This window comes from Rhizobium mesoamericanum STM3625 (assembly GCF_000312665.1).
GTDB classification, from domain to species: Bacteria; Pseudomonadota; Alphaproteobacteria; order Rhizobiales; family Rhizobiaceae; genus Rhizobium; species Rhizobium mesoamericanum.
In genome coordinates, this window is sequence record NZ_HF536773.1 from 860,780 (window position 1) to 914,848 (window position 54,069).

47 protein-coding genes and 1 pseudogene are annotated in these 54,069 nt (G+C 58.3%); 17 read left to right on the top strand and 31 right to left on the bottom strand.

All coding sequences use genetic code 11. The features are described from left to right. Nucleotides 1-308: 308 nt before the first annotated feature. Both BN77_RS24225 and BN77_RS24235 read right to left on the bottom strand, forming a co-directional pair. A complete protein-coding gene (locus tag BN77_RS24225; protein WP_007537038.1) occupies nt 309-1,232 on the bottom strand; it encodes a ketopantoate reductase family protein in 924 nt (307 codons plus the stop codon). Between the two features lie 285 nt (nt 1,233-1,517). Beyond that, nucleotides 1,518-2,279, bottom strand: a complete 762-nt coding sequence (locus BN77_RS24235) for an SDR family NAD(P)-dependent oxidoreductase (RefSeq protein ID WP_007537040.1) — start codon at nt 2,277-2,279, stop codon at nt 1,518-1,520. Between the two features lie 96 nt (nt 2,280-2,375). Here BN77_RS24235 and BN77_RS24240 point away from each other — a divergent pair, with 96 nt between their 5' ends. Beyond that, a complete protein-coding gene (locus tag BN77_RS24240) occupies nt 2,376-3,290 on the top strand; it encodes a LysR family transcriptional regulator (RefSeq protein ID WP_040678407.1) in 915 nt (304 codons plus the stop codon). A 412-nt stretch (nt 3,291-3,702) separates the two neighbouring features. On the opposite strand, the gene BN77_RS24245 is transcribed toward BN77_RS24240, so the two are convergent. The 3 genes from BN77_RS24245 to BN77_RS24255 form a co-directional block, all read right to left on the bottom strand. Continuing rightward, on the bottom strand, nt 3,703-4,065 hold the full coding sequence (locus tag BN77_RS24245) for an HVO_A0114 family putative DNA-binding protein (RefSeq protein WP_007537042.1): 363 nt from the start codon (nt 4,063-4,065) through the stop codon (nt 3,703-3,705). Continuing rightward, a complete protein-coding gene (locus tag BN77_RS24250) occupies nt 4,062-4,352 on the bottom strand; it encodes a toxin-antitoxin system TumE family protein (RefSeq protein ID WP_007537043.1) in 291 nt (96 codons plus the stop codon). The genes BN77_RS24245 and BN77_RS24250 overlap by 4 nt, the downstream gene beginning before the upstream one ends. 253 nt (nt 4,353-4,605) lie before the next feature. Continuing rightward, nucleotides 4,606-5,709 carry a saccharopine dehydrogenase family protein gene (locus BN77_RS24255; protein ID WP_007537045.1) on the bottom strand — a complete coding sequence of 368 codons (1,104 nt, stop codon included), beginning with the start codon at nt 5,707-5,709 and terminating at the stop codon, nt 4,606-4,608. Nucleotides 5,710-5,844: 135 nt separating this feature from the next. Here BN77_RS24255 and BN77_RS24260 point away from each other — a divergent pair, with 135 nt between their 5' ends. Next, nucleotides 5,845-6,276 carry an Lrp/AsnC family transcriptional regulator gene (locus tag BN77_RS24260; RefSeq protein WP_007537047.1) on the top strand — a complete coding sequence of 144 codons (432 nt, stop codon included), beginning with the start codon at nt 5,845-5,847 and terminating at the stop codon, nt 6,274-6,276. A gap of 123 nt (nt 6,277-6,399) precedes the next feature. Here BN77_RS24260 and BN77_RS24265 read toward each other — a convergent pair whose 3' ends face one another. From BN77_RS24265 to BN77_RS35030, 6 genes are all read right to left on the bottom strand, one after another. Then, on the bottom strand, nt 6,400-6,612 hold the full coding sequence (locus BN77_RS24265) for a hypothetical protein (RefSeq protein ID WP_007537049.1): 213 nt from the start codon (nt 6,610-6,612) through the stop codon (nt 6,400-6,402). A 106-nt stretch (nt 6,613-6,718) separates the two neighbouring features. Next, nucleotides 6,719-6,973, bottom strand: coding sequence for a hypothetical protein (locus tag BN77_RS24270; RefSeq protein WP_007537050.1), 255 nt, complete (start codon nt 6,971-6,973; stop codon nt 6,719-6,721). A gap of 503 nt (nt 6,974-7,476) precedes the next feature. Next, nucleotides 7,477-9,471, bottom strand: coding sequence for a glycosyltransferase (locus BN77_RS24275; protein WP_007537051.1), 1,995 nt, complete (start codon nt 9,469-9,471; stop codon nt 7,477-7,479). Then, the gene (locus BN77_RS24280; protein WP_007537055.1) at nt 9,453-10,682 is read right to left on the bottom strand and encodes an HlyD family secretion protein; all 1,230 of its coding nucleotides are present in this window, start codon (nt 10,680-10,682) and stop codon (nt 9,453-9,455) included. Before BN77_RS24280 ends, BN77_RS24275 begins: the two co-directional genes overlap by 19 nt. Nucleotides 10,683-10,911: 229 nt before the next feature. Then, on the bottom strand, nt 10,912-11,160 hold the full coding sequence (locus BN77_RS35025; protein ID WP_007537067.1) for an arginine deiminase-related protein: 249 nt from the start codon (nt 11,158-11,160) through the stop codon (nt 10,912-10,914). Between the two features lie 43 nt (nt 11,161-11,203). Then, entirely contained in the window at nt 11,204-11,449 is a 246-nt protein-coding gene (locus tag BN77_RS35030; RefSeq protein ID WP_007537069.1) for a hypothetical protein, read from the bottom strand. A gap of 88 nt (nt 11,450-11,537) precedes the next feature. On the opposite strand from BN77_RS35030, the gene BN77_RS24290 reads away from it, so the two are divergent. Then, complete coding sequence (locus tag BN77_RS24290) at nt 11,538-11,813, top strand: DUF4242 domain-containing protein (protein ID WP_007537071.1); 276 nt, start codon at nt 11,538-11,540, stop codon at nt 11,811-11,813. A gap of 102 nt (nt 11,814-11,915) precedes the next feature. On the opposite strand, the gene BN77_RS24295 is transcribed toward BN77_RS24290, so the two are convergent. The 6 genes from BN77_RS24295 to BN77_RS24325 form a co-directional block, all read right to left on the bottom strand. Further along, complete coding sequence (locus BN77_RS24295) at nt 11,916-12,347, bottom strand: type II toxin-antitoxin system VapC family toxin (RefSeq protein ID WP_007537073.1); 432 nt, start codon at nt 12,345-12,347, stop codon at nt 11,916-11,918. Next, complete coding sequence (locus tag BN77_RS24300) at nt 12,344-12,646, bottom strand: hypothetical protein (protein WP_007537075.1); 303 nt, start codon at nt 12,644-12,646, stop codon at nt 12,344-12,346. Before BN77_RS24300 ends, BN77_RS24295 begins: the two co-directional genes overlap by 4 nt. A 1,346-nt stretch (nt 12,647-13,992) precedes the next feature. Further along, nucleotides 13,993-15,063: an ABC transporter ATP-binding protein gene (locus BN77_RS24310; protein WP_007537084.1), complete on the bottom strand. Its 1,071-nt coding sequence runs from the start codon at nt 15,061-15,063 to the stop codon at nt 13,993-13,995. 5 nt (nt 15,064-15,068) lie between these two features. Continuing rightward, nucleotides 15,069-15,920 carry a carbohydrate ABC transporter permease gene (locus BN77_RS24315; protein ID WP_007537086.1) on the bottom strand — a complete coding sequence of 284 codons (852 nt, stop codon included), beginning with the start codon at nt 15,918-15,920 and terminating at the stop codon, nt 15,069-15,071. Next, nucleotides 15,913-16,794, bottom strand: a complete 882-nt coding sequence (locus tag BN77_RS24320) for a carbohydrate ABC transporter permease (protein WP_007537088.1) — start codon at nt 16,792-16,794, stop codon at nt 15,913-15,915. The genes BN77_RS24315 and BN77_RS24320 overlap by 8 nt, the downstream gene beginning before the upstream one ends. Before the next feature lie 60 nt (nt 16,795-16,854). Next, entirely contained in the window at nt 16,855-18,126 is a 1,272-nt protein-coding gene (locus tag BN77_RS24325) for an ABC transporter substrate-binding protein (protein WP_007537090.1), read from the bottom strand. A gap of 217 nt (nt 18,127-18,343) precedes the next feature. Between BN77_RS24325 and BN77_RS24330 the strand changes: the two genes are divergently transcribed. The 5 genes from BN77_RS24330 to BN77_RS24350 are packed head-to-tail and all read left to right on the top strand — an operon-like array spanning nt 18,344 to nt 25,278. Beyond that, on the top strand, nt 18,344-19,102 hold the full coding sequence (locus tag BN77_RS24330) for an IclR family transcriptional regulator (protein ID WP_007537094.1): 759 nt from the start codon (nt 18,344-18,346) through the stop codon (nt 19,100-19,102). Then, the gene (locus BN77_RS24335; protein WP_007537095.1) at nt 19,083-20,171 is read left to right on the top strand and encodes a Gfo/Idh/MocA family protein; all 1,089 of its coding nucleotides are present in this window, start codon (nt 19,083-19,085) and stop codon (nt 20,169-20,171) included. The genes BN77_RS24330 and BN77_RS24335 overlap by 20 nt, the downstream gene beginning before the upstream one ends. Next, the gene (locus BN77_RS24340; RefSeq protein WP_007537097.1) at nt 20,168-22,060 is read left to right on the top strand and encodes a thiamine pyrophosphate-dependent enzyme; all 1,893 of its coding nucleotides are present in this window, start codon (nt 20,168-20,170) and stop codon (nt 22,058-22,060) included. The genes BN77_RS24335 and BN77_RS24340 overlap by 4 nt, the downstream gene beginning before the upstream one ends. Before the next feature lie 10 nt (nt 22,061-22,070). Continuing rightward, nucleotides 22,071-23,519, top strand: coding sequence for an NAD-dependent succinate-semialdehyde dehydrogenase (locus tag BN77_RS24345; protein WP_007537099.1), 1,449 nt, complete (start codon nt 22,071-22,073; stop codon nt 23,517-23,519). 1 nt (nt 23,520) lies between these two features. Then, nucleotides 23,521-25,278 (top strand): dihydroxy-acid dehydratase, encoded by a 1,758-nt coding sequence (locus tag BN77_RS24350; protein ID WP_007537101.1) that lies wholly within the window; start codon nt 23,521-23,523, stop codon nt 25,276-25,278. A 303-nt stretch (nt 25,279-25,581) separates the two neighbouring features. On the opposite strand, the gene BN77_RS34445 is transcribed toward BN77_RS24350, so the two are convergent. Continuing rightward, nucleotides 25,582-25,752 carry a hypothetical protein gene (locus BN77_RS34445; protein WP_208856477.1) on the bottom strand — a complete coding sequence of 57 codons (171 nt, stop codon included), beginning with the start codon at nt 25,750-25,752 and terminating at the stop codon, nt 25,582-25,584. Nucleotides 25,753-25,818: 66 nt separating this feature from the next. Between BN77_RS34445 and BN77_RS24355 the strand changes: the two genes are divergently transcribed. After that, nucleotides 25,819-26,280, top strand: a complete 462-nt coding sequence (locus tag BN77_RS24355) for a hypothetical protein (RefSeq protein WP_007537103.1) — start codon at nt 25,819-25,821, stop codon at nt 26,278-26,280. A gap of 173 nt (nt 26,281-26,453) precedes the next feature. Here the strand turns inward: BN77_RS24355 and BN77_RS24360 are convergent, their stop codons facing one another. Beyond that, nucleotides 26,454-27,260: a transporter substrate-binding domain-containing protein gene (locus tag BN77_RS24360; RefSeq protein WP_007537105.1), complete on the bottom strand. Its 807-nt coding sequence runs from the start codon at nt 27,258-27,260 to the stop codon at nt 26,454-26,456. A 105-nt stretch (nt 27,261-27,365) separates the two neighbouring features. Between BN77_RS24360 and BN77_RS24365 the strand changes: the two genes are divergently transcribed. Beyond that, the gene (locus tag BN77_RS24365) at nt 27,366-29,756 is read left to right on the top strand and encodes a putative bifunctional diguanylate cyclase/phosphodiesterase (RefSeq protein WP_081593599.1); all 2,391 of its coding nucleotides are present in this window, start codon (nt 27,366-27,368) and stop codon (nt 29,754-29,756) included. A gap of 68 nt (nt 29,757-29,824) precedes the next feature. Here BN77_RS24365 and BN77_RS24370 read toward each other — a convergent pair whose 3' ends face one another. The 3 genes from BN77_RS24370 to BN77_RS24380 form a co-directional block, all read right to left on the bottom strand. Continuing rightward, complete coding sequence (locus tag BN77_RS24370) at nt 29,825-30,055, bottom strand: hypothetical protein (RefSeq protein WP_040678410.1); 231 nt, start codon at nt 30,053-30,055, stop codon at nt 29,825-29,827. Between the two features lie 185 nt (nt 30,056-30,240). Further along, complete coding sequence (locus BN77_RS24375) at nt 30,241-31,164, bottom strand: glycoside hydrolase family 16 protein (RefSeq protein ID WP_007537108.1); 924 nt, start codon at nt 31,162-31,164, stop codon at nt 30,241-30,243. A 27-nt stretch (nt 31,165-31,191) separates the two neighbouring features. Further along, complete coding sequence (locus tag BN77_RS24380) at nt 31,192-32,340, bottom strand: glycosyltransferase (protein ID WP_040678412.1); 1,149 nt, start codon at nt 32,338-32,340, stop codon at nt 31,192-31,194. A gap of 334 nt (nt 32,341-32,674) precedes the next feature. Here BN77_RS24380 and BN77_RS24385 point away from each other — a divergent pair, with 334 nt between their 5' ends. After that, entirely contained in the window at nt 32,675-33,697 is a 1,023-nt protein-coding gene (locus BN77_RS24385) for a glycosyltransferase family 2 protein (protein ID WP_007537113.1), read from the top strand. Between the two features lie 15 nt (nt 33,698-33,712). Here BN77_RS24385 and BN77_RS24390 read toward each other — a convergent pair whose 3' ends face one another. Beyond that, the gene (locus BN77_RS24390) at nt 33,713-34,792 is read right to left on the bottom strand and encodes a glycosyltransferase family 4 protein (protein ID WP_040678740.1); all 1,080 of its coding nucleotides are present in this window, start codon (nt 34,790-34,792) and stop codon (nt 33,713-33,715) included. 72 nt (nt 34,793-34,864) lie between these two features. Then, a complete protein-coding gene (locus BN77_RS24395) occupies nt 34,865-36,190 on the bottom strand; it encodes an FAD-dependent oxidoreductase (RefSeq protein WP_007537117.1) in 1,326 nt (441 codons plus the stop codon). 271 nt (nt 36,191-36,461) lie between these two features. On the opposite strand from BN77_RS24395, the gene BN77_RS24400 reads away from it, so the two are divergent. Together BN77_RS24400 and BN77_RS24405 are read left to right on the top strand one after the other, a co-directional pair. Beyond that, on the top strand, nt 36,462-38,429 hold the full coding sequence (locus BN77_RS24400) for a hypothetical protein (protein ID WP_007537119.1): 1,968 nt from the start codon (nt 36,462-36,464) through the stop codon (nt 38,427-38,429). Nucleotides 38,430-38,605: 176 nt separating this feature from the next. Further along, nucleotides 38,606-40,042: an oligosaccharide flippase family protein gene (locus BN77_RS24405; RefSeq protein ID WP_007537121.1), complete on the top strand. Its 1,437-nt coding sequence runs from the start codon at nt 38,606-38,608 to the stop codon at nt 40,040-40,042. 87 nt (nt 40,043-40,129) lie between these two features. On the opposite strand, the gene BN77_RS24410 is transcribed toward BN77_RS24405, so the two are convergent. The 3 genes from BN77_RS24410 to BN77_RS24420 form a co-directional block, all read right to left on the bottom strand. After that, complete coding sequence (locus BN77_RS24410; protein ID WP_007537123.1) at nt 40,130-41,791, bottom strand: Wzz/FepE/Etk N-terminal domain-containing protein; 1,662 nt, start codon at nt 41,789-41,791, stop codon at nt 40,130-40,132. Nucleotides 41,792-41,799: 8 nt separating this feature from the next. Continuing rightward, entirely contained in the window at nt 41,800-43,812 is a 2,013-nt protein-coding gene (locus BN77_RS24415; protein ID WP_007537125.1) for a glycosyltransferase, read from the bottom strand. Between the two features lie 172 nt (nt 43,813-43,984). Continuing rightward, nucleotides 43,985-44,710, bottom strand: a complete 726-nt coding sequence (locus BN77_RS24420) for a sugar transferase (protein WP_007537126.1) — start codon at nt 44,708-44,710, stop codon at nt 43,985-43,987. Nucleotides 44,711-45,033: 323 nt separating this feature from the next. Between BN77_RS24420 and BN77_RS24425 the strand changes: the two genes are divergently transcribed. The 3 genes from BN77_RS24425 to BN77_RS24435 all read left to right on the top strand — a co-directional run bounded on the left by BN77_RS24425 (nt 45,034) and on the right by BN77_RS24435 (nt 47,799). After that, nucleotides 45,034-46,104, top strand: coding sequence for a glycosyltransferase (locus BN77_RS24425; RefSeq protein ID WP_007537128.1), 1,071 nt, complete (start codon nt 45,034-45,036; stop codon nt 46,102-46,104). A 41-nt stretch (nt 46,105-46,145) separates the two neighbouring features. Next, the gene (locus tag BN77_RS24430; RefSeq protein WP_007537130.1) at nt 46,146-47,483 is read left to right on the top strand and encodes a polysaccharide biosynthesis/export family protein; all 1,338 of its coding nucleotides are present in this window, start codon (nt 46,146-46,148) and stop codon (nt 47,481-47,483) included. 73 nt (nt 47,484-47,556) lie between these two features. Next, nucleotides 47,557-47,799, top strand: coding sequence for a hypothetical protein (locus tag BN77_RS24435; protein ID WP_007537132.1), 243 nt, complete (start codon nt 47,557-47,559; stop codon nt 47,797-47,799). A 42-nt stretch (nt 47,800-47,841) separates the two neighbouring features. On the opposite strand, the gene BN77_RS24440 is transcribed toward BN77_RS24435, so the two are convergent. From BN77_RS24440 to BN77_RS24455, 4 genes are all read right to left on the bottom strand, one after another. Further along, on the bottom strand, nt 47,842-48,861 hold the full coding sequence (locus tag BN77_RS24440; RefSeq protein ID WP_007537134.1) for an NAD-dependent epimerase/dehydratase family protein: 1,020 nt from the start codon (nt 48,859-48,861) through the stop codon (nt 47,842-47,844). Then, complete coding sequence (locus BN77_RS24445) at nt 48,851-50,485, bottom strand: GMC oxidoreductase (protein ID WP_007537136.1); 1,635 nt, start codon at nt 50,483-50,485, stop codon at nt 48,851-48,853. Before BN77_RS24445 ends, BN77_RS24440 begins: the two co-directional genes overlap by 11 nt. Before the next feature lie 171 nt (nt 50,486-50,656). Continuing rightward, nucleotides 50,657-52,090 carry a hypothetical protein gene (locus tag BN77_RS24450; RefSeq protein ID WP_007537138.1) on the bottom strand — a complete coding sequence of 478 codons (1,434 nt, stop codon included), beginning with the start codon at nt 52,088-52,090 and terminating at the stop codon, nt 50,657-50,659. After that, entirely contained in the window at nt 52,080-53,195 is a 1,116-nt protein-coding gene (locus BN77_RS24455) for an acyltransferase family protein (RefSeq protein WP_007537140.1), read from the bottom strand. Before BN77_RS24455 ends, BN77_RS24450 begins: the two co-directional genes overlap by 11 nt. A gap of 702 nt (nt 53,196-53,897) precedes the next feature. Between BN77_RS24455 and BN77_RS32520 the strand changes: the two are divergent. After that, nucleotides 53,898-54,069 (top strand): annotated as a pseudogene (locus BN77_RS32520) (phosphomannomutase); the annotation flags it as partial.

Consider the following 54,069-nt stretch of genomic DNA (forward strand, 5'->3'; position numbering starts at 1 on the left):
TGCGAGGTACAAGGACTTGGGGAGAGGTCGATCCCGTAATAGTGGTCGATGGCGCTCCTTTTCAGGGCAGTCGCCGAGGCGACCGCATCCCCATAAGCGATTTCTGAACAGCTTCCGTATCTCTTCGGAATGCTGGTTACGAAGCAAGCCGTAGACCTCACAATGAAACATTATGTTTTCGCCGACGGGTCTTCCGGCAAGATGCCCGGTGCTTGTTCAACATGGCTTGTGCATCTTCGGTACTAGTCGAAGCGGTGCTTTCAGCCCGATTTTGCTCGGTTTCCATTGTTTCCTTCCCAGAAAAACCATCAACCGTGGAGAGGTGTGCCGTTTGCGTATAGATGCAGCGCCCGATAGACCGCCGTATGTGATGGCGTCGGTACGCCAAGTTCGCGCCCGAGCGAGTGCATGCGTCCCGAAAGCCATGCAAGTTCCAGCTTCTTTCCTTGCAAAAGATCGTTGGCCATCGATGAGCGCGTATCGAGCGGCAGGTTTTGCCACACGGATTGAGCGTGCGCCTCGTATCCGTCCTGCATCGGATGGCCCGCTGCCTTCGCCACCGCCATGCCCTCGTCCCTCAACTGGTCGAGGAATATGCGCGATTCAGGATCGGTCAGGATCGGTCCGATTCCAGAACGTATCAAGCTAGTCGCACCTGAAAACGCGCAGAGCGTCACGAACTTAGTCCAGAGCGCCTGGTCGATATCTTCAACCGTCTGCAGTCCAATGTTTCCAGCCTGAATGCACGCCGTGAGCAGCGCACCGATCACCGGGTCATTGTGGCCGCCGACATAGAACTGCGTGGCACCGCCCACATGCACGATCAAGCCAGGCCGCTTGAGATAACCTGAAATATAGGCGGTACCGCCGACAACCTGCGAAGGCGGCACCAGCCGAGCAAGTGTTTCGACACTGTCGATGCCGTTCTGCAGCGTCACCACTCTCGTCTCCGGCCCGACCATCGGCACAATCGCCGCCGCCGCCGTTGTGCTGTCATAGAGCTTGACAGCAAAGAAAATGACATCGACGTGGCCGATCTCGTCAGGCATCTCGGTCGCCCTTACGTGTGTCAGACCGACGTTGCCGAGCGGGCTTTCAAGCCGAAGTCCGTGGCTTCGCATTGCTTCGAGGTGGGCACCACGTGCAATAAAGATGACATCCTGGCCGGCCAGAGCAAGCCGCGCACCAAGATAGCCGCCGATAGCGCCCGACCCCATGATCGCGATCCGCATGGCCGCCCCCCAACGACAAAACCCTTGGCTGTAAAATCAATATAGCAATTCTACCGCCCTGGACCACAATCAAATGGTCCTTTCGGGTGAAGTCGCAAGAAATGTGATCGATCCCGCACGTTGGTATCGCGCGTCTCAGCAGCAAGGAAGTCTTCCCTTTCAAGTCGCCTCTTCCGGTCATATCGATGATTACTTTCGGCCCGAGCAGGCCTCTGGATTACTTGCGAAGATCGGCAGGTCCAATCTTCGCAAGTTAAACGAATATGGGGAACGTGAGTGGGCCGGCTAGAAACGGATACCTCCCAAGGTGAAACCGCCGTCAACAGTGATCTCCTGTCCCGTCACGAAACGTGCATCGTCGGAAAGCAGCCAGGCCACTGTCCCGGCGATATCTTCCGATCTGCCATTGCGGCGAAGCGGGGTGTGGTTGGCCAAGCGTGCGGCGAAAACGGGATCGATGACATCATCTGCCATTGGGGTCAGGATGATGCCCGGATTGATGGCGTTGACACGAATGTTGCGGGGCCCCTGCTCAACCGCGAGCGTGCGCATCATTGCATGCAAGGCACCCTTGGTGCTGGCGTAGGCTCCAGCGCCCGGCATGACGCCGCCCGCTGTCCAGGAAGCATTGATGAGAATGCTGCCATTCTCTAAATGTGGCAGGCAACTCCTGATCGTAAGAAATGTGCCGCGCAAATTGGTGCTGATCAGCGCATCGAGGTCGTCTGCCGTTGTTTCGGCCAAAGGCTGGAAATCGCCGAGCACCCCGGCGTTGGCAAACAGGGCATCCAGCTTTCCAAATCGGTCAATGGTGGTTTGTACCGCTGACGATACCGCTTTGCCGTCCGCTATATCACAAGCAATCGCAATAGCAGTTCCGCCGATAGCTTCAATCTCAGACTGAAGCGTATGGATCGGGTCAGGCCGGCGTCCAACCAGAACAACCTGTCCGCCTTCTTCGACCAGGCGAAGAGCGGCGGCTCGCCCCATACCCGTTCCGGCTCCCGTGATTAAAATGGTTTTGCCCATAAATCTGTTCTGCGTCATGTCGTGCTCCTTTTGCAGCGTCATGAGGTTGTAATTATGTCCACGAACAACGATAATCGTGGAAATATCTGATAGATCTCAAAGCAAAAGTATCGAATGGGCCTTTTTCGTTCCATGCAGGTATTCGTAACGACTGTCCAGGAGGGCTCGATGAGTGCCGCTTCCGTCAAGCTGGGCATATCCCCCGCAATGGTGGGACAGCATGTGGCGGCTCTGGAGGAACGGCTTGGAATGCGTCTTCTGAACAGAACCACGCGCCGCCAGAGTCTGACAGATTTCGGTAAGAGCTATGTCGAGCAGTGCAGGGACATTTTGGAGCGTGTGGCCGTTGCCGATCAGCATGCCGAGGCAGAGCGATCGGAACCCCGTGGACAACTAAAGATCACAGCACCGACAACCTTTGGCGCAGAAGTCCTGATGCCAGCATTGCCACGCTACCGCGTGCTTGCGCCTGAGGTGAAATTGGATATCACCCTGACGGATCGCAATGTCGATATTGTCGATGAGGGCTTCGACATTGCCTTCCGAATCGGGGAGCCGCCGGACAGCCGTTTAATTGCCCGTCCTCTCGCTCCCTATCGGATGATGATTTGTGCTGCACCGGACTACCTAACGCAGCGTGGTCACCCCGATCATCCCGGTGACCTCGCCAATCATGAAGCCATCGGGTTTACTCCCGCAGCACGCTCACCCTGGAAACTGACGAAAGGCAACGACGAGGTGGAGGTCTTGCCGCGCATCTCGATAACCGTCAACAGTGGCCAGGCCCTGCGTACGGCTGCCCGGGTCGGGCTTGGCGTGATCATGCAACCTGCCATGTTGCTAAGTTCAGACATCGAGACTGGCCTTCTCGTCCAACTATTTCCAGATTGGCATCTGCGTGAACGGCCCATGTCACTCATCTATCATCGTGATCGGCGCATGACGCCTCGCCTTCGCAGCATCATCTCATTTGCGATTTCAGAATTCGGCACGGCACCAGACGAAAAGAGAAATTCTCAGGGCGAATGACATTATGTGCGCGAAGCGGTCGACGTATGTTTGTCCGGCTGTCGGCCAAAGCGAACGAAGCTTGATCGGATTGAGCTCTAACTTAACAGGCCGTTGCAGCCAGTCGATGATACCTTCTGATGTCGGAGATGCGACGCCTTCGGTGTCGAAGGTTGCCAACAGCGGCGAGCATCTCCGCCCCCGCGGTTGGAAAGTTGCAAATGCTGTCGGGCCGTCGCCCGCTTCAATTTGCACCCAGCGAACGATGCCATCGGCGTCGATGGCGCAAAACCTATCCAACCAGGGTTACAAGGATATTGGTGACGGCTGGCCCCGCAATTCCACAGCTGCGTTAGTGGCTGGGTACGCATGAGCACTTTGCTCTATTTTAAGCCTGCAGACGGACCTGCGCCGTCCACACGGGACTGACGATTTAGGCCGCCCGCAGGTCGAAGTTCGCGTGGATGACATCGTATGGAATGCAGATCTTTCCGTCCTCGTGTTCAATGATGGCCCATTCGGCAAGAAGAGAAACATCTTCGTGTACTCTTTTCACGTCGCGATCGATGGATCGGGCCAATCCGCGAATGCTCGATGGTCCGAGCTTCTGCAAGTGTTCGATCAACTCCCATCTCTTTGGATTGATGACCGTAAGCAGCTGGGCGAGCGAGGAAAAAGTAAAGACAGCAACCGGTTCGGATGGCTCGCCCGTGCGCATGGCGCGCGTGGCTCTATGCAATGCCTCGTTGAAGACGGCCTCACTATCTGATCTGATCTGTATCAGCGCTTCTCTCATGGTTGCTGCCTCCTCTTGATTATTTCCTTCCGAAAGTCGGAAAGGAGGGCGTCGGTCGTCGTGAAGTCGTAGCGATACTCGTCAACGTCGAGATGGTAATGGTCGCCCTTGCCGCGCTCCTTGTCGAATCCAACGATGCGATGTCCGTCCTTCCCGTAATAAAGTCGGTACTTGAACAAATGGACACTTCCGGGAGTCGGCTCAGGCACTTTCCAGATAACAATCTCCATGATCGCCCCGTCGGGGAAGACGGTCTTTGAACGTTCAAGAAGTACCGCTGCAAGCATGTTGTCATTTATGCCAACACCCTGAGGCGATGCCAATAAAGCCAACATTAATTTGGGAAAACCAAACCGGATCGCGGCGCAAACAACCGCGACCCGGCTCCTGCCCTTAGATGAGCAGCATCTGCAAAAGCAGCGCACGCAGGCGACATGGAGTGTTTACAGCCGCGCGGATTCGGCCGTCTTCTGCGCGGTCAGCTCCCTGTCGGCGCCTGCGGAATGGACGAGAACGGAATGGGCCGTCGCATAAGGTGGCCTAAACGGCCTGCTTCAGACGAAGCGCCTCCGGGTCGTAGACGCGCCCAAAACGGTTATTGAGGAAATCTGCAAGGGCAACTTCCTCCTGACGAATAAAACCTGTTTGAGGAAGCCGTCCCGCAGCAAGCAGATCGAGTATCGTTGTAATCCCAGCTGCGGTTGTGACCTGGATCGCGCTCATCTTCTTTCCCGCGACAACGCTGGAATAGACCTTGTTTGCATAGGTCTCCTGAAGGTAGCGGCCATCTTTCCAGCCGCAGACAGTCACGAAAACAACGACGACATCCTGCATCGTGGCAGGAAGGGCGTGCTCGAACAGGTCCTTCAGTACGTCGCGTCGATTCTTGAGGTTGAGGTCGTTTAGAAGAGCCTTGATGATCGCCTGATGGCCGGGATAGCGGATCGTGCGATAGTTCATCGTGCGTACGCGACCCTCGAGCGTCTTGGCAAGCGTCCCCAAGCCACCAGACGTGTTGAACGCTTCATAGGTAACCCCGTCGAGAGAGAACTCTTCGCGCTCTTCCATGGCAGGAACCGTCACGAGCTTGCCTTCTACGATCGCTTCGCAGGGTTCGATATATTCGTTGATCAGACCGTCCGTGCTCCAGGTCAGATTGTAGTTCAACGCGTTGGATGGATATTGGGGCAAAGCGCCGACACGCATGCGGACGCTGTCGAGACTATCGAAGCGTTGGGCGAGATCGTTTGCGACGATCGAAATGAAACCGGGCGCCAGGCCGCACTGCGGGATGAAGGCGACGTTTGCCCCTTTGGACAACTCTTCGACCTTCTTGGTGGTCGCCACGTCTTCCGTGAGGTCAAGATAGTGGACCGATGCGGCAAGGGCAGCCTCTGCAATCTTACCCGTGAGATGGAAGGGAGCGGCCGACAGGACGGCGAACTTGCCTCGAAGAAGACCGACGAGCGCCTCCTTGTCAGTAATATCGACGATAGCGCCGCGGACTGCCGGATGAGCGTCCAGCTTGCCTAGCTGCGCCTGGTCACGATCAGTCACCGTCACCTCGTAGTCACCGGTCTCCGCAAGCATAACAGCGATGGCGCCACCAATTTTGCCTGCGCCAATTACCACTATCTCTTTCATTCACGTCCCCTTGGTTCGCTATTGGATTTTTATAAACCTATGGGGATCTCACGCGATTCATAGTGACGAAATGCTCGAAATGCCGCATTAATCTGTGCTTAATGACGAACAATTTGGCACAGTGCAGGAGGCGCAATGATCCTCACCAATAAAGATCGGGATCTCTTGGCCGTGCTCGGCGAGAACGCACGAATGCCTGTTGCAACATTGGCCAAGAGACTGCAGCTCTCGCGGACAACCGTTCAGGCCCGGCTGGAACGATTGGAGAGAGAAGGCATCATAGCGGGATACGGAATTCGACTTTCGGAGGCCTACTCGTCGAGCCTAGCTCGAGCCCACGTGATGATCACCCTGGCACCGAAGGTGCTCTCGCAGGTGTGTGCTGCCCTTCAGCGCATTCAAGCAGTAAAATCACTTCACTCGGTGAGCGGCACTTTTGACCTGATCGCCATTGTTGAGGCGCCGTCCATTCGGGAGCTGGACCAGCTTGTCGATGAAATAGGAATGATTGACGGCGTTGAACGCACCTTGTCGTCGATCATATTATCGACACGCATCAGCCGATAACAAACCCAGGCTACGGCCTTCAGGGCTACCATCTCTCAGGCGCATCATTCGGGGCGGCCCGGTATCGGCGTGGAAATCGATGCAGGATGTGGGATCCAGCAGCATGGCTACGGAGGGGCCGCATCACTTGTTCAGGGGATCTTTGCTTGCCGCCTCTAATACCTCACGCACCCACTTGGCCAGCGCCGGATCTTTTAAGAGCTGGTCTTGGAAATCTTTCTCATCGAGTTTCCCCACCCGATAAGCGTCAACTATTTCCCGCTGTTGCTTGTTCAGCTCTCGGGCATTTGCGTGCTTCACCGCGCTTCTGAATGGCTGGATATCGCTCATCGACATGACATTTTCCTCCCGGACAAAAACAAAAGAAGAGCTTCAAAGGTTCCGGGAACGGCCGCTTGCCTCCGCCCGCTCGTCCCAGTATCCCTTAAAGAGGGGCGGATGACTAAAGCATACCAGAAGCGCCGAAATGGGAATGTAGCTCAGCCTCAAGTTCTGTGCAGAGTTGCTCATATTCGTCCAGGAGAAGCCTGTCCCCATCCTCATCGCGCAATTTGTCACGGAAACGAATAGCGTCGCCGTAGTTTTCGATCTCTTCGGTCCACCAATGAGCGATGTGGGCATAGCGCCTAAGATCCGGACAACGAACGAGAAGGACCGCAAGGCCATATCGAAAGCTGTCGAAGAAGGCATCAGCCATGCTACAAACATCCCCCCAAAAGAGGCCCCGCGCGAGGCGGGGCAGTTAGCGAGTGTTTGCTCTGGGGGCGACTAGATCCCAAAGCGGTCACCGAACCGCGATGCAAGGGCTTTGTTCCCAGAAGTCCAGAAAATTTCTCCCCCAACTGTCCTCGACGACACGGGTTGTCTCGCCACGCTTGCAGCGACAAGGCTCAAGACGGGCGATCTATTTCTCGCGCATTGCTCTGCGAGATCGAGCAGACCTCGACAGGCGCGAGCACCTCCCTCGTTTCTCTGTCCGAAGGGGATCACCTGACCGTAGGCAACCTTGTTCACCACGGCAGCCGACGGACGGGGGAGACGAGTGCAATTCCCCGCTGCGGTTAGAGTTCGTCGAGGCATTGACGAGGAAGTCAGTTGACATCGCTCGCAAGCCAAGCTCACTGCACCAGATGGGACCCGCCGCTCGTGCCTAACGCGCGTGCTTTCGGTCGCCGCGCTTCGTTAGCGCTAGGCACTTGGTTATAAGCCGCGTGTTCGCCCGAATGTGCGCAAGAAGAGATTGATCGAGACGGCGACCTTATCTATGTCAGGCACATCCTGTGAGTAGCGACCGGTGTAAAGCTTTACGATCAGTTTGTCGCGCTCTTGCCCGGCGAGATCGAAATGGAGATGCAGAAAATAGGACTGCTTGTCGCCGGTACGGCTAATACTTCTGCGCCGCTGAGTAACCTGCCTTAGTTCGGCGCGAATTGGCTCAAAGCCATCAAGAGACAGTGTTACCGTTTCCGATTGGAAACGTGTGCCTGCCGGGACAGTGACCACAGCCTTGTCCAATGCAAGACTGACGACGCGGCCTCGGACGCCGTCCACATTTGCAGGCTCGTCAAGCTTAAAGGCGTGGAACAATCGTCGGGGCTTCTCAAAGCAAATCAGGGACGCAATGGCGAGCACGACAATGTTGATCCCCGACCAGAAAACAGCGACCGGCGAGAACTGACCGGTGATGTGAGATGTCTCCGGCACGACGTTGATGAGCAAGCCGAGTGCCGTGATCGTGGTCAAACTGGCGATCCAGGCGAAAGTATATCTGTCAAATCCACCAGCTTCGTTACCACTCCCCTTTGGAGTGACCCTAAACGGCTTGTCGAATGGTCGCACCAGGCTCGAAATGACGGTTGGTAGCATGCGAAATGTGGCAAAAGCGCCGACTGCGCTTGAAATCAACGGCAAATATCGCGTTGGCGTTATCCAGAGCATCAACAGAAAATAGGCGGTCAGCACCGGCACCTGGTGGGATACGTAGTCGTCGGCGCTGGTGAAATAAAGCGGAAGCACGCCGAACCATAGATAGATTATCGGAACGACCAAAATGCTGAAGCGAACCAAATATTGCACCAGCCACGAGACAGGCAGGAACATGACCCGCTGAAAGAGCGACAGACCTGGTCCGCGCAAGGGACCATTGGGCAGATAAAGCGTCTGAATGCCGCCCTGGCACCACCGCTCGCGCTGCACGAAATAGCCAGTCAGGTTCTCCGCCGCCAATCCCATCGACAGCCGCTCGTTCAGATAACGCGTCTTATACCCCTTGTTGAGCATGGCAAGCGTTGTCAAAAGGTCTTCCGTGATGGACTCTGTCGGAAAGCCACCAATCGCCTCGATTGCCTTGCGTCGCGCGATCGAACACGATCCGCAGCAGAAGCTAACGTCCCAAACGTCTCTGCTTGGCGCGATTTCATCAAAGAACAGGCGCTGCTCGTCTGGCCATATATTTTCCAGACCGAGATTCGACTGGACTGGATCGGTGTTGAAGAAGTGCTGCGGCGTCTGGACGATGCCAATGCTTTCATCGGAAAAGAAAGGCAGCGTCCGGCGTAAGAAATGCCGGTATGGCACGAAGTCCGCATCAAAGATTGCAACGAAGTCGCCCGAGCTCACCTTCAGGCCATTGTTCATGTTGCCAGCCTTGGCATGGGTATTGTCGGGTCTCGTGACGTGGATTGCTCCCCGGGCCTCGCAATAGGCCTTGAGCCAGTCACGACGCTGATCATCGAGGACAAAAACCTTCAGCTTATGGGCAGGATAGTCGAGCGACAGAGCGCCGATAATGGTTCTTTCCAGAACATCCAACGGCTCGTTGTAGGTCGGGATAAATATGTCCACCGTTGGGAGCTCGTCGACGTCTCGGTCGAAGAAGGTCAACGCGAGCCTGTCTGCTTCGGCGCTGCGATCGACGTTTCTGCTCATCAATATCAAAAACAGCACGACCTCAAACACGGCCAGAATTTCGACGATGAACAGGAACCAGACCCAATAAAGGCCTGGCTCATCATTCGGAAAAGGAAGCACGGTTTCGACAAATCGCCACACCATGTAGCGCAGTGCGACTGCGGCCACGAAAGCGCACGTAATTGCGCGAGCCCAGGTGTTAGAACGCGACCAATTGAATGGTCCGAGAAAAAAGAAGGCAAGGACGAGAAAGGTCGGCGCCAGCGCTACGAGATGCTGAACCACAGGCTTTCAATCCATTTCTTGATACCGACATCGTGCTTGGACAGGCGTACTTGCACCGAGCGCCCGACCTGACAGAAATTCGCAAAGTCGGAATTGAGGGTGGAGGGAGCAAGGCTCAGACGAATACGAGCGCTGCGCGCGGTCGTCACAGGCTGGTTGGCCGCAAAGGCATCCTTTTCGATTATCGCGGAACCGCCTCTCACAGACAGGACCACCGCTTTGAAGACGTCGCCGCGCCCGAAAAGTCGGACCTCGGCCGTCCTTCCAACGTAAATTTCGTCGTAGTCGACCTCGGGAACCAGGATATCCACGAATAATTCGCGGCAATCCAGGACGCGCATCAACTCGTTATTCAAAAGAACGTTCGAGCCATTCACGATGTTGCTGCTCCAGACGACCCCATCGAACGAGGCGAAGACCGTCGCCGACGCCAAGCTGTCGACGCGATTGCTCTCTTCGGCGATCTGCTTTCCGACTTCGACCGCGCGTGTTTCGTTTTCTGCTATGCGCGTATTGAGATCATTAATCCGAACAAGCACTTCGTCCTCCCGCTGCCGGGAATAAGGGACATCGTTTTGTCCGTCGCCGATGAAGATGCCCTGCCGGACTGCATCGAGCTTCTGTTCCAATTGTTCAACGGTCATATTGCTGATTTCGACTTCTCCGCCCGTGGCTGCTCCGGCCGCGCGGGCCGATTCAACGAGCTTCTTCGTCAAAATACCCTTCGACTCGAGCGTCAGCCGTCGGTCGAGGTCGACCTGCGCAACAACATCCTGTGCTTGGGAAACCTCCACCCGCTTGCGCAAGATTTCAACTTCGCGCTCGAGATTGGCGATTGTCGTCCTCTTATAGACTTCTAATCGCGCAGCCAGTTGCTGGCGAAGCGCAATCAGCTCGTCGCGCTCCCGTCTGAGCGCCGCAGCACGGTCTAGAGCGGCATTGTGCTCAGCCCGAAGCGAGGCGAGAGTTTCGCGATTCACCCTCGCATTCACAATCCTTAGGAGGGGCTGTCCTTCGACGACTGGGACCCCCACCCTGGATGGCGCTTCGGCAATCGCGCCGTCGATTGGCGCGTTCACTGTGGCAAATCGTGCGTTAACAGTTCCATCAAGGCTGGTGACGCCCGTCAGGCCCGGCAAAAAAACAATCGCCGCAAGCACCAGCAGCACGAGACCGATTGTGATGCGGACAATGCGGTGGTTCCATATCATTTTTGATATCCAACCTCGGCAACGACGAAGGGATCAACCAGTGCTTGCTTCAACAACCGGCTTTTAGTTAGGACGAGCGAAACTTCCGACAAGGGATGGTAGTAAATTCTGCGCCTGCTACCCGCTGCACTTTGACCTAAACAGCCTCGCTCATGTTCAGGGCCAACGTCCGCACAGACATCGGTTATGCTTGCATTTTGCAAAGCATGTCTTCAACCCACAGATCCGGCTACGCCGCCGCAATCGACGCAGAATCGTCCAGTCCAGAAAGGGCCGCGGGACCCTGGATCGTCCTCGTCACCCGCTCCTTCGTGCGAAGGTTAGACGTTCCGTCAGCGCCGTGCCGGACGCCGGAAAGCATGCAGCGAACCGAGCCGCCGGCAAGTTCGATCGTCGAGACGTCGAAAGGCAACAGCGTCGCGGAGCGCTGCGACTGCGCCTGATCGAGGGTAGAGTGGGACGCGGAAAGCACGACCACACGCCCTCTCCCCGCCCAAAAGCCCGCCGAGGCGAGATCTATGTCATTGTCTTCGAGAGCATTGTGAAGCGTTGGCCTCTCTTGCGCGATTGAAGAACATTTCCGCGCGGTCATTACCCCCTTTGGCTTGATCAAATAGGCCGAGATTGTAGTTCGTCTGTCGGTCGTCATGTCGAAGCCTCAAGGCATTGGCATAATGCTCCACGGCGGCAGCAGAACCCACAGGTTGTTGTGGCTTTTTGGACACGACGCACGAAGTTGGATAGCTCGCGGCGAAATAGATATTCATTTCGTTCTCTACCGCGAAAAGCTATAGTTTTGCCGATGGCGGGCGCGGATAGTTCGCCGCCCGCCTGTCTCACGCCGAGGAGACTATCATGCCACAGTATATGGTTGAAAGACACTTGCCCGGCATCACTCCGGAACAACTCACCGCAGCCGCGTCTCGTGCGAAGCAGGTCACCGCCAAGTTGACGAACGAAGGTAAGCCGGTGCGCTATCTGCGCTCGACGTTCGTTCCCTCGGAGGAGAAGTGTTTCTGTCTCTTTGAAGCGCCTTCTGCCGAACGCGTTCGCGAGGCAAATGTGCTCGCGGAAATACCCTTGCTCCGGATCACCGAGGTCGCTCACATCGCGGCGGACGACCTAGCCTGAGCAAAGTCGCCGTTCGCCAGTTGCGCGGACAGCAAGAACGAACCGAACCTGCTGCCTCACACACGGGGGCCAGCGTGAGGCGCGAGAAGGGCTTTGCTCGCATCAGACCGTTCCGCGAATTGGATTGATGATCTCGATGCCGGCGAAATCACGCTCGTTGTCGGTGACAACAACGCAGTCATTTGCCCCAGCAATCGCAGCTACGATCATGTCGAGCCCACTGCGAGGACGCCCGGCGGCTTTGCCGTCGGCCATCAGCCGCGCCCAAATCAGACCGGCCCTATCGTCGAAAGGCAAAACCCGCCCAGCGAAGAGGGATTGCGGCCCTTCCGACCCTGCGAACCAGGCATCCAGCGCATCGCGCTTCTTTCCGCGCGACTTTTCGAGAATGCCACGCCTGATCTCAGCAATCGTCAGCGAGGAAATGAACAGATCCTCGTCGCGCTGCTCCGTCAACCAAGTCATAAGCGACTCCGAAGGCTGAGCCTTGACGATGTTGCTGATAATGTTTGTGTCCAGAAGGTAGTGCGTCACAAATCGACCTTGCGCCCATTCTCACGCGGGCGGGAAAGGTCGAGATCAGCGCCGACCAAGGGGGAGCGACGCAGGGCGGTAAGAATATTGCCAGGTTTCGGCCGATTGCCAGCCACAACCATTTTTACAGCCGAACGGACCTGCTCCGCTTCCGGACCTTCCTCGGCCAGGCGCCGGGCAAGCGTGCGGATCAGTTCGCGATCGGCGTCGAGCGCCATCACCTCAAAGCGCGTGAAGCCGCGCTGCGTCAGGCGTGCGCGGTAATTCTGAAGCGCCCTCTTCTGTGCGGAACTGCCCATCGTCGACCTCCTGCTATATCTGGATATATAATCCAAATCCCTGCAGCCGACAAGGGATGACCATGGCGTTCGAGAGCGCAATCGCAAGCTCCGACTGCAGGTTGGCATACTCTGCCGCTACGGAGCGTGGTTGCTGGTTATGCTCGTGGCTAAACTGTGCTAGCTCAGAACCGATCATGCAATACTCCTTGTCGCGTGAGGTCGTATCCGCTTCACGTGCAGAATGCCGTCGTGCGACATCTTCGAAATCTTTCGCCGGAATTGTGTCGTCCGCTTTGCTATCGCGAGGTCACCCGTCTCCTCAGCACTTAAACCCTCGAAAAGCGGAGCGGATTCGAAGAGCTTTTCGACCGCAACTGGTGGCGCCTCGAGTGCGTCCCGCTCTTCAATGATCTGCGTACCAAGATCCTTGGCCAACGGTCGGCGACGCCCGATTGCTCATCTCATAGTGAACCCGCCCACCGTCCTGAACGGCTTCACCCTCTACCAAGGATTCTATGCGGATGTTGATTACTTCCGCCGTTCTCGATGACATCGCCATTAGCACATGCCCTATCTCGTGGACGCACTTGCGGTGAACGACTTCCTCGGGAAGTGGAACCTTCGCCGAGAGGACGGCTCCGACGTCCTGCACGCTCAGCACGCCCTTTCGACTAAACTAAATTGTCTGGTAGGTGACGGAACAAACGCCGAGGCGGATTGGTTTGCGCGCCGAAGAGGGGCGACGCACACCCCTCTTTCATTTCCCTGTCACCACCTCCCCCTGAAACTGCTCGTTGAAGCAACGATAGACCGCAGTCGGCACGAAGCAGATGTGGGAATCGGATGGAGGCGCAATTCAGCCACTTCGTCTGTTATGGCTGCCTGGGCACGAACAGCGGACGTATGCATTCACTCAAAAGCCGGCGGCCCCTTGCGGCCCGGCCGTGCCGGCCGTTTTGGAAGATCGGTCTGAATTTCAGCTACCTGAAAGACTCCTTGATGAAGGATAGCGGAGGTGGAGCGGTGGAGGACTCAAAGAGCAGTCCCAGAAGAACGCGGAGAACCGGGATGAACGCGCACCATCGTTTCGCTGACAGAGCGAATCCCTTTGCCGGACCAGCGGACGTCGGATTGCTGGCCACGGCCAGCGGCGGCCATGCGTCTGCCGCCGCCAGCCGCGCGGCGCCGTCTCGCCCAGATTGCTGCCCAATTTTCACCGATTGGGTCGTGTGTGGATCGGCCGTGGGGCGCAATCTGCTAAATCGCTGGAAGGTTTGGTTGCGGGGGCCTGATGGCATGGAGACTTGCAATTTCAAGCCCCTACCGGCAGCGGACAATGCCCACCGCCGGCTACTCAACAGCGATCACCTTGCAGCTCTGCCGCTGCCATCGAAGACATGTACCTTCTCGGGCACGGGTGTCAGCGCCACCAGGTCTCCTGTCCGTAGCCTGACGTCGGGCGATACGAGGACCGTTACGGTCATCGCCGGCTCTTCCAGTTCGATATAGGCAAACGTCTGAGCGCCGAGTTGTTCGATGAGTTCGACGCGCCCCGAAAGGCCGCGCTCGCTCGGCGGGGCGAGGCTAAGATGTTCAGGCCTGATGCCAACCGTGACATCGCCCTGCGCGTCACAAGCATAGGGCAGAGCGATGCCGAAGGAGCCGATGGACAGAAGCTGGCCTCCGGCCGCGACGTCAAGCCGACCCGGAATGAAGTTCATCGCAGGAGCGCCGATGAAGCCGGCGACGAACATGTTGGCCGGCCACTCGTAGAGCTCCATTGGCGCGCCGACCTGTTCGATATGCCCCTTGTTGAACACGATGATCCGGTCGGCAAGCGTCATGGCCTCGGTCTGGTCGTGGGTCACATAGATCATGGTCGCGCCGAGCCGCTGGTGCAGGCGGGCGATCTCCAGGCGCATTTGCACGCGCAGCGCCGCGTCCAGGTTGGACAAGGGCTCGTCGAACAGGAAGATACGGGGCTGGCGAATGATCGCCCGGCCGATGGCCACGCGCTGCCTCTGGCCGCCCGAAAGCTCGCGCGGGGTGCGCTCCAGCAACTGGCCGATCTGGAGGACAGCGGCGACCTCCTCCACCTTCCTTTTGATCTCGTCGCGCGGACGGCGGGCAAGCTTGAGGCCAAAGCCGATGTTCTCGGCAACCGTCATGTGCGGAAACAGCGCGTAGGACTGGAAGACCATCGCGATTTCGCGCTCAGCCGGGGCGACGCGCGTTACGTCCTTTCCCGCGATGTTGATCTCGCCGCTGGTCACGTCTTCCAGGCCGGAGATCATCCGCAGCATGGTGGACTTGCCGCAGCCGGACGGACCGACGAACACGACGAATTCACCCTCGGCCACGTCCAGATCGATGCCGCGGATGACATCGATGGTGCCGAAGGCCTTGTGGATGGAACGAAGAGAAAGCTGAGACATCAAAATTAGCCCTTTACCGCGCCCATGGTCATGCCCTTGATGAAGTAGCGCTGGAAGAAAAGAAACACGAGGAGCGTCGGCAGGCTGGCGACGAGCGAAAGCGCGCCCTGCACACCCCATGCGACGGAATACTGGCCCTTCAAGTTGACGATACCGATCATGATCGTCCGCTTCTCGTCCGACTGGGTAAAGATCAGCGGCCAGAGGAAATCGTTCCAGATCCAGGTGAATTGCAGCGTCGAGAGTACGGCAAGTGCCGGGAGGCTCAGCGGCAGCACGACCTGCGTCAGCACCTGCCACTCGTTCGCGCCTTCGAGGATCGCCGCCTCGCGCAAGGCGGTCGGCACAGTCGCGAAGAAATTGCGCATGAGAAGCGTGCAGATCGGGATGCCGAGCGCGGTGTGTACGATGAAGATCGGCCAGAGCGTGTCGATCAGGCCCATGCCGTTGAAGAGCCGAAAGAGCGGCACCAGGATGACCTGCGGCGGAAAGAACATGCCGGCGACGACGACCAGGAACAGCGTGTTGGAACCGCGAAACGGAAGCTTGGCGAAGACATATCCCGTCAGGCCACCGAGCGCGATCGACATGGCCGTGCCAGGAACCGTGACCAGCAGTGTATTGATGAAATACTGGTGAACCGCCGGGTTCGCCAGGACTTCGGCGAAATTGCCGAGATAGAGCGACGAGGGTACAGACCAGAGATTACCGAGCGCGATCTCCCGCGTCGTCTTGACCGAGGAGAGCAGCACCCCGAGCGTCGGCAGCAGGAAGCAGACGGCAAGCACGCTCAAGATGACGAATGTCGCCACACGCCAGGGATGAAAGGGCCCTTGGGCCGTCGAACGGCTAGCCATAGATGCGGTCTACTTTCTTCAACTGGCGGAAATAGATGCTGATGATTGCGAGAGCGATGAGGAAGAGCACGACGGAAATCGCGCTGCCGTATCCCATCAGGTATTTCCGAAAGGATTCGTTATACATGTGCACGGCCAGCGTATCGGAGCTGTTGAATGGACCGCCGCCGGTCATGATGTAGAGAATGTCGAATCCTTTCAGAGAGTTGATGACAGACAGGGCGATCACCACCACGGTCGAGGGCGTGAGCAGCGGTACGATGACGTGGCTGATCCGCTGCCAGCGGCTGGCGCCCTCGATGCTGCAGACCTCGATGAGATCCTCAGGTATCGCCGTCAGTCCCGCCAGATAGATCACCATGGAAAGGCCGGTCTGCTGCCAGCACCAGGCGACAATGACGGCATAGAGTGCGGTATCGGGCTTAGCGAGCCAGGCAAAGCGCATCCGCTCGCCCGCGACATGCGATAGCAACGTATTGAGAAGTCCCCAGTCGGGTTGATAGATCCAGACCCAGATTTGCCCGACGATGACCGCGGAGAGGCAGATCGGAAGGTAGAAGATCGTCTTGAAGGCGCCCGCACCGGTGACCTTGCTGTCCAACAGCAATGCGAGGAAGAGCCCTAGAAGGGTCGGCACCACGATTGCGACGATCATCCAGATCGTCGTGTTGATCGCAGCATTCAGGAAAAGCTGATCAGTGACGATCTTGCTGAAATTCGCAAACCCAACGTAATCATAGTTGCTGTCGAAGCCGTTCCAGTTGGTGAAACTGTAGTAAAACGAGCTGAACAGGGGCCAAATAATGAAGAGGCCGAAAACAAAGAATGGCGGTGACAGCAAGATCACGCGCCAGAAGCGATTATGCCGCTCCATCAGGGTCCTTCCTTCTTGCAGAAGCCGCGGCCGGATAGGCCGCGGCTCGATATGTGGTGCTTATTCCGCGAACGCCTTCTTGGCTTCCGGAGCGACAGCCTTCAAGACCGTTTCCAGCTTGGAAGGGTCGTCGATGAAGCGGCTGAACATCGAAAGGCCCACTTCGGCAACCGGAGGCGGTGTGGCGAGGTCGTAGTTGAAGGCGAAGGTCGGCGCTTCGGAAACCGTCTTTGCCGCCTTCTGCATCACCACGTTGTAGGTCTTCGGATCGACATTGACGTTGGCCGAAAGCGCGCCCTGAGCCTTGGCCCAGTTGGCCTGGACATCGGCATTGGTCATCATGAACGAGAGGAACTTCTGCGCACCTTCGGGATTCTTGGCGTTTGCGGACATGACTAGGCCGTCGACCGGGCCTACAGCCGCATTCGGCACGCCGTCCTTGACTGACGGGAACGGGAAGAAGTCGTAATCCTCGCCGGCCTTGAGGCCCACGCCGTCCCAATAACCGGTGATCCAGGTACCCATGAGGGTCATGGCCGCATCGCCGCGAGCAACCTTATCGGCGGCATCGGTCCAGTCATCGGCATTGGCGTTCTGAACGAAGAAACCGACGTCGAGCAGATCCCTCCAGAGCTTCATCGCGTTGATGACTTCCGCATCGTCATAAGAAGCCTCACCGGCCATCAGCTTAGCGCGGTATTCCGGACCAGCCGTACGCAGAAGCAGGTAATCGAACCAGAACTGGGCCGGCCAACGGTTCTTCGATCCGAGCGCGATCGGCGTTACACCCTTTTCCTTCAGCTTCTTGCAGAGCGCGATAAAGTCCTCCCACTTGGCCGGCATTTCGGTGACGCCAGCATCGGCAAGTACCTTCCTGTTAAAGAAGATGCCGGCATAGTGATAGTTGAAGGGGATCAGGAAGCGTTTGCCGTCATAGATCGTCGCGCTCTTGGCAATGGTCTTGGAAACGACGCCGTCGAGATTGTTCTTGGCCCAGAGGTCATCGAGGGGCGCCAGGCTGTTCGCCTTCACGATGAAGGCGACGCGAGCGCCGGCCCAATAGCTGAAGACGTCGGGGAGGCTGTGGCCTGCAGCGCGTACCAGGATATCCGTCTTGAAATCTTCATGCCCTACCGGGCTATCCTTCATCTTGATGCCAGTCGCCTCTTCGAACTTGGCGACCTGCTCGGCGAAGGCCTTCAGGCCCAGTTCGCCGGTAAAATAGTGACTGATCGTCACCTCGCCCCCGCCTGCAAAGGCTTGGTGAGTAAAGCTGACGGTGGATGTCATAAGCGCTGCCATCATCAACGAGCGCCGCGTCATCGAAAACATTGGTTCCTCCCAGGAAGTTTACGATAATTAAACTTTAGTGATCGCAATGAGAGCATTTCGCAAAAATGTTGGAAATGTCAACACAAAAGTATTGCAATTTTCAACAAACACCGAAATATATGCATAATGCCGGTTGCATGGGAAGTTTGTTTCAATATGCTGTACTTTCGTTTAACATAGTGAAACTCTTGCCTGCAGACCGAAGGAGTCTCAGCCGATGCGCCTATTGCAATCCCTGACACGCGGGCTGGAAGCCCTGGACTATCTGGCGTCGCGTCCCGAGGCGGCCCGCCTGACTGATGTGGCCGACGCGCTCGGTATCGACAAGTCTAACGCGGCGCATCTGATGAAGACCCTCGTGGCCTCGGGCTATGCCCTGCAGGATGACAGGCGCCGGTATCTCGCAACCTCGAAAGTCGCGCCCAAGGCGAAGAGCAGCCATTCGCTTTCGGAAATCATCGCCGTCAAGGAAGCCTGGCGCCCCGCGCTCGAGCAGCTTGTCACTGAGACGCTCGAATGCGCCCATATGGCCGTGCTGGTCGACCAGCGCGTCTGGTACATCGACAAGGTCGATTCCTCGCTGCCACTGAAGGTCGATCATCCGGTCGGGGCTCTCTCGCCGCTCCATTGCACTGCGCTCGGCAAGGCGTTTCTCGCCTTCGGCGGAGCGGTTTCCGAAGGCCCGCTTGCTTCCTATACGCCGCGAACGCTTACGACGCGTCGCGCGCTGGAAGAGGAGATCACCAGAACGCGGGCGCGCGGATATGCCGTCGATGACGAAGAGTTCGCCTTTGGCATCCGCTGCGTCGCGCGCCCTGTCTACGACGAGGACGGCCGGATGATCGCCGCGATCGGCGTTTCAGGCCCGAGCGTCCGCGTCTCCGACCAGCGCCTCGCCGAACTCGGCAAGATCGTTTCTTCCGTTACAATTGCCATGCCACAGAAAGGGCCTATGAATGAGCAGCAGTCCGATTAGGGTCGCCATAATCGGCACCGGACGCATCTCCGACCTCCATGCGATCGAGTACCTGAACAATCCCGCAGCTAAGATCGTCGCGCTTTGTGACCGCGACCCAGAACTTGCGCAAACCAAGGCCGGCGCCTGGGGGCTTGCGGACGTCGCCATCGAGACCGATCTGGACGCGGTGCTTGCCCGTCCGGACGTGGACCTGGTCGAGATCCTGCTTCCGCACCACCTGCATCTGGCGGCGGCGCAAAAGGCGATGAAGGCCGGCAAGATCATCTCGCTGCAGAAGCCAATGTGCGTTTCGCTCGAAGAGGCCGACAAGCTGGTAAAGGCCGCAGAAGCCTATGATCGCCCGGTCAAGATCTTCGAAAACTTCATCTTCTATCCGCCAGTCCTCAAGGCGAAGGCACTGATTGCGGAAGGCGCGATCGGAACTCCGCTTTCCATCCGCATCAAGTCCAACCCGGCCAAGAGCGCTACCGCCTGGGAAGTGCCGGCCGCGGCCAATGCCTGGCGCCAGAAGGCGGATCAGTCCGGTGGCGGCCCGCTCGTTTTCGACGACGGTCACCACAAGTTCGCGCTCGCCTGGCACTTCATGGGCGATCCCGACGAGGTCCATGCCTTCATCGGCGACACGGAAGGTCCGGGCGGCATCCGCTTCGACGCGCAATCGCAGATTTCCTTCCGCTTTCCCGGAAACCGTATTGGTAACCTCGAGATCGTCTATTCGCCGGACATGGAGCTTGCCACGCGCCACTATGCTCAAGACGACCGCGTCGAGATTACCGGCACGGGCGGCGTAATCTGGATCAACGGCGGCCACGGGCGTCTCGCTGACAGCGCCCCGGTCGTGCTCTACAGCGACGGCAAGATCACCGAGTTCCGCGACATTGCCACCGGCTGGGAACAGAGCTTCGTTCTCTCCACGCGCCACTATATCGATGCCCTGCAGACGGGCAGCGCGCCGATACTGACGCCGCGCGAAGCCCGCCAGGTGCTCCGCTTCGCGCTCGGCGCCGAGGAATCGGCGCGCATCGGCAAGACCGTCGACCTCCGCTCGCAGAGGAATTCGGCATGAGTGTATCGACCTTTCCCCAAGGCCCGGAAGCGACGGCCTCGGACCGGGCGAAATGGCTGAAGTCGGCGGGCGGCCTGAATGTCGCCGTCGACGCCGGAAGGCTCGACCAGCCGGTCACGATGCCGCTTGCCGAAGCGCTGCTGCTTGGCCTCATGCGCCAAGGCGTCACGAAATATCTGGCGATCTTCGGCCATGGGAGCACCGCCATCGCCGACGTGCTCGAAGCCTATGAGGCCGAAGGGCTCGTCCGCTGCTGGCAGTTCCGCAACGAAATCGAGATGGCGCATGCGGGCACGGCGCTGTCCTGGGTCTACGGAGAGGTCGCGGCCGTCGTCACATCAATCGGTCCAGGTGCGTTACAGGCGATGGCCGCTTCGCTCGCGGCCGCCTCCAACGGCGTCGGCGTCTATCATCTCTACGGCGACGAGACGACCCATGGCGAAGGCTATAACATGCAGCAGGTGCCGAAGCCTGGGCAAGGAGTGTTTTCCCAGGTCACGTCGCTGATGGGAGCCTCTTATACGCTCTACAGCCCCGGCGCCCTGAGGGACGGGCTGCGCAAGGGCGCGGCCGCCGTCTTCCACCCGTGGAAGGCCGGTCCATTCTTCATGAACCTGCCGCTGAACACGCAGCCAGCGCCCGTGACGCTGCGACTGGACGCCCTGCCTGTCCGGCCGCATTTCGCGCCGCTCGCGCCGGCAGGCAACGACATTATCGAGGATGCCGCCCGCCAGATCGCGGTTGCGGGCAAGGTGGCGATCAAGCTCGGCGGCGGCAGCCGTGGTGCTTCGGAAGCCGTCCGGGCGCTGACAGAGGCGGCCGGCGCGCTGGTGGTGACGAGCCCCGGCGCCGGCGGCGTACTGCCGGCCGAGCATCCGCAGAACATGCAGGTCGGCGGCTCGAAGGGCTCGATCAGCGGCAACTGGACGATGAAGGAGGCCGAACTGCTCGTCGTGATCGGCAGCCGTGCCGTCTGCCAGGCGGATTGCTCCGGCATCGGCTGGCCGAAGGTCAAGGCGGTCATCAACATCAATGCCGATCCGCTTGACGTCCAGCACTACAACAGGACGACAGCGCTGCCGGGCGACGCGTCCGCCGTTGCGCACCGGCTGGCAAACGCACTCAAGGCACAGGCCCTCTCCCCGTTCAAGGCGGAATGGCTTGCCGCTGGCGCCGCCCGCCGTACGGAATGGTCCACCTTCATCGAGCGACAGGTCGCAGCCCCAGCGATCCACGATACGGTTTGGGATAAGCCCGTCCTCACCCAGCCCCGCGCCATCCGCGCCGCCGCCGATTTCTGCTGCAGGCACGGCGCGGTGAAATTCTTCGATGCCGGCGACGTACAGGCGAACGGCTTCCAGATTGTCAAGGACCATGCGCCCGGTGACACCTTCACCGAGACCGGTGCGTCCTACATGGGCTTCGCCGTCTCCGCGCTTTTGTCGTCGGCGCTTGCGGAAAACGGCCGCTATGGTATCGCCTTTACCGGCGACGGCTCCTTTATGATGAACCCGCAAGTGCTGATCGACGGCGTGGAGCATGGCGTGCACGGTACCATCCTGCTCTTCGACAATCGCCGCATGGCCGCGATCAGCCATCTGCAGCTTGCCCAATACGGCCGCGATTTCCGCACCAATGACAGCGTCGCCGTCGACTATGTGCAGATGGCGGGCGCCGTGAACGGCGTGAAAGCGCTCCATGGCGGCACGGACGAGCAGAGTCTCGTCGCCGCCCTTGAAGAGGCCCGGAATTGGAAGGGCCTGAGCCTCATCCATGTTCCCATCTATTTCGGCGATCATCCGGCGGTCGGTCTCGGCGCCTACGGCCAATGGAATGTCGGCAATTGGGTGGAATCCGTCGAGCGTCAATACACCGAAACATTGATCTGAGAGCGATAGCATGTACGAAAACTACGGCCTTCTGATCCGCAACGAATGGCGACCCGCCGCCGATGGCGGCGTCATCGACGTGTTCAGCCCCGCGACTGAGGAGCGCCTTGGAACCGTCCCCGCCTCCACGGAAGGCGACGAGGCGCAAGCGGTTGACGCCGCCTCCGAGGCCTTTGCCAGCTGGAGGGCGGTCGCCGCCTGGGACCGCGCCGCGATCCTGCGTCGCGCGGCCGACATCATGCGCGAGCGCGTCGCCCACATCGGCCGGGTCATGAGCACCGAGACCGGAAAGCCTACCGCCGAGGCCGTAGCCGAAGTTCGTGCCAGCGCTGACCAGTTCGAATGGTACGGCGAAGAAGCCAAGCGCGTCTACGGCCACACCATCCCCGGCCGCAACGCCGATGAGCGGTTGACCGTCGTCTATCAGCCGGTCGGCCCCTGCCTTGCCCTGACCGCCTGGAACTTCCCGATGCTCCTGCCGGCGCGCAAGATCGCCGCAGCACTTGCGGCCGGCTGCACGGTGGTACTGCGCCCCGCGTCCGAAGCGCCGGGGTCGGCCATGGAAATTGGCCGCGCCTTGATCGACGCCGGCCTGCCGGCGGGATGCCTTTCGATCCTCACGGGCAATGCCATGCCGATGGTATCCCGGCTGATCGCCTCGCCGGTAATCCGCAAGGTCTCGCTCACTGGCTCCGTGCCGGTCGGCCGCGAGATCCTGCGCAATGCGGCGGAAGGCATCAAGAAGGTCACGATGGAACTCGGCGGCCATGCGCCGGTCATCATCCATTCCGATTTCGATCCGGTCGCGGCGGCGGGAAAACTCGCGGCGACCAAATTCCGCAATTGCGGTCAGGTTTGCATCTCGCCATCGCGGTTCTACGTTCATCGCTCTATCGCGGCTGCCTTCGAGGAAACCTTCGCAGCCTATGCTGAAAAGCTGGTGGTCGGCAACGGCACGGACGCCGGCATCAACATGGGCCCGATGATCCGCGCCCGCTCGCTGCACTCTGCGGAAGCGCTCGTCGCCGACGCGCTGGAAAAGGGTGCCCGCCTGCTTGCGGGCGGCAAGCGTCCCGCGCATCTGAAGAAGGGCCATTTCCTAGAACCGACGGTGTTCGCCGATGTGCCGGACAATGCCCGCATCATGTTGGAAGAACCCTTCGCACCGATCGCGCCGATTGCTGCCTTCGACAGTTTCGACGAGGTCATCGCGCGGGCCAACGCCACCGAATTCGGCCTCGCGGCCTACGTCTTCACGCGTGATTCGGCGCTTGCGGCAGAAACCTCGGAAGCGCTGGAGGCCGGCATGGTCGGCATCAATGAAACGCTGCTGGCCACCGCCGAAGCCCCCTTCGGCGGCACGCGCCAGAGCGGCTACGGCCGCGAGGGCGGCAGCCTCGGCATCCTTGACTATCTCAACCCCAAATATATTCGCCACAAGCTGGTGAGTGGACACTGACATGACTGACAAGAAGAAGCCGTCCGGACTCGATAACGGACTAACCAATTACGGCGACCTCGAGTTTGCCCGCTATCTGCGCCGCTCGTTTGCCCGCTCCATGGGTTATACCGGCGTTTCGCTCGACAAGCCGATCGTCGGTATCTGCACCACCGAAAGCGGATTCAACAACTGCCACCGCCACTTCCCGGAAATGATCGAGGCGGTTAAGCGTGGTGTTCTCGCCGCCGGTGCGCTCCCCATCACCTTCCCGGTCATTTCGCTGGGCGAGGTATTCCTGTCGCCTACCTCTCTGGTCTACCGCAACCTGATGGCAATGACGGCGGAGGAGATGATCCGCGCTCAGCCGATGGATTCCGTCGTGCTGATGGGTGGCTGCGACAAGACCGTCCCGGCCCTCCTGATGGGCGCGCTTTCCGCCAACCGCCCGGCTGCGATGGTCGTCGGTGGGCCGATGATGACCGGCCGGCACAAAGGCGAGCGTCTCGGCGCCTGCACCGATTGCCGACGTTTCTGGGGCAAGCACCGCGCCGGCGAAGTGGATTCAGAAGAAATCTCCCTGATCGAAGGTCGTCTTGCGGTCACCTCCGGCACCTGCGCCGTCATGGGCACGGCGAGCACCATGGCGCTGATCGCCGAGACACTCGGCATGATGCTGCCCAATACATCCGCCATCCCCGCCGTCCACGCCGACCGCCTGCGCTCGGCGGAAGAAACCGGGACGCTTGCCGCGAAGATGGCGATCGAAGGCGGCCCGCTGCCGTCGAGCCTTATTACCCGCGAATCCGTCGAAAACGCGCTCCGCGTCCTGCTCGCCGTTTCCGGTTCCACCAATGCGATCGTCCATCTCGCCGCCATCGCCGGCCGCGCCGGCATCGACATCGACCTCGAGGCCTTCAACCGACTTTCGGACGACACGCCCGTTATCGTCGACTTGAAGCCGGTCGGCACCGGCTACATGGAGGATTTCCACGCCGCCGGCGGGCTGGAAGCCGTTCTTCGCGAAATGCCCGACAAGCTCCATCTCGGCTGCCGCGACATCACCGGCCAGACGCTTGCCGAGCGACTGGCAAAGTCGCTCATCGACCCGGTCGATCGCGCCGTGGTCCGCTCCGCCGAAAACCCCGTCGATCCGCTTGGCGGCCTGATTGCGCTCAGCGGTACGCTTGCTCCGGACGGCGCGATCCTGAAGCGTGCGGCGGCAACGCCTGCCCTTATGGAACATGAAGGCCGCGCCGTGGTCTTCTCCTCGCTGGAGGATCTCGCCGCGCGCATCGACGATCCCGATCTCGACGTGCAGGCGGACGACGTGCTCGTTCTGCAGAACGCCGGCCCGAGGAGCAAATCCGGCATGCCGGAAGCCGGCTATCTTCCCATCCCGAAGAAACTGGCGGCCAAGGGCGTCAAGGACATGGTGCGCATTTCCGATGCGCGCATGTCAGGTACGGCCTTCGGAACCATCGTGCTCCACGTCACCCCCGAAGCGGACGTCGGCGGGCCGCTAGCGTTGGTCCAGAACGGCGATCGCATCCGCATTTCGGCATCGGAGAAGCGCATAGACCTCCTCGTCGGAGAAAACGAACTGGCCCGGCGCCGCGCCGCCTTCGTGGTACCTACGGCCGAGCCGCCGCGCGGATACGCCCAGCTCTACCGCCGCCATGTCCTGCCGGCGACGCTCGGCTGCGACTTCGATTTCCTGCGGGCATCACCGCGGCAAGATAAAGATCGGCAGGACACCTTGGGGATATCGACGCAGTGAGCGATACGCCGCGATGCGGAACACGGAGAGCGGTCGTCACCGCCTCTACCGCTGTGTTCGCGGCCGCCAGACGCCCGGAACGCTTGCGGGAGCAAGCTGAGAACGCTGCCCGTGTATCGTTTTCTCACCGGCAACTGTGTCGCGATCAGCAGCGGACTGCCTTGCGACGCGACCGATAAAGGCGTGATGATTGGTATCGACAGGACTCCCGGGCACCCAAGCGGGCGAGCGGTGCAAGGAATCTGAGGCGCTAGGAATGCGCAGCTTGTGTGCACCGCGAATATTCTCATTCTCGCCGAGTCCTCACAGGAGAACGCGGGTGGCCGTCTTTCCCGCGCGCCACTTCGTTGAGTTGAAGGTGGCGAGTGCATTGAAGACCGGTCCGCGCGTTCTGAGGATCGCACCCGCCCGGTCGAGCGCCGTTTCCAGCCTGGCCTGAACGCGCGCCGCCAGCTCGGGTTCACGACCAAACACTTCGCCCGGGTCACAATGCGGCCGGTAAAGTAGCGGATACTCTGCCCCAAACCGGAGGTCCGTTCCATGTCGAAGGCCATCCGCGTGGCCCACGCCAGATCGCTGTCGTCACTGCCTCCGGAGCCAGCCGAGACGCGCTTGAGCATCAGTTGCTCGGCGGCCCGCCCGGCCATCAGCATTGTCAGCATATTTTCATACCAGCAACGCGTCGAGTTGGTCATCAACTCGGCCTTCTATTACATGCGCGAGCAGGCCGACACGGAAACGAAGCAGCCTTTCATCAACATCGTGCGCCAGTTCATACAGAAGGTGGTGATCGGCAAGACACCTGGACATCAGCCGGCGTCGCTCGAGGTGCATGGCCAGATCGCCTCGATCCTCGCGGCGATGGAAGCGGTGACTATCCTGGAGAAGCAGTTCGAGGCCCTGACGCGCCACGATTATCTGGAGAAGCTGTGGGCCGGAGAACCTGACACGGAGCAGAAACAAAAAAGCTCCTCGACGCATACGCGGAGGAGCTTTTTGTGAAGCGACTTGAATGGCAAAACATTCAATTTTCGTTGGCTGCGGGGGCAGGATTTGAACCTGCGGCCTTCAGGTTATGAGAGGCTGGGAAGAGACAGCGATCGGGATGTGCGCGTACGACCGTCAGCTGGAAACCCGCCCGTCCGCTCCGTCACCCGAAAATCCCCTCGCCCAAGCTACTGGATGCTGAACGGGAAATATTTCGCGTTGATCAAGTCGTAAGTCCCATCCGCCTTGATCTGCTGCAAGGCAGCATTCAGCCGGGCAAGACGGTCCTTGTCGTCCAGGCGCAGAGCAATTCCAGCACCTTCCCCGAAGTAAGTGACGTCGGCCAGATCCGGCCCCTTGAACTCGCAGCAGCCTCCCGCCTTGGTGTTGGCAATCCAGTCGTAGATGGCGAGTTTGTCCTCCAGAATAATATCGACGCTTCCATCCGCCAGACCTTTGTATAATTCCGGCGAGGACCGAAAAACGGTCTTTTTCGTCTTCGGGTACAGGTGGTTGGCATAGGATTCCTGTGCCGTCGACGATGTCACTCCGAGATTTTTGTCGCCCAAGGCGGCGGGGCTGACATCGCTGATTGGCGAATCTTTTCGAGCGATGAATATCGTTGGGCTGCTGTAGTACTTTTCCGTGAAGGCAACCTTCTGACGCCGCTCAAGGCTCATCGACATGGATGAGATGATCGCATCGTATTTTCCGCCGACAAGGTCGGGGATCATGTCGTCCCACTTCTCGATAATGAATTGGCATTCGAACTTGCCGACCTCACAAAGCGCATTGGCGATATCGATATCGAAGCCTTGAAGCTTGTTGTTTGCATCGAGGTAATTGAAGGGCGGAAATGCGCCTTCGACGGCAATTCTCATCGGCGTCAGGTCTTGCGCGGCCACCTGGCGCTGCGCCGCGGCCGAGACGATAAGCAATCCGGCAGCCACCAGAGCTCCGCGCACTATTGTCTTCATGGAAAGGCGCAATTTCATCGCGAAACTCCTTGGGGCGTAGTCGATCTCGCCCGATGGTGCGCCTTAGCCTTTAATTCTGCGTGAACGCTTCTTTGCTATCGTCGATGCAAGCGCCCGATTGTAGTGGTGTTCAGGGGTCCATACTTGCACATCGTTCCTCCTTCCAGCTCCAATACATTTCAGCAATCCTGGATAACTTCAGGAAGAATTCTCTTCCTTATCGCCGTCAGCGGCCTTGGCGCGATCGGACTTGTCGTGCTCTCGGCGCTGTGGGCAGGAGCCGAAAGCGACTCTGCGGCTCTTGATCGACAGCGACAGCTCGTGAACGCGCGCCTTTTAGAACAGGTCGACCAGGTCGCTCATGTCATTGGCCAGTTCGGCAGCGGCTACCTCACACGCGTTTATCCCGCCGCCCGGTCATCCGGACGCTCTTCCAGCCTCGATGCGCTCCTGACTGCGGCCGCCGCAAGCGGCATCAGCCACACGGCCATGTCTGCCTTCGGCTACGACCAGGCCTTTGTCGTGGATGAGAACGCTCGGTTGCTGATGCTCGCAGACGCCAAGACGGAAAAGCGGTATCGCTGGATGAAGCCTCTTTTCCTGCCTCTCCTTCAAGATGCCAAACTTGCGGTAAACCAGGACACGGCTTCCACTGACCCAACGCCCTCCGCAATAGCAGGCCATCTTTCGAGCACGGCGCGGCCCAACCGCGCTTTCGCCAATCTGATGCGGTTGGAAGGTCGGCCGACGATCGTGGGCGTCGTCGCCATCAACGAAGCCCCTGAGGGACAGCCGCAGACGATGCGGCAATTCCTGATCGTCGTGCGGTTTATCGACGGTCCGGCGCTCGATGAACTCAGTCGACAACAGGGCCTTAACGGCGCGCGCTTTGCGCGTACGGCCGATGCAGACGAAAACGAGGTCGCGTTTCAGATCAACGCCACGGCTAATGGCGAACCGATCGGCTTCATCGTGTGGCGGCCTGATCTTCCGGGCTCCAGGGTGATCGGCCGATTGATGCCGGCGCTTTCGATTGCCGCCCTGGTGATCGCGATGCTGTTTTCGGTCCTGCTTGTGCGCCTAAGAAGCAGCCTCGGAGAGTTGAAGAAGAGCGAGCTGCATGCCAGGCAGCTCGCCTTGCATGATGTACTGACGGAGCTTCCCAATCGCGCCCTCTTCGCAATGAGATTCGAAGAGTGCCTAGCCGACCCGCGCAATTCGACCGAGCGCTCGGCGGTCGCGCTTCTCGACCTCGACCGCTTCAAAGCGGTAAATGACACGTTCGGCCATGCTGCCGGCGATGAACTCATCAGGATGGCTACGCAGCGCATCCGCGCCCTTCTTCGCCCAGGGGACACGCTGGCCCGGCTTGGCGGGGATGAATTCGCCGTGCTCCTGCGGGACCTCAAGGAGGATCAGCATTTGCCGGCAATCTGCGAGGCGATCGTGGCGGAACTCGGTAAGCCGTTCCCGCTGCTTGGCGGCGAAGCTGTCGCACGGATCGGCGCCTCGATCGGGGTCACCGTCGTGCCGGACACCGGGCGGAATGCCGATGACATCATGCGCTATGCCGACGTCGCGCTATATGAGGCGAAGATGGGCGGCAGGGGTCAGTGGCGCGTCTATTCACCCTCCATGGATGGCGGCAGGAATGCGCGCGACATTCTCAAGCACGAGCTGCGCGAAGTCTTGGCAAGAGGCGCAGCCTCGCCCGCCGGCGCTTCGCAATCCGATCCGCCTGCGAACAGGCCGGACTTCGGATCGCTCGAAGTCTATTACCAGACGGTCCATCGCGCCAAGCCAGGGTATTCGGTATCGGGCGCTGAGGCCCTCGTGCGTTGGCGTCACAGCCATCGTGGCCTTCTGACGCCTGCGAGCTTCATTCCAGCGGCCGAGGAAGGCGGCCTCATCGACGCTCTCGGTTTCTGGGTTCTGCGCGAAGCGTGCCGAGCGGCTTGCGGATGGCCGGAAGACACCTTCGTTGCGGTCAACGTCTCTCCCGCCCAGTTGAGGAGACCGAATTTTGCCGAGGAAGTCATCACCGTTCTTCAAGAGAGCGGCTTGCCGCCGTCCCGGCTTGAGCTCGAGCTTACCGAGTCCTCGCTCATCGAGGATAACCTGGACGTTTATACGGTGCTGAAATCCTTGCGCAGCCAGGGTGTCCAGATTTCGCTCGATGACTTCGGAACCGGCTTTTCATGCCTTAGCCATCTGGTGCGCTTTGACATCGACCGCATCAAGATCGATCGATCGTTTGTCTCACAGCTCGGCACAAAAGCCAACGGCGCGGCCATCATTGGTGCCATCGTCGCGCTTAGCCGCAACCTCGGCATCTCGACGACGGCCGAAGGGATTGAAACCGAATATCAAAGGGATTTTCTGGCAGCCCTCGGCTGCACCGACCTTCAGGGCTACCTGTTCTCCAAACCGGTTCCTCTTGGCGAACTCGATTGCTTCCAGAAAGCGAAGAACGGCGACGAATTGTTCCCGATCGTTCCAAGTGCCAATGCCTGAGAAGTTTTTGATCTTCTCAGGTCGACAGACCGCGAAACCCGGGTATCGAAGAGCACAGTTACTGGTTTTCAGCGCCTTGAGGTCTGGCCACGGGCCGCACAAGCCAGCGCAAGCCGCTGGTATTGGGCCTTAACGTCCTCGTCGGTGGCAAGGCGGTATGATGCGCGCTTAACTTCGACGAGCACGCTCCTCGCACTGGAGATCTCAACGGATGAAGAGGTCGCTGAGCTCAGGATCGAAGCAGCAAATAGCGCCATTTCATCAACACTCTTGGAACAGTCCAGATTTTCGGTATCCACCAGTTTTCTCCTTCATGATCTAGAGGGATTGAACTTTCAGGTCTTCAGGGGCTGCGCCCGACTACTCTTTCGGTCATTGCCGCACGCTTGCGCAGGACCTTCCGGGGAGCGGAAATTCTCTTGAGGAACACCGCTGAGAAATGCGTTCGATTTCATCGCGTGCGCGGCAAACCTCCTGTCGTCCATCACGCATAAACCCTGAAGTAATCGACACGCATGCGAGTGAACATGTCCGCTTCCTTAAGAGGCTGCGGGAATGGAACATCTGTTCTCAGCGCAAGCGTCAAAAGAGGCCAAAACACATCGAGTTCTTCGTCCATTCGTGCGGAGCGCGTGATCGGCCAGTCAGCCAGCATTCCCGTCGTCCTGTCGCGGACTGGAACGCGGTTGAAATATGGAACGCATCGCTTGTCGTCGACGAGCATGCCATAGCGGCAATAGGATACGGTCATGTCGACCGGTGTTTCGACGCCTGCGCCATGCCCGCTCTCGTCCTGCCCGCCCCACTCGTGAAGATAGGTCCCGTAGACGGTCGGTTCCCATCCCTTGTGTTCGACAACATCGAGTTCGATGCTGGTCTTGGGCTCCAGGATGCTTCGAGCGTTCAGCATCCAGAATGCCGGCCAGGTCAAAGGGTGGCGCGGAAAGAGCATGCGCGCCTCGAAATAACCCTTGCGCCATCCCTTAAGGACGACCCCATCTGGTCTCGCAGTCTGGAGGTTTCCTGAAATCCATTGGAATTCAGGCAAGCTGTTGCCGTAGTAGTTTGGCACGTTCATTGGTCGCCCGATATATTTTGCGGAAATCTCGAGCGCCTTGCCATCTTCTGCCGCTCCATCGTCGACGATGGCATACGGATTGAAGCCCTCGTCGCCATACTTTGAGGCGAATGCCGATCGACCGTAAAAGCCGTTTGCAGCCGTCGTCGCCTTTGGACCAGCATCCCAGACAGACCAATCGATCGAATTGAATCGGTCCTCAAAGACGATCTCCCTGCCTACTGTCGGATCGTCGGCCACCGCTGTTGCAGCCGAGGCACTTTGGCACTGCAAGGCCAGCCATGCAGAAGAGGCCTGAAGGAAGCCGCGCCGAGAGAGAGGAGACGTCATGTAAATTCTCCTTGCCGACGATTGACCTTAGGCAAGCTCCCTGGCGGCAGACCTGAGAGCCTGCGCGTGGATTTCCACCACGCGCTCGGGACTATACCTGTCGATAAAGGTCTTTCGGTAATCAGAGTGCGATCGTTCGAGCGCAAGGTTGTCGCAGTAATAGGCCATCGCCTCGACGAGCGCTGCGCCACCGCTCACTGGCACGAGGCGGCCAAGGCGGTCATCCACGAGGATATCGCTCGGTCCGAATTCGCAGTCCGTCGAAATTACCGGCAATCCGAACCGCAACGCTTCGCAGATTGCAAGCGACCACCCTTCCCACCGCGATGTCGAGACGTAGATATCGCTCGTTGCAAGCGCCGGCTGAGGACTGATCGGGTAATGTTCGATGCTGACGGCTTCATCGAGTGAGAGCCGCGTGATCTCTGCGCGCAGATCAGCCTCGCCGGTGCCATATCCAACGATCCTTAACCTGACGTTTGGTCGGATCTTGATCAGTTCGGAGAATGCCTGAAGCAGAATGTCCTGGCCCTTCTGGAAGGCAAACCGACCGACATTGACGAATGTCACGGTGCCGGTGGCCTCGAGGGAGGAAGGCGTTTCAGAAAGGTCGAAAGAGCGGACGGGATTGGGTACCCACGCTTGCGGAGTTTTGCTGTTGAACATCTCCTTGAACGACTCCAGCTGCCTGGGTGATGTCCCGAAGACATAAGACACGCGTGACAGAAAGTAGACGCGCATCAGCAAGAACAGAATCTTCGCCTTGAGATGACCGGCCTCGCGCTTGGGATTTCCATGCAAATGGAGGGCAAACCGGCGTTTCAGTCCGATGCAAGCAGCCATGCAGATGACCGCAGGCTCGATTTGCGGGACGACGATGAGACCATAATCCTTTGCCTTGATGACGCTTCTGAATATTCGCATCAGTTCCAGGCGCCCATGCGCTACTCGGTCGATGACCTGGTAGCCACGTGCCTGCGTCGGACGATTTTTTTGGACGGAGGTATAAAGCACATCGACCTCGAAATCCTCCGCGAACCTGTCCGCCAGCATGGTGCAGACATTGTCAACGACTCGCTCGATCCCGGCAAACGAACTCGTTCCCGGCTGAATGTAGAGGACCTTGAGGCGACGTCGGGAGTGGTCGCGCAATGGCAGGCCGGCTTGCATTTGCATTCGTCCTCCGAACCAAAGGGCGGCAAAGTTATATCTATGCCGGCTTCGCGGCCGACATTATAGCGTCCAATTAGGGCTATCGCAGGACCTGCGATCAGCATATGCGCACGGACCCATCCCAGCGTCGACAATACCACCTCCGTGATATCCAGGACACTACGGCAAAGGCCGATGTAATTACCTGATCTCACCCCGAAAAATACTTCGGAGCGCGTGTGTCTAAAGGTCTTCGACTGGTTATATTGCACCGGCCGAGCGTGTATTTCTGTAGACGTCTTGCACTGCACTTGTTATGCTGCTCTGCAACATAATCTGTGTGGAGAAGGTTTGCAAGATGTTAAAATCCCAACCGTTTCTCAGCATCATAATAAGCTGCTACAACTACGAAATGTACGTCTCCGAATGTATTAGGAGTGTTCTTTCACAAAACTACGACAACTTCGAAATTATAGTGGTCGATGACGGATCAACCGACAACTCCTGGGACAAGATCCAGGAATTCGGCGATAGAATTAGTGCCGTGCGGACAGAAAATCGCGGGTCATTGAAAACGTGTTTGAACGCCCTGTCGCTAGCAAAGGGCGATTTCATCTATTTTCTTGATGCTGACGATGTGCTGGGTGAAGGGGCGCTCGCCGAGATAGCGCCTTATCTTCGGCCAGACGTTTCCAAAATACAATTCATGCTCCTTCCAATCGACAAGGATGGAACACCCATCGGCAATGCGTTTCCTTCCCTCCAGCCTACCGCTGGTTCTGGACCGCTTATCCAGTCCATTCAAAAAAAGGGGTACTACGACACGCCGCCAACGTCAGGGAACATTTATCGCCGCGACGTCTATGAAGGCCTCGGCGACATGGCTTATGAGCGTGGGATCGACGGGGTCTCGTACCTGCTTGCTCCCTTTGTCGGAACAGTGATCTCGATCGATAAACCGCTTGGCAAATACAGGATTCATAACGCCAATCTGTCGTCCTTTTCCGAGGTTACATCCAAACGAATGAAGGCCCAAGTGGACCGTTTCATGGGTCGCCTCCATCATCTAGCGGAACTCGTTCAATCGCGACCTACGGCGACCGAAAAAGTCGAGGTTCGCAACAATTACGCCTACGTGATGGAGCTCAATACGATGAGCCTTGTCATTGACGGCAAGAGGCCGGGGATCGGCCATATGTCAGCCTACATCGGTGCCGTGGTGCGCGAGAACACCGGCAACAAGCGGATTGCTCTTTGTCTGTTTGGCCTCGCGCTTTTCCTGCTCCCAAATCGCATGGCCCGGCATTTGGCGGCCATTCGCATTGACCCGTCACGGTCTCACCAGATTCGGTCGCGTTTCAAGCAGGCCTTTTGCGTCTAACGTTGCGGCCAGCCATCAGCTGGCCAGCGCAAGCACCTTGGCGCGTGGCATTGCCGAGCAATAGACGTCGAAAGTTTCCCTGGCGACCCGTTCGATGGTCAGACGTTCGATGTGAAACTGGCTTTTCAGTCGCCAATCGGAAATCCGGTCCGGAGCCTCCAGGAGAAACCCAAGCATTTTGGCGAGGGCGGCGGGATCGTGGGGCGGAACCAAAAGCCCAGCCTCGCCATTCTCGAGGAGTTGGGGAATTCCGTCGACAGCAGAACCGATGACCGCGCAGCCTGCCTCGCGTGCCTCCGACAGCACGAGCGGCGCGGGGTCGGCATGGGACGGCAGAACGAAGATGTCTGCGCCCAGCATATAGGGATATGGGTCCGTGGTTGAGCCGACAAAGGTGATTGCAGATGCGCTCTCGAGTGCCGCGGCCCTGGCCTGGTACTCCTCGCGAAACGGACCATCCCCAACAATATAGAGGTTTGCAGTTGGGTAGGACCTGTGCACGGTTTCGAAAGCATCAAAAAGATCGGGCAGGCCCTTGCGAGGATGCAGCCCTCCGACAAACAGAATGCTCGGTGAGCGCAGCGCCTTCGGCTCTTCGCTGCGTCCCTTCGATCGGCTGGTTCCGATCGTGCCATTCAAAACGACCTTCAGTTTCGACTGTGGAACGCCGCGCCGACGCATCGAAGCACCGACGACATCGCTGACGGCGATGACGCGTGTTCCGAGCCCCATCAGCGTCGCGCTTTTTTCAAATTCGTTGTGGACTGTCGTAACAAGCGGGATGCGTCTTAACTTGCAGACCGGAAAAGCGATCACCGCGCTTGTCATCATATGCGCATGAACGACGTCGATATCATATTGCTTGAGACTTCTATTCAGGCTGAAAAGCGCCCTGAGCAGACTCGGAACCTTCCGTTGCTGGTCAATCTGGAGCGTCTTGACGCCGTTTGCTTTGAGCAACGCGTCGAAGTCTCCTCCTTCGCTTGCGATATAGACCTGATGCCCCTGATTGACCTGCTCGCAGGCGAGGTCCACGGCTGCGTGTACATGCCCGTTCAAACGTCGTGTATGATTGAGGATATGCAGAATACGCATCATCGACCTCTCTTCATCTAACACCGATTGTTGCCGCGCGTGCGGCACCTGAACGATAAGCCGTTTGCCATCTCAACTGGTTGCGATCGCCGTCTCGACATCGATCGTCGAGACACGGGCGGTCGGCTGATAGTTGAACCCGCCCTGACGGCCGATCGATTCAATTCCGAAACTTTTCAGTCGCGCGATCGCCTCGGCCGCGATTTGGGAAGCCCCTTTACTGTAGATTGGATAGGCGTTTGTCAGCACATGGCTTCCCTCAAGCTGCAAATCCCCGCGGAACAATCCATTCGCACAAACGTGTTGGCGAAACTGCGCCTCCGCCTCTTCTGGAGTTGTTGCCGTACTAGCAATCACTTCGACCGCAAAATACTCCCGGTCGGCGACGCGCCCATAAAAGTCAGAGTAGACGGTCAAACGCTTCCAAGAGCCCTCATGCGAGAAGTTGTAAATGATGGATTGAGGAAATCCACGCTCTCCGGCAAAGCTGAAATAAAGCGATATCAGCGTAATGGTATTCAGTGCCGATGTTTGTCCGTTACCACATATGCGCTCGGCAACCGAGATCGGTACGGTGGAAACAATTCGGGCACTGCTCAACGTACCCTCATCAAGCAACAACTCGTATCCGCAGTCCGTTTTGTGAAGCTGGCGCACCGATGTCTTGAGCTTGAAGACGACGCCACCGCTCTCGAGCCTTAAGACGGCCGAACGATAAAGCGATTCAAAGCCTTCTCTTGGACGCGCCAACTGGCGATTCTTGGGCCCGGTTGATCGCTTGCGCCTGGCAAGGCGGCGGATGAGGTTGATGAGGGAGGCATAATCTGCAATCCAAAGCATCCGCTTGCGCGCGAGGTCGAGATCGATCTCTTCCGGATTGATGCCGTAGAAGCGCCGCATGTAAGTTCCAAGTCCGGACCTGTGCAGCAGATAACTGCCAATCCAGAAACGCGCAAAGTCTCTGGCGTTCTCCATCCGGCGCTGGAAGATGCGCGCATAGAGAACCGACGCGAAGATGCGGATCACGCCAATTGGACCTGCACCAATGATGTCGTCGCGCACCGAGATCGGGTAGATCGTGATTTTGCCTTGGGGATTGAGTCTCCCCCAGGTCGGTTCGATCGGGACATAGCGCTCAAGAAGCTCCGGAAAATGCCGAAGCAGAGGGGAATCATCCTGGAATATCAAACTTCCGACGTCGAAGGTGTAGCCTTCGTTCGAGGACCAATCCATGTGGTTTCCGCCAACGTGGTCGTATTCGTCAATGACGACGACGCTGTTTCCCTGCGCCGAAAGGATCGACGCTGCGACCAGACCGGAGATGCCGGCGCCGAGCACGACGACATCGAATTGCTGCACTGCGGACATTCGTAAGGAATGATGGCTCGCGTCATCCATATATGGTCCCCGTATTTTTCCCCCGAAAGTCATAGACAGTATAGCGCAATTAAAAAAGAGTCGACATCTCAAGCACTACGTACGCAAAACAATTGGCACGCGAGTAGTTTTTGCACCGATTCTGTGATGGGGAATAAAATTAAAATATTCGCTTGATGTAGATCAAATAATGCGGCAGACTTTTTTGCGGTTGCGAATTCCAGGACCCAGTCTTGCTGCAGTGCATCCTCACGATGTGCAGGCAGGAGGATCGACGGCAGAGGGTTATCCAGTGCTGCGGCAAAACCTCGACGATCTCCTTCAACGTCCCCTGGACGGCATCGATCTGATCTCGACAGACGTGTTCGATACCTTGCTGTTGCGCCAGCCGCGGTCACAGAGATCGCGTATGATGCAGGCCGAGCAGCGGTTTGCTCGCCTGCTGCGCAATGAAGGAATTTCCATCAGCCCCGCGCATCTGTTTCGGACCCGGCAACTGGCTGAAAGCTTTGCCTATCGCGCCCTGAACATTGGCGGCGGTGCGGGCGAAGTGCGACTTGTCGACATCGTCGAGCGCCAACTTGCCATGCTGGGTCTCCCCGAGCGGCTGATCGAGAAGCGCATCCTGCTGGAAATGGCCATCGAGAAGGTTTCACTTTCGGCGAATGAAAAACTTGCCAGGGTGTTGCGTCTGCAGCGCCAGGCCGGCATTCGCATCGTTGCCGTTTCCGATACCGGGCTGCCGAGACATCACCTGGCGGACCTGATCAACTACTTTCATGGCCCCGGCCTTATCGACAACATCTATTCGAGCGCTGATATCGGAGAGAGCAAGAGATTTGGCGGACTGTTTTCACGGGTTCTCGAGGAAGAAGGTGTCGCGGCGTCACGTTTGCTGCACCTGGGCGACGACATGCTCGCTGACTGTATCGTGCCGAGAAAGATGGGAATTCAAGCCCTGCATCTTCCCAAGGGTCGCCTGAGGCGGCTTGCCACGCGCGCCGATGGCGCGCGGGCGGAGGCCATGCGCAGTATCGGCAGCCGCATCCGGCGAACGTCGAGCTGCACGCCCGATCTCGTGGATAGCACGGCCTTTGGGCGGGAAGTGTTCGGTCCAATCGTTGCACAGTTTTGTCTCTTCATATGGCTTTACGCCAAGCAGGCTGAAACGCAGGGAGATGCGGCCTTGCTATTTTGTGCGCGCGGCGGCATCGGCATCAGGGAGGCCTTCGAAAGGACCCTTGCGAAGCTTGGCTTGCGCCTTGCAATTCGGCGCGAAAACATTCTGATTTCGCGCCTGGTGGCAGCCCGTGCGGCCCTCATGCGGCAAAGCCCGGCCGTGCTCGATGAGCTTGGCCGGGAGTTTGCGAAAAACACCTTTGGAGATGTTGCCAATGCACTTGGTGGGCGCGATTACGAGCTTTCCGGGCCATGGCAGCTGCCTTTCGAGCCAAGCCGCTTCTTTGCCATCATCGACACCCCCGAAGGGCGTGTCGTGCTCGATGACATTGCACGACAGAACGAACTGTTTAAACGACATCTGGACGAGGTCGCCGGCAACGCAACGCGCATCATCCTTTGCGATACCGGTCTTTATGGAAGCACGCAGCGCCTGGTGGCAGCCGGACTGCCCGAGCGCAGATTTGAGACGATCCAGTTTGCCCGGTGCAATTATAAGGGTCTGAGCGAAGATCATTTCCCGCAGGTCACCGGACTGGTCGTGGAGGAAAATCTCTATAATCCTCTGAAGATCGAGACGGTTATCCTTCGCTACTGGCAGATTATCGAGAGCCTCTTTGAACCTGCCATTCCATCCGTTCGCCATCTGAGTGAGGCAGCCGATGGGACCATTTACAGCAATGCCGGCAAGATCGCTTATGGCGAGCTCGATCCTTCGAACGGCAATCTCCTGCTTTCAGGCGTCCTTCAATACATCGATCGGATCGGGGATGGAGCCGAGATCATGGCCGACGCGGATCTTGCCTGGGTGCGCCTCAAGCAAGCCATTACCAGTCCGCGTACGTTCGACATGATGGCGTTGAGTGTTGGAGCGCGTTCAGTCGATTTTGGTCGCCAGGAAAGTGTTAATGTGCTGAATGAGCCCGTCGCCGCTGATCTTGCAAAGAAGCTTACAACGGTCAAATCACAGCTCTGGCGGGAGGGCGCCATTGCCCGCGATTTTCCGGTTTTGAGAACCGTACTCTTACCTGCGCTGGAGATAGCGCACATCGTCAGGGGAGTGTCGGCACACCTCAAATAGCCGAACTACGACGTGGAGGAACGTCAAAGGACAGCTGCCGGATTAATCCGGCTCCAAGCAGATCGAGGAGGACGGCTGGGGGGCGGGGCCGCGCAGAAATGCGCGGCCCCGCACAAGAAGATGCGCCATGGCTGGATTACTCCCCATGGCGGGAGTTCAGGATCTCGGAGTGAGACATGCTTGCGGTAAAGGCAATCAAGGGAGCCGGTTGGCTGGTCTTCTCGCGCTTTGTCGGACGGATTATCGATTTCTTCACGCTGCTTGTTCTTGCCCGCATCCTGACGCCTGCCGACTTCGGGCTCGCGGCGCTGGCGACCTCGCTCGTCGTGGTCGTCGATACGATGCTCGAGGTTCCCGTCACTCAGGCTCTCGTAAGACTTCCGGCAATTGACAAGAGCCACCTCGACACCGGCTTCACCGTCGGCCTGATGAGGGGCGTCGTCATCGGAGCCATCGTCCTCGTGGCGGCCTGGCCCTATTCGTGGATCAATCATGACAGCCATCTGGTCTTGCTCGTTGCAGTGCTGGCACTCGGGCCCATTTCGCGTGGACTGACCAGCCCAGCGATGGTCAATTTCGCCCGCCAGCTCGGATTTCGCCCGACGTTCATACTAGAGGCATCGGGCAAGCTGACCGCCGCCCTGATCGCAATGATCGTCGTCCTGAGCGGCGGAGCCTATTGGGCCATCGTTGCGAACTTCGTGCTCGCCTCGTTCGCATCAACAGTTGCTTCCTACATCCTTGCTCCCTACCGGCCTGCGTTTTCTCTGGCACGCCTGCCCGATTTTGCCGGCTTTATAGGCTGGTTTTCGTCAGCCCAACTCGTCTCGGCCTTGAATTGGCAATTCGATCGGTTCCTGATAGGAGCGCTGGCCGACCGCCCGACCCTCGGACGCTACGCCGTCGCAAGCGACGTTGCAGTCATACCGACCCAGAGCCTGATCGGCCCGGCATTGCAGCCGGTCATGGCGGCGTTCTCACAGATCAACGCCGATCGCGCACGCGTGAGACAGGCTTTTCTGAAGGCAACGCGCTTTGCCATGCTGATCTCGGCGCCGGCCTGTGTTGGGATATCTTTGACGGCAGATCTCGCCACCGACTTGCTGCTTGGTGCCAAGTGGGAACAAGCAGCACCTCTGCTCAGCCTGCTGGCTCTCGCCGTTGCGCCAATTCCCTATTTCCAGACGCTGTCGTCTGTCAGCGTGGCCCTTGATCGACCACACGTAATCTTCCGACTGAACGTGGTGGACCTTGGATTTCGCGTGCTCCTGATTTCAATCGGCTTCTATCTTGGCTCGGTCACCGGTGTGAGTATCGCCAGGATCGTCCTTTCAACGCTCATGTTTGTATTCTATCTCGCCGAAGCCCGGCGCTTGCTGGATCTCAGCATTTCTTCACAGTTGAAGAACCTCTGGAAGGTGACAACAGCCGCCGGCGCAATGGCAGTCGTCGTCTGGCTCTTGCGCGATGAACTTGCAGGGCGAAACTATCCGCACGTCATAGAACTCGCACTCGCGATTGCCGTTGGCGCGGCCAGCTATGGAGCGACCTTGTTGTTGCTCGGGGTGAGGCTGATAACCGGCAGCGGCCGGCTGGAACTCACGGACCGATGAGCGGGCGACGGGGTGCACGCAGTCTGCTGCACGATTGCCAAAGATCAACTCTCCGACACTCAATCGTGCACCACCTTAAGGGCTCAATCACCCACGTGTGCGATTTATGACGGTGCCGACCACATTGGCACCTGCGCGGCGCAAGAGCTGAACAGATTCAGAAACCTCTTCGATTGTCGTCTGGCCAGATCGCGCGACGACAAGAACCGCGTCGGCATAGCTTGCCAATGCAAGCGCATCCATGGAATGGCGCAGCGCCGGAAGATCAAGAAGTACGTCACCGCGTAAGCGTGCGGCCTCGAAAATGCGCCGAACACGCGGATTGCGAAAATCGGTGAACAGGTTGGCGTTCGTGTCTCTGGAATGGATTGGCAGGACGGCGATTCCTCCAACGTCCTCGAAATTCAATTGCTCCGGCATCAGGCCAGCAAATACGGCACCGGCCAGCGAGACAGCAGGCAGACTGTCGCCGACCGCGCGGTGATCATCGCCATCAGCGGCCTTGAACAAGGTTACCTGCCGGCCTCCGCGGTTGATGAGTTGCGCGAGGCTGGCGCAAAGCGTCGATACGCCGGCGCCAGGTGTCCACCCGACAACGGCAATCACGATGCTCTTGTCGTTTCGAAGGCTCGTGCAGGCAATTTCGATGGACGTGCGCAAGTCGCGAATGGCTGCGACGAATTTCTGCTGTTGCGGGCTGGTAATATGCCAGGGAACTCCCTTGGCGCCGGGGACATTAGGGATGGAACCGAGGCATCGTACGTCCATTTCCCGGGCTAGTTCCCTAGCGCTACGAACGCGGCGATCGAGCGCCATGCGCACGACGACGACGCCGAAGCCAAGGATTAGTCCAATAACCCCGCCAAGTGCCGTGATGAGAGATTTACGCGGAGCCGATGGTCCTAGCGGTGACAGCGCCGCGCCGATGATGCGCGCATCAGCATCCGGCGTCGCGATTGCCGGTAGCGTGCCTGCGTGCATTGCCTCGCGTGCAGCGTCCACCTGCCTCGCAAGTGAATCGAGCCTATCCTGCAATGCTTCGGTCCGTGCCCGAGCGATCTGCTCCTTGAAACCTACGGTCTGGTAGATGTATCCCGAAACCGTTGCGTTGGCGACGCGAGCGGGAAGCTTCGGATCAGACGAAGAATACTCGATTTCGATAACAAAGGATTGCCCGACGCGGCGGGCGTTGAGGCGAGACATAAAATTGAGGAAGGCCGCCCGGTCCGCCTCGTTGGCAAGTTCGATTCCCCCGCTTTGAGCGTCCGGCGCTGTTTGATCGACTGTTGCGCGATCGGCCGTTAGATGCCCAAGGGACAGCCTGCCCAACAAGCTACCAATGAAGCTCGGCTGGCTGCGACCAAGCTCCGGGTCATCTTTCAGATTCAGGCTTTCAAATACCGCCGACAACAAGCGCTCCGACTTTATCGTCTGAAGTTCGCTATCGGCACGGTTGAGATCAAGCGTTTGCTGGGCACCGAACTCGCCGCCGGTGACTGCAGACTGACGCGGTTCGAGCAGAAGCGTCGCGGTCGCCTGGTAGGTGGGCGGCAATGAGTGCGCATAAAGAGCAGCGATCAGGATGCCTGCCATGCTACAAACGGAAAGCGAAACCTTATGACGGATGCCGAGATCAATCACCGCACGCAGAAGTGCGATTGGCCCGTCGCCGGTCGCATCCGACTGTGTTTCGTTCACCCGCCAGAGTCTCGAGGTAACATCGATAGGGCGGGGCCTGTTGAACATCATTCGTGCTCCTAGCGCTGACGTGGTTTGCTGGCAGATGGCGGCGTGGCGATAACAGCGGCGCGTTCCGGCTCGAGACGACCACGCAAGGCGTCGAAGGCGGCCAACAGATTACCGCGCACTCGGCCTCGCCGGTCGATGAAGGGTTCGGGCCAGACAGCACGACTAAAGTTGCTGGCGATGTTGCGGAAGATCTGGCCGACGACGTTTGGAAGGCTCATCGTCCCCTTGGCCAGCATATAAAGTGGATTGATGACCTGGGAGTATCCGAGCCGATCACCGCTGACCCTCCCGCTTTTGACGCCCATGTGGACACCAAAGGCGAGAGCCGACTTGACCAATCGGCCGCCGCGCCTGGAAAGGGCCGCCGCAAAGTCACGATCCTCCAGCCAGCCGTAAAGGACGAGCCGCTCGTCGAAGCGCAGATCGCCAATGGCCGAAAACCGGAAGGCCATGTTGCAGCCGTAAGGGCTGAACGGTTCGGACCACGTCGCTTCTGCCTGGCCGGCATCGACCAGATCGACCGCCTCTTGAAAAGATATTCCCGGTCCCTTGATCCCATCTGCAAGGACGTGGCCCGTAAAGCTCACGACGTCGTTCTCGTCGCGGAAAGCCTGCAGGGCACTCGCCAGCCAGTTTTTATCAGCGATGAAATCATCGTCGAAGAAAGCGACGATTTCGGTTCCCGGTTCAACATGGTTCAGCGCGGTATTGCGCTGCGCGGCAAGCCCCGGCGGACCAGTGACTATGGTCACGTCCGGGTGATTTCGGAGATCGCCGGCATCCGAAATATCGACACAGGAGACAAGCACTGCCTCAGGCTTCAGTCGCTGTGTCGAGAGAAAGTGCCGCACGCTTGCCGCAACGATGTGCGGTCGCCCCCTGGTGGCGAAGATGACGCTAACGCGCGGCAGGACCGGATCGGCTGGCTTGTGGCTCTTTATCGCGGCTCTCGGATCGGCAAGGAGCTCCGTGTAGCCGCCTGCAGTCTTCTTCCATGAGAATTGGCGAACATGGTCCTGGCCCCGACCCGCCAAATCATTGCGCAACTGCTCAGACGATTGAAGCATCCCTATGCGCTCGATCCATTGGCGCGGCTCAAAGGGCGAAGCAACAAGTGCTGCGCTGCCACAAACCTCCGGCATGCTGGCGCAGTCGGACGAAACGACAGGACAGGATCTCGCCATCGCTTCGATGATGGGCAATCCAAAACCTTCGGTGAAGGATGGGAATGCAAGACAAAGCGCACGATCAAGAAGATAAGCGAGATCGTTGTCGGATACGCGCCCGAGAAGGTGGACGTTTGACCGCCGTTGCAATGCCTCCTTGGTAAATATGCCGTCGCCCCCGCCGGCGATGACAACGTCAAGGTTCATTTCATCAAGTTCCGGTGCGATGTCGATCAGGAGCGACAGATTCTTGTGGCGTGCTCGCGAACCAAGGGCGAGGACAAACGGCCTGTGCGCGTTCATCCCTCCCAGCATTTTCGGGGCCAATTCGGCCGCAGATGGATCCCAAAGCAGCGCATGCTCGTGGCCGTTCGGAAGCACAGCGATATCCGACAGGCGAACAGGAAGATGCCGCGCCAATTGCCGCGCGGCCGCATGGGATACGCAGGCTATACGTAAGGATCGGCGCACAAGCAGCGGCTGGAGAGTGTGGTAAAGCGTACGGAACGCCCGGCTATAGCTTTGCGGCGCGGCAAAAATGTTTGCGTCGTGAATGCAGACGATCTGGTCGGTTTTTGCAGCCGGCGCCGTGTTGCACAAGTTGAGAAGCCTGCGACTGCCACTGAGATACGGCAGCTCTATCTGCTCCCAGGCGTGACCGTTCAAATGTCCGCCCTTTTCGGTTCGTATCAGCCGCAACGACAGGTCGGTCGCATTGGCCGGTACGATGAGGGCGGAGCCGTCTGATAGAGCAAGACTGTCCATCGCCTTGACGACATTGCGCGCGTAGCGCTGGACGCCCGTCACGTCCTGCGTCAGAAAGCGGCCATTGATTGCGAATTCCCTCGCGCTCATTCGAAACTCTCCTGACAACCGCCATCGTGTCGCGTGTGAAAAAGATCCAGATCAATTCACATTCAAGGCTTGCCCGCCCTTGGACCTTTGCGCGACCAACCAGCCCTGCCTTTTAAGCAGGCGCCAAAGCCCGTCGATGAAGGGGATGGCGCGATTGTCGCGCCTTCGTAACTTAGTAGCTGCCACGTGAGCGAAGCACCGCAGGGATCGTCTTCAAGATGATCGCCATGTCGCCAAGGACACTTTGTTGTTCGACATAGCGTGCGTCGAGCAAGACGCGCTCACCGTAGCCGATATCGCTTCGTCCGCTGATCTGCCACAAGCCAGTCAATCCCGGGCGGACCCTGATGTAGTCGGCATAGTGAACACCATAGAGTTCAGCTTCGCTTGCAACGATCGGCCGCGGTCCGACCAGGCTCATATGGCCGCGAAGGACGTTGAACAGCTGCGGAATTTCATCAATGCTGCTCTTGCGCAAAAATGCGCCGAACGGCGTCACACGTGGATCGTCTCTGAGCTTGCGTGTCGCGTTCCATTCCGCCCTGAGCGCAGAATTGGCCGCCAGATGACGGCGCAAAACCTCGTCGGCATTTCTCACCATCGTGCGAAACTTCAGACACGGAAACATCACGCCGTACCGTCCGATGCGTCGGTGGGCTATGAAGATCGGCCGCCCCTGCAGGATCAGGAGGATTGCGATCAGCATGAGGATCATCGGCGACAGCACGAGAAGCCCAATGAGGGCTATGACGGCATCAATCGCGTACTTGACGCCGCCGGAGACGGCGGAGCGGCTCTCATGTCCGAACCGATCGGACCTTCGGGTGGTCGCCGTGCGAGATTGCAGCGGTACCTTGTTGAACCCGTCGAAATCTCGACCGAGATCAATTTCCCTCATCTGCGTACTCCCCTTGTAAAAAAATAGACTTCGGGCACTTGCAGACAATGCCATCATGGCATGCACAAGAAAGCTAACAAGTATTAAACGATTTGACAATAAATTTATTGCGCTGCACTATATAACTGTGCAGCGCGGGAAATGGACGTCATTTGTTCATCATATTTCTGTGTTAACTGCCTAATATAATTGCTCATCGTCTCTTTTTTAATCGAGGGGATTAGCAAGAAGTACGCCCGCAATGCACGCCACAGTAACGTTGATTCTAGTATCGCGAGGGGCTTGGCGTGCGAGTAGCAATTATTCATTACTGGCTAGTAGGAATGCGAGGCGGCGAGAAGGTTCTCGAAGCACTCTGCGATATATTTCCGACGGCTGACATCTATACACATGTTTGTGATCTTTCGGTCATTTCCGACAAGATCAAGAAACATAAGATACAGACAACCTTCATCGGCGGCCTGCCCTACGCAAAGCGGATGTACAAACGCTACCTTCCGCTGATGCCAATGGCCCTGGAACAGCTTGATCTTGGAGCTTACGACCTCGTCGTCAGCAGCGAGTCGGGTCCTGCAAAGGGCATCATACCGACCTCGCCCGCCTTGCATCTTTGCTACTGCCATTCCCCGATGCGCTACATCTGGAACATGTACAACCGCTACTACGACAGCTCCGGCCTGATGACGCGCCTGATGATGCCGCCCATGGCGCATTATCTCAGGACATGGGATGTTGCGACCGCCAATCGTGTCGACGATTTCATTGCCAATTCGACGACTGTTGCACAACGCATCAAGAGTTATTATCGCCGCGATGCCGACATCATTCATCCGCCTGTCGACACGGCCGCCTTCCGTCCGGTCCCTGCCTGCGACGTCGAAGATTATTACCTGATGGTCGGTGAACTCGTCGGGTACAAGCGCCCAGACCTGGCGGTCGAGGCCTTCAACCGGATGAAGGCCAAGCTGGTTGTCATCGGCGGTGGCGAAATGCTTGATCATCTCAAAAAACTTGCTGGCCCAACCGTGAAAATACTGGGCGCCCAGCCCTTCGACGTCCTTAGGCATCACTATGCCCGCTGCAAGGGTCTCATCTTCCCCGGAGAAGAAGATTTCGGGATCGTGCCAGTCGAGGCGATGGCCAGCGGGCGACCGGTCATTGCCTTTGGCAGGGGTGGCGCCACGGAGACCGTGGTGAACAACAAGACCGGCGTATTCTTCGAAACGCAGACAGTTGAGGCCCTGATTGATGCGGTCGAGCGTATGGAACGGCTGGACTTCAACCCTGCAGATGCCGTGTCTCGCGCTGCCGATTTTCGTAAGGATGTCTTTGTGGATCGCTTCCGCACTTATGTTGCCCGTACCACGGGCGCCACATTGGCAGTATCGGCCTAACCCCACGTGCCTGCCAGGACTGTGTCAACAGGAGCAATGACATGCGGTTTTCTTCCATATGCGATTGGGTCAAAAGACAATGGTTCGGCTCCACTTCGAAGGACACCTTGAACAGCAAGGTAGCGGCCTGTAGCGCATTTCTGGCAATCGCCATTGCAGCCGGTGGCGCCCAAGCCGGCGAGGAATACGTTCCTGGACCGCAGGACACGCTGAAAATTCGCGTCTACGAATGGCGCCCGAGCACCATGACGGCGTTCGAATGGGCTCCCTTGTCCGGAGAGTTCGTCGTTTCTTCAGCGGGCAACCTTTCATTGCCAATCATTGGGACCGTTCCGGTGTCCGGCAAAACCCTGGAACAGATCTCCGAAACGATTGGACAGCGTCTCCAAAGCGAGGTCGGCTTGCAGAAACGGCCGAGCGCCTCGGTGGAAATCTCGTCATACCGCCCGTTGTTCGTAACCGGCTTGGTGGCAACCCCCGGCAAGTACAACTACAATCCCGGCCTCACCGTCATTCAGGCATTGAGCATGGCCGGCGGCATCGGTTCGACCGATGCCAACGTCATCGGCCTTCAGCGTGATGCTTTGTCGAGCCGGGGCCAGATGCGGGAACTGGAAGCAGAAAGGCTCGGTCTCCTGGCGCGACAGGCGCGCGTCGATGCCGTTTTAAGCGGAGCATCGTCAGTGACGTTTCCCGCGGAGCTGGTGTCAAAGGCGAAGGATCCGCGGTTTTCCCGAATGATGGAGGAAGAACAGTCGCTTTTTGAAACGCGCGAGCGCTCGATGATGACAGAGATCGATGCGCTGAACCGCGCTAAAGTGCTCGCCAACAACCAGATTGCGGCGCTGAAGGAGAAAAGTGCTTCCCTTGCAAAACAGATCGAGCTGGCTGGCAAGGACCTCAATTCGGTCAATAAGCTGGTCTCGCAGGGCCTGACGGTTACCGCCCGCCAGCTTGGTGCCAACCAGAACGTTGCCGAACTCGAAAGTCGCAATCTCGATGTTTCGTTGGCCACGCTCAAGACCGAGCAAGACCTTGCCAAGGTGGACCAGGATATCGCCGACGTGCACAATCGCTACCGTGTGAACGCGCTGACCGAGGCAGCCGAATTGCGCGACCGATTTGCGTCAAACGCCGAAAAGGCCAAGACGGAGCGCGAGCAGCTGAAGAACCTTCAGATCCGCGCCCCGTCGGCCATCGCTTCGATCGCCGAGGAAAAGGATCCCTTCACCTTCCTGATGACAATCAATCGGGTTGTGGACGGCAGTATGCGAACGCTGGTTGTGAATGACAACGATCCTGTCCTGCCTGGCGATGTGATCCGGGTGGAGCAGCGCGAAGAACAAAGTGCAGCCGTAAGCGATGTCAGCAGCAATTGACAGCGAGCTTTGCGCCGCTGCATCAAGATGACAGATACCCGATATCGGGGTGTCAAGGGGGGCGGAATACCCGATGGGCTGGGCGCTTGTCGTCTCATTTCTGATCGGCGCAATCTGCGCTTTGCGCATGCCCGTCCTGATTTTTACGCTGATCGTTGTCGCCGTATTGATTGCCTATACGGGCGTCAGCCTCTCCACCGGTAGCCCGTTCACGCACGCAATCGGCTGGGGCTTTATTTTTGTCTCGGTGCTCGAAGCAGGTTACGTGGTGATCCATGTTGTTGCTGCATGCGTTCTACATACGACGGGCCAGTGACGTGCAAAACGGCCGCAAGAGACACAACAAATATCCTTTGAACTAGACGGGATTGTCCGGTCTGACGAGGTCAGATTGCATGGCCGCCCTCGCCTCCTTGGCCAATCTGGCAAGCGCCAGTTGTTCAGCCTTTGCCATCCCGTATTTCAGCCTGTAGCCGGCTTTGCTCAAACGCTCGCCGGAAAAACGCATGCGCCAAAGCGGGTTTCTGATTGGCAAGGAGTGGAACCGGATGAAATCGTGGAGCCAGTCGACAATCCATGGGGCGCTGAAAACACGGTAGCGGCGATCACCGCTTACCGCGAAGGCCTTGCGCATGAAATCGATATGCCTCGGCATATCGCGGTCATCTTCTGCAAGATTGTAAATATCAACCCGTCCGGGCTCCCCCTTGCCCGCCAAGCCTTGCTCCATTGACCAGATCAGTGCGTCCGAAACATCGCCGACATAAATGTGGTGGGCGTGCCGGTGCGAGGCAAGCATGCGTTTGATAAAATTCCAGTCGCGAACGCCGATGATCTGGCTGATATCCACAACGACAGCCGGCCTCAGCACAGTGCATCGCATCCGCTCGGCAACGCGCAGGAGCGCCAGCTCACCCGCAAGCTTGGTGCGGCCATATTCTCGAACATAGTCGAGGGCCCAATACTCAGAGACGACGTCCTGGTCTACGGACAAGACCGGCGAACTCTCGGAGATGTGGATCGAGCGGCCCGAGCCGTAGACCGCTATCGAACTCGTATAGCAAAACGCCTTGACACCGGCATCCTGCGCGGCGCGGGCGAGCCGTTCGGTTGCGTGTTCGTTGAGGGCTCTCATCAGGTCCTTCTTGCCGATCTCAGCAGCTAGATGGATGACGCCGCTGCAGCCCTCGACCAGCAGATTGAGCTTAGTTTCATTGGCAAGATCAACTTTGCGCCATTCAAGGCTTCTATTGTCGGCCGACGGCGGCGTGCGAGAGGTGGTCGCTCGCACGCGATAGCCGCGTTCAAGGAGATCGGAAACAACGACCCGGCCAATCCGGCCCGTCGCACCCGTCACGAGAATGGTTTCATCCGGCATGGACCAGCATCTCCGTGAGAATGGGGCGCTCTGGTCTGTCCTTCAAATGGTCGGCCAGACGGATGGCCATGGCGACAATCATCTGCGTCGGGTTGCAATGACCGGCTGTAGGAAATACCGAGCTGCCTGATACATAAAGCCCCTCGACGCCGTGAACCTGACAATCGACGTTGACGACCCCCCGGGACGGATCGCTTGACATGCGTGTTGTCCCGGTTGGATGAGCGACGTCGACGAAGCTTTCGGGAATCGGCGCCCTGTCGCGAACCCAGTCCGCCAGAACCGGCACCGGAAAGCCAATCCTGGAGAATTCGGACGCGACCAGTTCTGCCATGCGATGCATGGTGCGCGCCTCGTCCGGATGGCTGCGCCAATCGAGCTTGGGCAGCCGCATCCCGAAGCGATCCCGACGGTCAGACAAGCTGATGCGGCTGTCTGCATCGGGCACCTGCTCGCACATGCACTCCAGCGTCAGCTCCTGCAGCTTGCGGGGTAGTCCGTTGCGCGCCCCGAAATAGTCGATAGTGCCGCGCACCATTAGAGGAATATTGCGCACCACGCTTATTGCATCCTCGGGTAACCGCGGCTTGCGCGCCGCCAGGCGCCGCAACGCGTCCCATGGGTCGTCTGGCGCAAGAACCTCGCCGAGCCACGCCGCGCAATTAAGCAGCCGTTCTTCTCGTTGAATCGTCGGACTCAGTCTAAGGCCAGCGCGGAAGAAATGACCCTGCACATTGTAGCGTCCGAACCGGCGCTGCAACGCTGCCGAACCGTTAAGCGAGAAAACTGCCGCTGGACCGCGAAGGTGATCCATCAGGTAGCGGCCTACCTGGTCCCGATCATTGCCAAGCGCAGGTCGGTCCGGCTTGCCGGAATTCAGAAGGATGCGGGCGTTCTCGATACCTCCGGCACAGAGCGCAACCGCGCCGGCAACGAGACTATGCTTTCGTCTGTCGTTTGTTGCAAACTCAAGCCCGCGCGTTTTGGTAGACGCGTCGTTTGCAAGCACTCTGAGAGCGGTCGCTCCCGTCACCAATGTGACGTTTGATCCCAGATGCTTGGCAATATGCCGGCCGAAGCGCATATACTCGAACGGATAAGACTCCGCATCGTCCCTGCTAAACTGCCAGAAGAATGGCAGCAGGCGGTTGGCAGCAACCTCAGCTTCCGGCGCAGTCCGTCCGGCGATCGACCAGAAGCGCTGGTCGCTATAGCCGCTGCCAACCGCGAGCCCCAGATGGCTTGCGCTGCGATCCATGTAAGGATCGAGCTCGTGCATGGCGATTGGCCACCCCGAATGATCGACCCAATCACGCTGCTCGAAGTCGATCGCGTCAAATGGCCCACACCGCCCTCCCCAGGTATGTGAACTGCCGCCAAGGATCCTGTTACGCACCGACCATTGGTCGGGCGCACGCGGCCGCCCGATGTTTTCGATGTCATTGAGAGCGTCATTTTCGGGATTGCGCTGCTCTCCGCCGCTTTCCAGAAGCACCACACTCAGTCCTGAGTTAGATAGCTCGCGAGCCAGGGTGGCGCCAGCCGGTCCGGACCCGACAATGCATACATCGCAACGTAATAGGGGGACGATGGTCCCGCCGGGCTGGAGGTCTATGATTGGCATGTTTTCTCGCCCTTTCTACTACTAACCGACCGGATTGACCAAGCATCGCCCATCGAAGGAACCGTCCTTGAGCGGGCCGAAAGAGCGACCTGGCGCTCTGCCTGATTTCTTAAGGGATGGTCCTCTTCCAGGTTGGCCCTTCGGGCAGGTCATGATCTCACCATCGATGATTTAGGGTTGTCCGACCAAGGAGCGAGACTCGGGTGGGATCGCGCCCTGGTAAAGTGGAATAAACGGGGCTCCCATGACCTCGATGGGTGCGGGACGGCTCGCAGCCAGTCCGGCCAGAATAAAGAAAAGGAGACCAAGGTCGACAGTGGGGCCCGCCACAACAGATCCGGCAAGCAGGCACAGGCAGCCATTGCGCGCAGCACACCTGATATCGGCAATAAAGCTTTTTGAGGGATGACGTCCCGGGGCGAGCGCGGTGACTGCAAACACCAGCATGAACAGTGCACCAGGAATGCCGACGTTTGACAGCACGGCGACGGGGAAGCTTGATGTGCGCGCGGTTCCCAATCCCGCCCCAAGGCCATAAGTGTCGAAAAAGTTTTGCAGTCCGCTGGTGTTCCAAAAACCGCGTTCGAGCGCTGAGCTCGACGTTGATTTGCTAAAAACAAGAAGATCTACGTAGCTGTGAATTGCGTTGAAGACGTCGTCTTGTAAGACAACGATAAGAATGGCGAGCAGAGCCAAAGGGGGCCCGAGGACCACCACCGCGGCGCTATTGCTGCTGTTGTGACCGACCCCACTGCGCAGCACCGCCGTACCATAGAAGATTGCCAAGCAGACGGGGGCGGCAACGAGCCCCGTGGAAGACGTACAGGCAATGATCAGAACCAGAGACATTATGGCTAAGGGCCCGGTCCAGATCGAATATCGCTGGCATAGCCACATCGTTGAGGTGAAGCCGAAAGCCCCAAGCGTCGTCCCCGCGAAAGCAGATGCCTCTGGCCACGACCCTACGATTCGCTTGAAGCCGTTTACCGTGTCGTTGTCATGGAAGGTATATTGCGCATTGCGGATGAACTGCAGGAGTTCCTGGCCGCCAACGGCGCCCGTAACGACGTCGATAAGCGCAAACAGGACGTTGAAGGCGGCATATGCAATCAAGCCGATTACAATTGCCCGGTAGCCCTCCATCGTCGATCCGACAGCTACGATGAGCATGAAGCAAACCAGATCCGCGGCGAGGTAAACCGCCTGGGTCAGGTTGCTACTGATCGGTCCGAGCGGTACGACGCCGCCCGTCAACGGCCGGTCAGATACGCCAAGGGGTACAATGAACGTTGCATCGGCAAACAAGCGGGGCAAAAAGTACGCGGACAAGACGCCATAAAGAACGAGACAGGCGAGCCAGAAACCGGGCCGGCCGAACTGGATAGCGTCAAACAGTGCCTGGGGCCGTTTATTGCGTATCGCAGCCAACGCAACGAATATCAGGAAAAGGTGGGCCGGCTGAATGCTTGAAGAACCGACAACGAATGCGGCCGCTGCCCCCAACAGCGTCAGCGTAACGAAGGCTTTGATCGTGGCATCCTGACCAAGCGCCATGCAATAAAGACCGAGCGCGATTGTCACGATACCGATTGGTTCAACGCCCATCGCCGGCCACCGTTACCTCGCGGGCGACCATCGTTGGCTTGGCTGCTCGCGCCTTGCCAGCCTTACCTGCCATCAAGCCTTTGAGCTTGAGTGCATGCTTTTCCACGGCGTGCCAGGAAAACGTCGCAAGCACAATCGTTACCGGCAGCGCCAGGGCGATACTAATGTACCATTCGCGATGTTGAGGGAAAAGATGGGCAACCGCCTGCTGCACGGGAAATGCATAAAGGTAGATCCCATAGGAATAATCGCCGCTGGCAAGAAGGGGATGCTTGGGCGGTTTCGTAAGTCCGATCGCAACCGTCACGTAAGCAATTGGGAAGGCTGCGAAATAAGGCGCATAAGGCAGGTTCAACATCAAGAACGAGACGACGGCCGCTGCAATCGCGAGCAGCGGTGTTACCGTGATGCGTTCGCGGCAGATATAGAGAACGACGCCAGCCAAGAAACTCAAAAGCAGAATGCGCCCGGGCAGCGCGCCGTCCATCGGCAGTTCGGCCGCCCCACGCAAAAGGTCGCGGCCTATCACCGCGACATGGGCCAGCACCACAACGACAATCAACGATACCGGCCGATAGACAACACCCACTACCGCAAGCACCGTCAATGCGACGTAGCACTCCAGTTCGTACGGGATCGTCCACAGGGACACGTTGACGGCCTGATAGTACGGATTATCGCGAAACAGACCGGGCAACAGATATTGGATGTGGCCGACGATATTCAGAAAGTAGGCCGAAAACTGCGGATCCGAGACGTAGGCGCCAAGTGGAAGCACCGTGAACATCGGCCCGAGCAACAGCGCGCAGAGCGTTACCTCGACGGCGAGCGCCGGAACGAGGCGAAGCGCACGCAGACCAAGGAAGCGTGCAACGTTGCGCGTCCTTAGGAGACTGGCACTGACAAGAAAGCCGCTCAGAGCGAAAAAGGCCGGCAGCACGAAGGTTATCAGGCCACGCAGCGGCGGCTGAAACAAGAAAGCTTCTCCCGCCTTTCCGTAAGAGACGGCGAAGCTGTGGATACATAAGACGGCGACCGCAAGTATCACCCTAAGGTAGTCGAAGCCGGTGGTGTATCCCTTCCCGAACCGCTCTGCGATCGACATGTCCTTGCTCCGCCGTTAGCGTTGCAGTAAGTCATCAATACTACGCTGCATCGCACAATAGACATGAACTCAGTATTTGCAAAGTCATTTATTGCAATGCGATAAAGTTTAGGCATGCGAGGCGAGACTTTTGAGAGAGATAGCGCATCGGCCTGCTCCGCCCGTCCGCCGCATGCGAGCCGGCCATTGCTGATTATCGTAAATTGTTGAATATATTTGTCATCCGTCGATGAAGATCTCGATCGGTGAATTGCAGAAGGATTCAGTAGAAAATATTGCATTGCATCAGGATTCTCCGCCGAAACCACGAACCTTGGCACACTTGCGGGCGTGACTCCGATTTATTTCTGTTGCAAAATTCTGACAACCATGGAACTCTCGGTGTAATTATTGGAAATAACCATGACACGTTTTGTCCAATTAATGCGCGCGCCCGGCGTCTACTTGCGAATGCTAGTAGCTACAGTTGCGTTCGCCTTGATCGCGTACCTGCATTATGAATCTGTAACATTGACACTATACTATAGCATTATTTGCATCTTTCTTATGCAAATTGGCTATGTAGGCGGCGTTTTGTTCCTTATCTGGCGTGAGACTCACCCCAAAAAGAAAACTGAAAGTTGTGCCAGCAAAATTGTTGTGTCGTTTCCGGAAGGAGGAGAAGCCGGCCTTAGGACACACACATTGAAGGATTGATGTGTAGTGAAATTCGGAACAAGTGGGCTTCGCGGCCTATCGGTCGACCTCAAGGGCCGAGCCTCAGCGCTCTATGCGACAGCCTTTGGCCGCTACCTGCTCGACGCTGGAATGGCGCGCCGCGGTGATGCCATCCTGATTGGCCAGGACTTCAGGGATTCCAGTCCGGAGATCGCGG

What these genes read in the sequence shown, in the direction of transcription:
- BN77_RS35030 (WP_007537069.1), bottom strand. Translation starts at nt 11,449, where the DNA reads ATGAATATCTATTTCGCCGCGAGCTATCCAACTTCGTGCGTCGTGTCC.
- BN77_RS24240 (WP_040678407.1), top strand. Translation starts at nt 2,376, where the DNA reads ATGGGCCTTTTTCGTTCCATGCAGGTATTCGTAACGACTGTCCAGGAG.
- BN77_RS24375 (WP_007537108.1), bottom strand. Translation starts at nt 31,164, where the DNA reads ATGACGTCTCCTCTCTCTCGGCGCGGCTTCCTTCAGGCCTCTTCTGCA.
- BN77_RS24250 (WP_007537043.1), bottom strand. Translation starts at nt 4,352, where the DNA reads ATGCTTGCAGCGGTACTTCTTGAACGTTCAAAGACCGTCTTCCCCGAC.
- BN77_RS24440 (WP_007537134.1), bottom strand. Translation starts at nt 48,861, where the DNA reads ATGCCGGATGAAACCATTCTCGTGACGGGTGCGACGGGCCGGATTGGC.
- BN77_RS24405 (WP_007537121.1), top strand. Translation starts at nt 38,606, where the DNA reads ATGCTTGCGGTAAAGGCAATCAAGGGAGCCGGTTGGCTGGTCTTCTCG.
- BN77_RS24330 (WP_007537094.1), top strand. Translation starts at nt 18,344, where the DNA reads ATGCGCCTATTGCAATCCCTGACACGCGGGCTGGAAGCCCTGGACTAT.
- BN77_RS24245 (WP_007537042.1), bottom strand. Translation starts at nt 4,065, where the DNA reads ATGAGAGAAGCGCTGATACAGATCAGATCAGATAGTGAGGCCGTCTTC.
- BN77_RS24425 (WP_007537128.1), top strand. Translation starts at nt 45,034, where the DNA reads ATGCGAGGCGGCGAGAAGGTTCTCGAAGCACTCTGCGATATATTTCCG.
- BN77_RS24320 (WP_007537088.1), bottom strand. Translation starts at nt 16,794, where the DNA reads ATGGAGCGGCATAATCGCTTCTGGCGCGTGATCTTGCTGTCACCGCCA.
- BN77_RS24350 (WP_007537101.1), top strand. Translation starts at nt 23,521, where the DNA reads ATGACTGACAAGAAGAAGCCGTCCGGACTCGATAACGGACTAACCAAT.
- BN77_RS24430 (WP_007537130.1), top strand. Translation starts at nt 46,146, where the DNA reads ATGCGGTTTTCTTCCATATGCGATTGGGTCAAAAGACAATGGTTCGGC.
- BN77_RS24455 (WP_007537140.1), bottom strand. Translation starts at nt 53,195, where the DNA reads ATGTCGATCGCAGAGCGGTTCGGGAAGGGATACACCACCGGCTTCGAC.
- BN77_RS24410 (WP_007537123.1), bottom strand. Translation starts at nt 41,791, where the DNA reads ATGATGTTCAACAGGCCCCGCCCTATCGATGTTACCTCGAGACTCTGG.
- BN77_RS24335 (WP_007537095.1), top strand. Translation starts at nt 19,083, where the DNA reads ATGAGCAGCAGTCCGATTAGGGTCGCCATAATCGGCACCGGACGCATC.
- BN77_RS24360 (WP_007537105.1), bottom strand. Translation starts at nt 27,260, where the DNA reads ATGAAATTGCGCCTTTCCATGAAGACAATAGTGCGCGGAGCTCTGGTG.
- BN77_RS24355 (WP_007537103.1), top strand. Translation starts at nt 25,819, where the DNA reads ATGTCGAAGGCCATCCGCGTGGCCCACGCCAGATCGCTGTCGTCACTG.
- BN77_RS24315 (WP_007537086.1), bottom strand. Translation starts at nt 15,920, where the DNA reads ATGGCTAGCCGTTCGACGGCCCAAGGGCCCTTTCATCCCTGGCGTGTG.
- BN77_RS24290 (WP_007537071.1), top strand. Translation starts at nt 11,538, where the DNA reads ATGCCACAGTATATGGTTGAAAGACACTTGCCCGGCATCACTCCGGAA.
- BN77_RS24435 (WP_007537132.1), top strand. Translation starts at nt 47,557, where the DNA reads ATGGGCTGGGCGCTTGTCGTCTCATTTCTGATCGGCGCAATCTGCGCT.
- BN77_RS24395 (WP_007537117.1), bottom strand. Translation starts at nt 36,190, where the DNA reads ATGGATGACGCGAGCCATCATTCCTTACGAATGTCCGCAGTGCAGCAA.
- BN77_RS24340 (WP_007537097.1), top strand. Translation starts at nt 20,168, where the DNA reads ATGAGTGTATCGACCTTTCCCCAAGGCCCGGAAGCGACGGCCTCGGAC.
- BN77_RS24235 (WP_007537040.1), bottom strand. Translation starts at nt 2,279, where the DNA reads ATGACGCAGAACAGATTTATGGGCAAAACCATTTTAATCACGGGAGCC.
- BN77_RS24450 (WP_007537138.1), bottom strand. Translation starts at nt 52,090, where the DNA reads ATGGGCGTTGAACCAATCGGTATCGTGACAATCGCGCTCGGTCTTTAT.
- BN77_RS24345 (WP_007537099.1), top strand. Translation starts at nt 22,071, where the DNA reads ATGTACGAAAACTACGGCCTTCTGATCCGCAACGAATGGCGACCCGCC.
- BN77_RS24255 (WP_007537045.1), bottom strand. Translation starts at nt 5,709, where the DNA reads ATGAAAGAGATAGTGGTAATTGGCGCAGGCAAAATTGGTGGCGCCATC.
- BN77_RS24260 (WP_007537047.1), top strand. Translation starts at nt 5,845, where the DNA reads ATGATCCTCACCAATAAAGATCGGGATCTCTTGGCCGTGCTCGGCGAG.
- BN77_RS24225 (WP_007537038.1), bottom strand. Translation starts at nt 1,232, where the DNA reads ATGCGGATCGCGATCATGGGGTCGGGCGCTATCGGCGGCTATCTTGGT.
- BN77_RS24380 (WP_040678412.1), bottom strand. Translation starts at nt 32,340, where the DNA reads ATGCAAATGCAAGCCGGCCTGCCATTGCGCGACCACTCCCGACGTCGC.
- BN77_RS24310 (WP_007537084.1), bottom strand. Translation starts at nt 15,063, where the DNA reads ATGTCTCAGCTTTCTCTTCGTTCCATCCACAAGGCCTTCGGCACCATC.
- BN77_RS24265 (WP_007537049.1), bottom strand. Translation starts at nt 6,612, where the DNA reads ATGTCGATGAGCGATATCCAGCCATTCAGAAGCGCGGTGAAGCACGCA.
- BN77_RS24390 (WP_040678740.1), bottom strand. Translation starts at nt 34,792, where the DNA reads ATGCGTATTCTGCATATCCTCAATCATACACGACGTTTGAACGGGCAT.
- BN77_RS24445 (WP_007537136.1), bottom strand. Translation starts at nt 50,485, where the DNA reads ATGCCAATCATAGACCTCCAGCCCGGCGGGACCATCGTCCCCCTATTA.
- BN77_RS24280 (WP_007537055.1), bottom strand. Translation starts at nt 10,682, where the DNA reads ATGATATGGAACCACCGCATTGTCCGCATCACAATCGGTCTCGTGCTG.
- BN77_RS24385 (WP_007537113.1), top strand. Translation starts at nt 32,675, where the DNA reads ATGTTAAAATCCCAACCGTTTCTCAGCATCATAATAAGCTGCTACAAC.
- BN77_RS24300 (WP_007537075.1), bottom strand. Translation starts at nt 12,646, where the DNA reads ATGGGCAGTTCCGCACAGAAGAGGGCGCTTCAGAATTACCGCGCACGC.
- BN77_RS24420 (WP_007537126.1), bottom strand. Translation starts at nt 44,710, where the DNA reads ATGAGGGAAATTGATCTCGGTCGAGATTTCGACGGGTTCAACAAGGTA.
- BN77_RS24325 (WP_007537090.1), bottom strand. Translation starts at nt 18,126, where the DNA reads ATGTTTTCGATGACGCGGCGCTCGTTGATGATGGCAGCGCTTATGACA.
- BN77_RS24415 (WP_007537125.1), bottom strand. Translation starts at nt 43,812, where the DNA reads ATGAGCGCGAGGGAATTCGCAATCAATGGCCGCTTTCTGACGCAGGAC.
- BN77_RS24270 (WP_007537050.1), bottom strand. Translation starts at nt 6,973, where the DNA reads ATGGCTGATGCCTTCTTCGACAGCTTTCGATATGGCCTTGCGGTCCTT.